The sequence below is a fragment of the Atlanticothrix silvestris CENA357 genome, assembly GCF_016056295.1.
Classification (GTDB): domain Bacteria; phylum Cyanobacteriota; class Cyanobacteriia; order Cyanobacteriales; family Nostocaceae; genus Atlanticothrix; species Atlanticothrix silvestris.
The window spans coordinates 1-56,262 of record NZ_JAECZB010000016.1; the positions used below are offsets into that span (position 1 = coordinate 1).

Genomic DNA, 56,262 nt, shown 5'->3' on the forward strand with positions numbered 1-56,262 from the left:
CTGATTTTATTAATTGCTATCGCCTATACTTGTGCTGTTTTAGCAGGTCGTAACTCTCGTCAAATGGGATTACAAAAATATATTGGTCGTCTGAAGGAATTAAACCGACTACATCGCCGACATAGCGCATTTTGGGTTGGTTTGTATGGCCAATTATGGGTGGGTGCAATGGAGTTTTGGGCTGATTTAGCTCATGATTTAATGCGTTTAAAGCCCAGTAAACTACCCTATTTTCGCAAGGGTCTACGTGCTATGTCTCTTATCCAGTCTGCTTTGTAGCTTCTTTGTCACCCCTTCAGGTCTTTTGGTTGCAGTTTCAATGGAGATACCAACACAACGGGACAGTGAAGAAGTTGTACGAGGGAAAAGATAAAACTTCCCGCTTCTTGACATCCAGCTATGCCAGTTGTTTAATTGAGTGCTGTAGAATCCCTCTACATGATTGATACAGCGCTCAACAGAGTTCAGTTAAGGCTCTACAACTGGCTAGAAATGAACAAAACCAAATAGAACCTCAAAAAATGAGAAATGTAGATAGCTGGATTGCTGTATAGTTTCAGTTATGCCAGATTATACTCCCAAGAGTTGCTCTATGATTGCTCTACCTGGTATTGCCATCCAAGACAAGATATACGAAAGTTCTAATTCTCTGGTTTATCGGGGCATTAGAGAGGATGGAGTAGCGATCATCGTAAAAATACTCAAACAAGATTATCCCTCACCTCAAGAACTAACCCGCTACAGACAGGAATATAAAATTACCCGCTCCCTAAATCTGGAAGGAGTTATCAAGGCATACAGCCAGCAGGACTATAAACGCACTCTGGTGATTATCTTAGAAGATTTTGGGGGAGAGTCCCTAGAGCAATGGATGCACAAGCGCCCAGATATATTCTGCCCCATGCCTTTATCCACTTTTCTTGGTCTTGCGATCGCCCTCACCGACATTCTTGGCAGAATCCATGCAGCCAATGTCATTCATAAAGATATTAACCCTGGAAACATAGTCTTTAATCTGGATACTGGCGTTGTCAAAATTATTGACTTTGGGATTGCCACCCGCTTTAACCGCACCAATCCGACGTTCAAAAGTCCCCATGTGTTAGAAGGCACGCTTGCCTATCTGTCGCCAGAGCAAACCGGGCGGATGAACCGAATGCTCGACTATCGCACCGATTTCTACTCACTGGGCGTAACCTTCTACGAACTGTTAACTGGACAGCTACCGTTCCCCACTCAAGACATCCTGGAGCTAGTTCATTGCCATATTGCCAAACCGCCGATTCCTGTGCATGAATTGAACGCCACGATTCCCAAACCCATTTCAGGCATAATTTTGAAGTTGATGGCGAAAAATGCGGAGGATCGCTATCAAAGTGCCTGGGGCATCAAAGCGGATCTAGAACACTGCGCCGGGCAACTGGCAGAAATGGGTCAGATCAACGCCATGTCGTTGGGACTGCAAGATGTTTCAGAACAGTTTTGCATTCCTCAGAAACTGTATGGACGAGAAGCCCAGACTAAAGCATTATTGGCGGCGTTTGACAGAGTGGTTAGAAAAGAGACGTTTGGCGAAAATTGTCAACTAGAGTCAGGCATAGAAAATGCTCAATTCAATGTCGAACTCATGCTTGTTGCTGGTTACGCTGGCGTTGGCAAAACAGCATTGGTGCAAGAACTCTATAAACCCATCACAGCAAAGCACGGCTATTTCATATCAGGTAAATTTGACCAATTCAGGCGCAATATTCCTTACAGCGCCATTGTGGATGCCCTGCAAAAGTTGGTGCAGCAACTTCTGGGGGAACCGGATGAGCAAGTGCAACAGTGGCGATCGCGTCTACTCACTGCTTTGGCAAGCAACGGACAAATTATCATAGATGTCATTCCCGAAGTTGAGTTCATTATTGGCAAGCAGCCACCTGTGTCCGAAGTTGGAGCAACAGAAGCACAGAATCGCTTCAATCTCACGTTTCAAAAATTTGTGCGGGCGTTTTGTGCAAAAGAGCATCCCCTGGTCATTTTCTTAGACGATCTACAGTGGGTCGATTCTGCGACGTTGAAGTTAATTGAACTCATATTGCTTGACGAGCAAACTCAATCTCTGTTTTTGATCGGAGCCTATCGAGATCATGAAGTGTCTCCAACGCATTCATTAATTTTGATGCTGGAGAGCTTGCGAAAGCAGGGAGCAGTACTTCAGGAAATCATCCTGACCCCCTTAACGCTGGAACCGTTGAGTCAACTGATAGCTGAGACATTACATCGCAATCCTGATACCGTTCGTTCCTTAGCCCAAGTCGTGTTGCGTAAAACCGAGGGCAACCCTTTCTTTGTTGGTGAATTTTTGAAGCTGCTGCATAGCGAAAACCTGTTAACCTTTGATGCCCAACAGGTGAGTTGGCAGTGGAACTTAACTGAGATTGAAGCTCAAGATATCACCGATAATGTGGTGGAGTTACTGCTGCGTCAGTTGCAGAAATTGTCGGAAGCAACACAGCAAGTTCTCTCCATCGCTGCTTGTGTTGGGTCTGAGTTTGATTTAGGAACGTTGGCGATCGTTTGCGAAAAATCACCGAAAGCAATTTTCCAGGATCTACTAGCAGTAATACAAGCGGGATTAATTCAACCTCTATCTGAATTAGACGAAAACTTGTTAGTTCAAGACTACAAGTTTCTGCACGATCGCGTTCAGCAAGCGGCTTATGCTTTGATTGATGAATCGCAGAAACAGGTTGTTCATCTCCAAATCGGTGGCAATTTGCTCGAAAAAACTTCACCAGAGCAACGATCCGATCGGTTGTTTGAAATCATCGATCATCTCAATCAAGGACTTGAGCTAGTCACTGCTCGATCAGAACGAACTGAAATTGCCAGACTGAATTTAATGGCAGGACAGAAAGCAAAGGCAGCAACGGCTTATGAAGCAGCTTTTAAGTATTTCACTACAGGGCTTAAACTCCTCAATTCAGAGAGTTGGCAGAGTGAGTATGACCTTACCTTAGCGCTGTATTCAGAAGCAGCAGAAGCGGCGTATCTCCAGGGTCGCTTTGATGAGATGGAACAGTTGGTAGAAGTGGTACTCGATCGTGCCAAAACAGTGGTTGACAAAGTGCAGGCTTACGATAGCAGAATTCAAGGACATTCGTCACAGGGCAACCTGAAAGAAACACTAAAAACTGGTTTGGAAGCGTTAAAGCTCTTGGGAATAGATTTAATAGAAAATCCAAGTCAGGCAGATATTCAAAGGGAATTGGAGTCAACGGCTGCACTACTCGCCCAACGAGAAATCGAAGACTTGAGTAATTTACCAGAGGTGGCTGCACCAGAACCACTGGCAGCTATAACAATCCTATCGAATATGGGATCTGCTGCATTTATAACGTTACCAGCACTGTGGATACTGATTATATGCAAAACGGTAAATTTATCAATCAACTACGGTAATGCTGTCTGGTCACCGCTGTATTATGCTGCCTACGGATTTGTTCTATGTGGAGTTGTTCAAGACATTGAACTCGGCTATAAATTTGGTCAATTGGCTCTTACCTCGGCAGAACGATTGAATACCAAAAAAGGCAAGGCTAGAGCATTACAGTTATTTAGTGAGCATGTTATGCAATGGAAAGTACATCTTAAGGAGCCGATACCACTGCTGGTTGAGGCTTATCAGGAAGGAGTGGAAACCGGAGACTTTGAATCTGCTGGTTATGCTGCATATTACGTGTGCCATAACTCATTTTTTGCTGGAGAGGAACTTACTCAACTGGAACAAAAAACAGTAATTTACAGCAAAGCGATCGACCGAATTAGACGAGAAAGTCCCTCGAATTGGCTGACAATATTGCGGCAGACTATTCTTAATTTGTTAGATAGGTCTCTTAATCCCAGTCGCTTAGTTGGTCGGGTGTGTAATGAAGAGGAGGCGTTATCACACGCTATTGCAGTTAAAGATGGAACTGTAATTCAAATACTCTATTTACACAAAGTCATGTTGTGTTATCTATTTGAAGAACACCATCAAGCTGAACAAACTGCTATTTTGGCAAGGCAACATTTTGAAGAGGTGTCAGCAATAACGATTCTACCTATATTCTGTTTCTATCATTCTCTAGCGCTTTTGAGCCTATCGCTCGATGCTTTAAACTCTGAAAAAGTAGCTTGGTTAAACTGTGTTAACACCAACCAAGAAAAGATGCAAAAATGGGCAGAACACGCCCCGATGAATTATATACATAAATTTCATCTGGTTGAAGCAGAGAAAGCGCGAGTCTCAGGGCAATTCTTTGAGGCTGAAGAGTTTTATGAACGGGCGATCGCAGGTGCTAATGAAAATGAGTATATCCAGGAAGAAGCATTAGCTTATGAATTAGCGGCTAAACATTATCTGGCGCGAGGTCGAGAAAAAATTGCTCAAACCTACATGAAAGAGGCGCACTATTGCTACGATCGCTGGGGCGCGATCGCTAAAGTTAAAGACTTAGAAACTCGCTATCCACAATTCTTTCCTCAGTCGTCTAGAGCCGCTTCCACATCAATTCCTATTACTGCTGAAACTATCACTAATCCCTTCCATACTGCTTTCGATTTAGCAGCAGTGATGAAAGCTTCACAGGCGATTTCTCGTGAAATTGAACTGAAGCAATTGCTGCGATCGCTGATGCAAACTTTAATTGAGAATGCTGGCGCACAAACCGGATATCTGATTTTAGAAAACTCAGGAGAATGGTCGATTGAAGCGGCTTGTGAACTCAATGCCGATGAGAATGCTTGTACGACTCAGGTGTTACAGTCTATTCCAATTGCCGATCAATTGCCAGAATCAATCATTCACTATGTGATTCGGAGTCTTGAGCCTGTCACCTTAAATGATGCGACTCGTGAAGGTGCTTTTATTAATGAGCCATACATTCAACAGAACCAGCCTCAATCTATTTTCTGTTTGCCGCTGCTGAATCAAGCTAAGCTGGTCGGTGTATTGTATTTAGAAAATCGATTAGCAACTGGAGTATTTACACCAGAGCGATCGCAGGTCTTGCAGCTATTATCGACTCAAGCCGCGATCGCCATCGAAAATGCCAACCTTTACTCAGAACTGCAAGCTAAGGAAAGCAAGATCGCCCAGTTTCTTGAAGCGATTCCAGTGGGAATTGCGATCGTGGATGCGACGGGTTGCCCTTACTATACCAACCAATGCGGCAATCAACTCACGGGCAAAGAAACTGATCCTTCCATCGCACCGGAGCAGATATCAGAGGCTTATCAGCTTTATGTAGCGGGAACGGATCAAATCTATCCAGCGGAGAGCTTGCCTATTGTGCGGGCATTAAGGGGCGAACGCATTAGGACTGAAGATATAGAAATTCGTCGAGATCAGGTCTCAATTCTAATTGAGGCACGGGGAACACCAGTTTTTGATCAACAAGGCAATATCACTTATGCGATCGCAACCTTCCAGGACATTACGGAGCGCAAACAAGCCGAGAAACTCCTAGCCGACTACAACTGCACTTTAGAGCAACAGGTTGCAGAACGAACTGCTGCGTTACGACAAAGTGAGGCCAAGTTCCGAGCTATCTTTGAAAACTCGCAGGTCGGCATTTTCCGAAACCGCATCTCAGATGGATTAATTCTCGATGCCAATCAATGCTTTGCAGAGCTGCTTGGCTTTGATTCACCCCAAGAGATCATTGGGCTGGAACACACCATAGGCTATTGGGTCAATCCCAGCGATCGCCAATACGCTATTGAGGTGATGAAGCGGGATGGGGAACTGCGAAGCCATGAAGCACAGCTGCGAAAACGAGATGGGACGGTTTTCTGGGGACTTACCTCTTCTTATCTGAATGCAGCCAATGGATACGTCGAAGGGGTGATTGCGGATATTAGCGATCGCAAACAGGCAGAAGTTGCTCTACAAATAAGTGAAGAACGACTACGCTTGGCATTAACCGCTTCAAATCAAGGACTTTACGATCTCAACATCGAAACTGAAGAAGTTGTGGTTAACCCAGAATACGCTTTAATGCTGGGCTACGATCCAGCAACATTTCATGTGACCAAATCTAGCTGGATTGAGAGTTTGCATCCTGACGATAGAGAATCAGTGCTTGCAGTTTACCATGCTTGTATTACTGGAGAAGTCCCCAGCTATCAAGCAGAGTATCGCCATCGTACCCAGGATGGTCAGTGGAAATGGACTCTTGCTGTCGGCAAAATTGTTACCTGGAATGAATTCGGTGAACCCATCCGAGCGTTGGGAGTTGTTACGGATATCGATGATCGCAAACAAGCAGAAGAAGCCCTACAAGCCTCAGAGACAAAGCTACGGACTCTAATTGAGGCAATTCCTGATCCATTATTTGTACTGTCTGCTGAAGGGCGACTCCTTGAAATAATGGTACTGGAACCAGATCTGCTATGGCAACCCTATGAGGAGATGATTGGTAAAACCATGCATCAAATCGGAAAGGAACAAGCTGATGAATTTCTAGGTTATATTCAGCAGGTGCTGAGAACCCAACAAATCCTCACGGTCGAGTACAGTCTGTTTCTAAATGGACGAGAAGCCTGGTTTTCGGCTCGCATTGCTCCAATCGGTCACGACCAGGTGATTTGGCTGGCGCGAGATATTACGGCGCTGAAGCAAGCAGAAGAAGCCTCAATTTTAGAGGAGCGCAACCGTATGGCACGCGAAATTCACGACACACTCGCTCAGGCGTTTACAGGCATTCTGGCTCAGGCGGGAGCGGCAAAACAGGTGCTAACGGATGATGTAGAAGCAACTCAGGCACACCTGGATCTGATCAAAGAATTGGCACGAACTGGACTGACTGAAGCGCGGCGATCGGTTGTCGCGCTCCGTCCTCAGCTTCTGGAGGAGAGCAGTTTACAGAGCGCTCTACACCGTCTCGTCGCTCAAATCAGAGCTGCCGCAATGGATACCACTCTATATTATGAGACTGAGGGTACAGTGTATTCTCTACCGGCTGAAGTCGAGAGTAACCTACTGCGAATGGGGCAGGAAGCATTAACCAATGCAATTAGACACGCCAATGCTGACGAAATCCGAGTGTTGCTAGTCTATGATCGCGATCGGTTTTGCTTGCGCGTGAGAGACAATGGACAGGGCTTTGGAGTTGGGAGTATTCCAGCCTCTGAGGGTTTTGGCTTACTCGGCATGAGCGAACGAGCAGAGCGCATCGGCGCACAACTCACGATTAGAAGTCAACCTGGACAAGGAACAGAAATTATTGTCACCGTCAACCCTTGAGTGAGCATTACAATGAGCCAAGCTACGACCATTCGGGTTCTGATTGCGGACGATCACGCCATTTTTCGGCAAGGATTAGCCACGATTATCAACCGTGATCCAGATATGCAGGTGATTGCACAAGCCGAAAATGGGGAACAGGCGATCGCCGCCTTTCGGGAACACCAACCAGATGTAACGCTAATGGATCTGCGAATGCCTGAAGTGGAAGGAGTTGCCGCCATTGGTGCAATTTGTGCGATCGTTAAATCTGCTCGGATTATTGTACTGACCACGTATGATAGTGACGAAGATATTTACCGGGGATTGCAGGCAGGCGCAAAAGGATACCTGTTGAAAGAAACTGAACCGGACGAGCTTCTGAATGCCATTCGTACCGTTCATCGGGGTCAGAAGTATATTCCGCCCGATGTGGGAGCAAAGTTGGTACAGCGGCTCAGCAATCCAGAACTGAGTGAACGAGAACTAGAAGTACTACGCTCACTGGCGCAGGGAATGAGTAATGCCGAGATTGCGGCGGCTTTGAGTATCGGTGAAGGTACTGTTAAATCTCATGTTAATCGGATTTTGAATAAGTTAGATGTCAGCGATCGTACCCAAGCTGTGATTGTTGCCGTTAAGCGCGGCATTGTCAGTTTGTAGGATGTACTTTCGATCAGATTCGGATTCTAACTTAAGTTATAGCTAGCCTTCTACTTTGCGATGGCACGGTTACTCTATCAATTTGTACTGTAAAAATTTTAACTTGGTATAGACGACAGCTTGAAGGCGATCTCCTATATTGAACTTATTCCGAAAGAAGCTGAGTACTAGAACTGGACACGCCCAAGATAGCTAGGAAAAAATGACATTGATTGAATTTGAATGAAAAAGGAGACAAACCCATGAGCAACACCATTGACACAATGATCGATCCCAACGACGCCGTGCTGCTGCTGATTGATCATCAGAGCGGACTCTTCCAACTTGTGCGTGACATCGAACTCCCAGTCCTCCGCTCCAATGTCACAGCGCTCGCCAAGATTTCCCAACTCGCCAAGATTCCGACCTTCACGACTGCTTCGGTGCCCGATGGCCCCAATGGGCCCCTGATTCCCGAAATCCACAAGCACAATCCTGAGGCGGTTTACATTCCGCGCACAGGACAGATTAACGCCTGGGATAACCCAGCTTGGGTAGATGCTATCGAGAAGACCGGGCGAAAGACTCTCCTCATCGCCGGAACTCTCACCAGTGTGTGCATGGCGTTTCCGACCCTGAGCGCACTGGCCGCTGGTTACAAGGTCTTCACGATCATTGACGCTTCCGGCAACTGGAGCCAGATGGCGACCGACCTCACTCTGGCCCGCGTCGTCCAGGCGGGAGCCATGCCCATCGACACTTACGCAGTAATCGGCGAACTCATGAACACGTGGAACCGTCCGGACGCAATGGAGTTTGCCACTGTCATGGTTGACCTCATGCCGATTTACCGCGCCCTGATGGAGAGCTATGACAAAGCTCAATCCGTGCAACGAGATGGACTAGAGACCAAGCTTGATCGGCAAATGGCACCTGTGTAAAAGCATCTAGTTACAACGCGCACGCAAAAAATAAGAGAAGGGAAGGCGAGGGGTTGGTTATCAGTCAATACCGTTCAGTTAGAACTAAAAACCTTAAATCGCGTAGGTTGGATTGAGGGACGAAACCCAACATTTTCAAGGATTTGTTGGGTAACGCATTGCCTCAACCCAACATATAATTATCCTTAAGTGAACCGTATTGGGTTATCAGTTCCTCGCCCTGCATTCCCGATAAGAATGTCCGTAACACCCTAGCAAGCGGGCTAATCGGATCGAGGCAGGTGTTTTTCCTGCCCCTCCTACACCCCACCCATCATGCGGAGCCGCAATGGGCGGCTCATACTGTTAAATCTCATGTCAATCGAATTTTGAATAAGTTGGATGTAAGCGATCGCACCCAAGCTGTGATTGTTGCCGTTAAGCGCGGCATTGTAAGTTTGTAGGATGTACTTTCGATCAAATTCGGATTCTAACTTAAGTTAGAGCCAGCCTTCTACTCCGCGATGGCATGGTTAATCTATCAATTTGCACTGTAAAAAATTTAACTTGCTATGGGCGACAGCTTGAAGGCGACCACCTATATTGAATTTATGCAAACAGTCATGCAAATGGATTGAGCAAGTAAATCGCAAGGCTCCATGCTTGATACAGATGTAGAAAGATGATCGACGACCATAGTTCCAGTTCTTTAGTTGTGCCAGCTTCAACCCAAGATCACAGTCAAGGTGTGCTAAGTGCCGCCGTGGTGTTAGTGATGTATGGGGATTATCAATGTCTTAGAAGTGCAGCCGTTTACAAGCTGATTAAAATCATTCGGCAAGAGCTTACGGTTTCTTTTGGAGAGGATTATTTATGTTTTATCTTCCGCCATTTTCCACAAACACAGATTCATCCCCATGCTCAACGGGCAGCCCAAGCAGCCGTTGCTGCCGCCGCCCAAGGAAAGTTTTGGTTAATGAGCGATACTTTATTTGACCATCAACAAAGGTTGGAGAACGGTTATCTTGTCGAGTACGCCAATGATTTAGGGCTTGACATTCCTCAATTTCTCAAAGAGTTGTCTAAACAAGTGCATGTCGATCGCATCAATGAAGATATCGAAGGCGGAATACAGAGTGGAGTGACGACTACCCCAGCTCTGTTTATCAATGGAATTCGGTATACCGGGCACTGGAACACGACGGAGTTGATGGCAGCCGTGATTGCTGCAAGTCATTAAGTTCCCCGATCTTTGCTCCCAATTCATATCTGACTTGTCTGTAAGTGCTGTAAGCCATCTAGTTTTTATGGCTAGATTTCGCCTGTTTCACTGAACAAAATTGCCGCTTTGTGAACCATGCCAACAACTGAATTCCTGCGTATTGATTTAGTCAATTACAAATCAGTATTTCATTGAGGATAATTCTATGACGCATTTACTAGTACAAGGCAAGAATGATTCTGGGCATGAAGGTAAACCTCAGACTGATTCTCTTCGCGACTCCTCAGTTAATCATGCCCTGATTGCGATCGCGCAAGAAGTCACTGAGTTGCTGAGGCAAGCTTACCCGATACAAACTGATGAAATTGAAACAGGAGAAACAGAATGATACTGCAAGATAAAGTGGCGTTAGTCACTGGAGGCACATCGGGAATCGGTAGAGCAACTGCGTTAGCGTTCGCGCAGCGTTCCGAAGGAAAGCTTAACGAAGTTATCGCTTATGCCCAACAACAAGCAAAGGTGATGGTGGTTGGTCGTCGAATTGATGAAGGTGAAGAAACGGTTCGATTGATTAAGGAAGCTGGCAAAGAGGCTATCTCTGTGCAAGCAGATGTCACGCAAGAAGCCGATGTTAAAGCAATGGTTGATAAAGCGTTTGACGTTTTTGGTCGGTTGGATATTGCCTTTAATAATACAGGAACGGTTGGCGAAAATCCCTCATTGATTGAGCAAACAGAAGCGGAATACGACCGCACTATGAACGTCAATGTCAAAGGCGTTTGGTTGTCGATGAAATATGAAATTGCTCAGATGTTGAAACAGGGAAGTGGTGCGATCGTAAATACATCATCTGGGGCTGGAGTCGTTGCAGTTCCTACCCAATCCCTCTACACCGCGAGTAAACATGCAATAGTAGGCTTAACAAAAGCCGCCGCGCTCCAATATGCCAAAGCGGGGATTCGCATCAATGTCGTTGCACCAAGGTCAATCGAAACAGATATGTTTGAAGCAGCTCAGGATGAAGTCAAAGCTTACTTGGCAGGACTTCACCCAATCGGACGAGCTGGCACACCTCTTGAAGTTGCAAATGCAGTCCTGTTTTTATCATCTGAGATGGCATCGTTCGTAACAGGTGAAACGTTGATGGTAGATGGTGGGTATGTAGCGCAGTAGTCGATCAGCAGTCCGAGACGACAGACAACATTTGCAGGCAAAGTTGCACTGGTAACGGACGGTTCTCGCGGTTTAGGAGCGGTGAGCGTAGGGTATGCGAAAGGTGTCCAAGATTCTAAATCTGAATGTCGAAGTTCAGTCGGAAGAAAATTAAAAAAGAGAATTGTACGATGAAAATACGCTACGGGTTTCGACAGGTTGGTGATGTCGAAGTGTTCTACCGCGAGGCGGGGGCAAGCGATGCGCCAGTGATACTGCTGTTGCACGGCTTTCCGACCGCTAGCCACATGTTCCGCGACCTGATCCCTCTCCTCGCCGATCGCTTTCGGCTCGTCGCGCCGGATCTGCCTGGTTTCGGACAGACCAAGGCACCGCCGCGCGGGACATTCGACTACACCTTTGATCGCCTTGCCAACGTAATCGAGGGTTTCACCAATGCTTTGTCGCTCGATCAATACGTGCTCTACATCTTCGACTACGGTGCGCCAGTAGGTTTGCGTCTGGCGATGCGCTATCCTGAACGGATATCTGCGATCGTCTCGCAGAACGGCAACGCCTACCTTGAGGGTTTCAGTGATGAATGGGGATCGTGGGAAACCTATTGGCGCGAACCGAGCGCAGCGAACCGGGAAGCCTGCCGACTCTCGATCGCGCCAGACACAATCCGGAACTGGCAGTATGGTACCGGAGCCGATCCAACCCTTTTGTCACCCGACGGCTACGAACTCGACATCGCCTACATGGCGCGGCCAGACGCGGAGGAGATCCAACTCGATCTGATCCTCGACTACCGCAGCAACGTCGCGCTCTATCCGGCCTTCCAGTCGTACTTTCGCGAGCACCGTCCGCCGCTTCTCGCCGTCTGGGGTCGTCATGATCCGGCATTTCTGCCCGCTGGTGCCGCTGCTTATCAGCGCGATCTCCCGGATGCAAAGATTCATCTGCTTGATGCTGGCCATTTCGCGCTGGAGACCCATGCGGAGGAGGTAGCAACGTTGATCCGCGCGTTCCTCGACAGCATGATCGGTTCCACGCTGCATCTTGAAGGGGATTGCACAAGAATCTGACAAAACACCCTAAGAATCTGAAAGAAACCGAGCATTAGGAGTCATTACACCCAGACTATGAAAATAGCAGGTAAGAAGCAAAAACACATTCTTCGCGATCAGGGACATTTCATGAAACTCTATCATATGCCCGGTGCTTGTTCGCTGGCTGATCTCATCGTTCTTGAATGGATTGGTGTGCCGCACGAAATCGTCAAGATGAGCCGTGAAAGCATCAAGTCACCAGACTACCTCACCATCAACGCGGATGGCACGGTACCCTTGCTGGAGCACGGCGACTTTTCACTCACCGAAAACGTTGCCATCCTCGGTTATCTCGCCGACCTATATCCGGAGGCGCGGCTGCTTGGCAACAGCACCCCGCACGATCGGGCTGAGGTAATGCGCTGGCTCGGCTTCCTCAATTCCGACGTGCACATGACGTTCAAGCCGATTTTCACGCCGACCCGTTTTCTGCAAGACCCAGCTTTCGCAGACGCGATCGCAGATACCGCTCGCATCCGCATACGCACATACCTTGAACGGCTCAATGCCCGACTCGACGGACGAAACTGGCTCACTGGCGAACGATCGATTGCCGATCCCTACCTGTTCGTCATTCTGCGCTGGGCGATCAACACTCAGGTCGGACTACAAGGCTTTGAGAACCTGTCACGATTTGTAGACCGCATGAATCTCGATACTGGTGTGCGTACCGCGCTGGCTACCGAAGCAGAATTAAAGCCATCTTAGAGGCGGCAAACGCGGTGATCGCTGCATGACAATTGCGGTGCAACAGACAAAAACACCTCATCGATTTACAACGGAGAAACCTCTCATGTCTTACGTCACTGTCGGTCAAGAAAACTCGGCAAATATTGATATCTACTACGAAGATATGGGAACAGGACAACCGATTGTTCTGATTCATGGATTTCCATTGAACCGACATTCCTGAGAAAAGCAGGTCTTGGTTCTGCTGAACGCAGGGTATCGGGTGATTACCTACGATCGCCCAGGCTTTGGAAACTCCAGCCAACCCTCAGTCGCCTATGACTACGACACATTTGCAAGAGTACTACCCATCTAACACTCATGTTCATCCAAAAACTACAGTCATGTCCAGAATTTATTGCAGGTGACAATACCCTTCTGCGAGAATTACTCCATCCCGATAAACAACCTTTAGCGTTGCGATATAGCCTTGCTCATGCGATCGTGCCCGTTAGCGAAACCTCAACGCCACATTCGCTCAGCACTTCAGAAGTGTATTACATCTTGACGGGCAACGGTGAGATGTTCATCAACGACCAATCTCAACCTGTTGAACCTGGAGGTGCTTTACATTCCGTCAAATGCGAAACAATCGATTCGCAACACAGGTCGTGAACCGCTCAGTTTCATTTGCATTGTTGATCCAGCTTGGCGCAAAGAAAACGAAACAGTCTATTGATCCCAATCGCTGCCCAGTATTTGTTGAGGAATCATCCAATGTCAACTTTTGTTTTAGTTCATGGCTCGTGGCACGATGGTTCTGCTTGGCAAGCGGTCATCAGCCAGTTAGAAGCGAAAAGACATCAGGCTTTTGCTCCGACGATCGCCGGACATGGAAAAGGCGTGAATAAAAACGTCAACCATGCTCAATGTACACAGTCGATCGTCGATTACATTGTTGATAAAGACTTAACCGATATCGTCCTACTTGGACATAGTTTCGGTGGCACAATTATTGCCAAAGTTGCTGAAGCAATTAGCACTCGAATTCGACGGCTGATCTTCTTCGATGCTTTTGTCCTGAATGATGGTGAGAGCCTCAGAGATAACCTTCCATTTCCCACTCAAGAGCTAATCGATGATCTAGTTGAAGCATCGGGTGATAATACGATAATGATGCCGTTCGATATTTGGCGAGAAACATTTCTCAACGATGCTGACCTCGACCTAGCAAAATCTAGTTACGCACAATTGTCACCTGAACCGTATCAACCGTTTATTGACAAATTAGACCTGAAGCAGTTTTACTCGCTGCCCATTCCTAAAAGTTACCTCTACTGTACAGAAGATAATGTCCTACCTCAAGGCGAGTGGGGTTGGCATCCTAGACTGTCTAGCCGCTTGGGGTTGTTTCGACTCGTGCAAATGCCCGGTAGCCATGAGGTGATGTTTTCTAACCCGGTTGGTTTAGCAGAAAAGATCATTGTGGCAGGACGTGACTAGGTCAACCGATTGTACTGATTCATGGATTTCCATTGAACGGACATTCTTGGGAGAAGCAGGTTTTAGTTTTACTGAACGCAGGATATCGAGTAATTACCTACGATCGCCGAGGATTTGGTGCTTCTAGCCAACCTTCATTTGGCTATGACTACGATACCTTCGCCGCCGATTTGAATACACTCATGACCCAGCTTGACTTGCAAAATGCTGTGTTGGTTGGCTTCTCAATGGGAACGGGTGAAGTCACGCGCTATCTTGGCAAGTATGGCTCAGAGCGGGTGCAGAAAGCTGTGCTGATGGCTCCAGTGCCTCCCTTCTTGCTGAAGACCGAGGATAATCCTGAAGGCGTTGACCAAAGCATTTTCGATGGCATTATGAAAGCGATCGTTGAAGACCGTCCAGCCTACTTTTCTACATTCTTCAAAGAGTTCTTCAATGTCGATGTTTTACTGGGCGATCGCATCAGTAATGAAGCGATTCAGGCAAGTTGGAATGTGGCAGCAGGTGCTTCTGCTAAAGGAACTTTGGACTGTGTACCATCCTGGCTGACTGATTTCCGCGACGATCTGCCCCGCATTGATGTACCGACGCTGATTATTCATGGAGATAGCGATCGCATTCTGCCGCTTGAGTCCACCGCAGCCAGACTGCCGAAGCTGATTAAAAACAGTCAACTAGTTATCATTCCTGGCGGTCCGCACGCCATCAACTGGACTCACGCGGATCAGGTCAATCCCCTGTTGCTGGACTTTCTTCAGCAGGAATAACTCAGTTGTCTTTCTGGCTTCAATGGTAACTACCTTACCAAATCGTGCTGACTTGCGAAGTTAGGGAGAACCTACTTACGCTGAGTGTATCGAAATCCCGCCACTGTTTATTTTAACTCAAGGAGAGTTAGCACAGATGGAATCTATGAAAGCAGCTGTATTAAATGCGTTTGGTGATGCTGATAAGTTTGAAATTCAAACTGTTCCCATACCAACACTGAAGGCGAATCAGGTGTTAGTCAGAGTTTGTGCAACCTCAATTAACCCGATCGATTACCAAACTCGTCGTGGTGATTACAAGGAACTGGTTCGATTACCCGCCATCCTTGGAGTCGATGTTTCAGGGGTGATTGAGGCAATTGGCGAAGCTGTGACTGATTTCAAGGTGGGAGACAACGTGTATTACTCGCCGCAAATTTTTGGAGAATTCGGTAGCTACGCTCAGTATCATGTGGCTGATGCAGCGATTGTTGCATTGAAGCCTGCAAATCTATCGCACATTGAAGCAGCTTCTTTTCCGCTTGCAGGGGGAACTGCTTGGGATTGTCTAGTGACTAGGGGCAATCTACAAGTTGGTGAAACAGTTCTCATCCATGCGGGTTCGGGTGGAGTGGGTTCGATCGCAGTTCAACTCGCCAAAGCGATAGGGGCATACGTTTTTGCGACGTGTAGTTCTAGAAACCGAGATTTCGTGACAGAACTGGGCGCAGATCGGGTGATTGATTACAAAAATGAAGATTACGTAGAAGTCATTCGTCAAGAAACAAATGGACTGGGTGTGGATTTAGTTCTAGATACGATCGGCAAAGAAACAATTGGGCGTAGTCTAGAAATCATTCGTCCCTTTGGTAGGCTTATAAGCATTGTAGACATTGCAATACCGCAATCGCTTCTTAAAGCATGGGGTAAGAATCTGACGATTCATTTTGTTTTTTCACCCCAGTACCGAGCAAAATTAGAGGCTTTGACAAAACTCATCGAGCGTCATCAGCTTCGCCCAGTGATTGATTCAGTATTGTCTTGGGATCAGGTCGCTCTGGCACATCAGCGTCTAGAGCAGGGAGGAACACGGGGCAAAATTGTGCTGAAGTTTACAGAAAATTAGACCAGCTTTACGGCGTTGGTAATTGCTAAACGGATCGGAGTTTGATTGTGTGCTGAAGGCCAATCTTGATTGAAACAGGAGAAACAGATGATACTGCAAGATAAAGTGGCTTTAGTTACTGGGGGAACATCAGGAATTGGCAGAGCAACTGCGATCGCTTATGCCCAACAACAAGCAAAGGTGGTGGTGGTGGGTCGTCGAATGGATGAAGGTGAAGAAACGGTTCGATTGATCAAAGAAGCTGACGGAGAGGCGATTTTTGTGCAAGCAGATGTCACGAAAGAAGCCGATGTTAAAGCAATGGTTGATAAAGCGGTTAGCGTTTTTGGTCGCTTAGACATTGCCTTTAATAATGCAGGAACTGTCGGCGAAAATTCCTCATTGATTGAGCAAACAGAAGCGGAATACGATCGCACGATGAACGTCAATGTCAAAGGCGTTTGGTTGTCGATGAAATATGAAATTGCTCAGATGTTGAAACAGGGAAGTGGTGCGATCGTAAATACATCATCTGGGGCTGGAGTCGTTGCAGTTCCTACCCAATCCCTCTACACCGCGAGTAAACATGCAATAGTAGGCTTAACAAAAGCCGCCGCGCTCCAATATGCCAAAGCGGGGATTCGCATCAATGTCGTTGCACCAGCAGCAATCGAAACAGATATGTTTGAAGCAGCTACAGGTGGGCAGGATGAGGTCAAAGCTTACATAACAGGACTCCACCCGATCGGACGAATTGGAACACCGCTTGAAGTTGCAAATGCAGTTCTGTTTTTATCATCTGACCTGGCATCATTCGTAACAGGTGAAACGTTGATGGTAGATGGCGGGTATGTAGCGCAGTAGTTGAAAGGCAGTGCGAAATGTTTGACACAGAACTTCAAGCGACTCACTAAAGCAACACTGAAATCGGTTCGCTAATTCCATAGGAAACTCCATAAGAATCTGCAAGAAGTTGAGTGTTGGAAATGACTACACTCAAGTGAACTAAGACAAAGAGAACTTAGGAGTTGATGATGTCCAAAGTGTCTTTTACCTCACCACCACAAAACTAAAGAAAGGAATCGTTACCATGAGTACCCAACCGACCGAAGTGATCAAAGAGTTTCTGGCAAATACGGCAACCGAAAAGGTCGAGGCGGCTGCCCGTCGGCTCGTCGCGGAGGACGCAACATACATTTCCCTGAATTTCGACAACCCTGAACTGAAGCAAATCTTGCCTTGGACGGGAACCTCCAAAGGTCCTCAAGCGTTCATCGATACGTTCTCCCGGGTTGAGAAATGGTGGACGATCGAGGACTTCGCCGTTACCGCCCTCTTCAGTGAAGGCGAAAACGTTGCTGTGTTCGGCAGGTTCACGTACCGCTCGGTCTCGCTGAGCAAGGCGGTGACCTCACCGTTCTCGATTCACGCAAAGGTGCGCAACGGGAAGATCGTGTACTTTCAGTTCATGGAGGATACTTTCGCGACCGCTCGCACTTTCAGCCAGAAGGGGACTTGGACCATCAAAATCGCTCCGAACCAGCCGGAGTTCGAGGTGTAATAGCAGCCTACGACGCCTGACCATGCGTTGCACCGGAACGCTACAAATTGGTCGGTTGAGTTTTCAAGGTTATCTGCGTCCGGTGAGCTTGGTCGTTAGGCAGCGAGGGTGAAGAATGAAAAGAGAGTTAGCGATAAATTTTTTGTTCTCGTTTGTGGGCGGCGCAATGGTCTGGTTCTTGTCACCATTTTTATCCGGGCAGGTCGAACCGTGGGATGCGAAAGGTTTTTATTATTCCGCAGCACTTCTTCTTGTTGGCCTTATCGTTGGACTTGCTCGGCCTAAACATGTTTGGTCGCACTATGCCGGTATTATTCTTGGTCAACTGACGTATATGCTTTGTTTTCTGCCCGGCGGTCCGTTAATTCCTGTTGGAGTCGCTATTTTAGCGGCTTACTCCACAATCGCTTTAGCAGGAGCAGCAAGTGGGGCCTGGTTTCGTCGCGTCAGCCGGGGTGCGCGGTGATTTTGCTGCCTAACAAGGCGCAGCAGCAAACCCGGCTCTCGCGCTCCGGTTGCAATCCACGCTGTCACCGAGGGCCGGGTCGCTGAGCTTGGGTCGTTATAGACCGTATGAATCTCGATGCTGGTGTGCGTACCGCGCTGGCTACCGAAGCAGAATTAAAGCCATCTTAGAGGTGGCAAACGCGGCGATCGCGCTCAGGCAACTATGAAGGCTTCTTGTCGTTCTGAAGCGATGATACGCAATGGATGCTTGCTGTGACTTGAAGAAGGTTTTGGACAGGTTTTGGAAGGAGAAATTGGACAAGTTGCTTCCTGAAATACTTATAACTTCGTTAAGAATTATGTCTGCAATAGTAAAAACGCCACAGATATCGCGAATTGAAGTGCTGGCATCCGGTCTGGATAGTCCACGTAAGCTGAACTTTGGCCCTGATGGGGCACTTTATGTTGCCGAAGCAGGACGAGGGGGGACAGGTGCCAGTATTCCATCTCCAACTCAACCGGGCGCGTCTCTATTCTATGGTGCAACAGGTGCAATTACCCGGATTCAAAACGGTGTTGTAAAACGAGTCGTAACTGGACTACCATCGCTGGCATTACCCGATGGATCGGATGCAGCAGGTGTGAATGACATTGAGTTTGATGCCTATGGAAACGCCTATGCGATCGTTGGTCTTGCTAGTAATCCAGCTAATCGAGATAACCTTCTACAAGTTCCTGATTTTAGCCAGTTGCTCGCGATCGATAACTTTGATGGTGGTGCTTCCTGGACAAGATTGAGCGATTTTGGTGCTTATGAACAAAATAACAACCCTGATGGGCAAAACGTAGACACAAACCTCTATGACTTGCTGATTGCAGATAATATAGCCTATGTCGTAGATGCAGGTGCCAATGCTTTGCTCTTTCAGCGAGCCTTTGGTGGCGAACCGACTTTAGAAACCGTCTTTCCAACTCGTACCACGACTGATCCACTCACAGGTGAAGCCGTGGTGCGGCAGCCTGTCCCCACCTCAGTTACCGTTGGCCCTGATAACGCTCTCTATGTTGGTGAATTGACTGGGTTTCCTTTTCAAGCAGAAACTGCACAAGTTTATCGCATCAATGCTGAAGGTCAACCGGAAGTCTATGCAGGGGGATTTACGCATATCGCCGATCTAGCCTTTGATAAATTTGGCGGTCTGTATGTCCTGGAATATGATGCTGATGGAATCTTGAATGGAAGTGACGCAGGTGCCCTGATTTATGTGTCTCCAGATGGTAAAACTCGCACCACGATCGCGGATGATGAGCTAATTAATCCGACAGGTCTAGAAATCGGTTCTGATGGTGATATTTACATTTCCAACAAAGGCTTTATCGCAGGACAAGGAGAGGTGCTGCGGTTGAGTTTAGAGAAGGATATAACCTTCGGTTGTGCTCCGCCGTATGACTTGGTGAAGTACTGCATAATGGCGATCTCGGCAGATAGCGATCTGGCGAATGTCTACCATCCTCTGTTGAGTCATTCGTTTCCTATCCAATCATATTCAGGAGCTTGAACGGTGACAAAACCGAACATTTGCAGGAGGTCTAATGTTTATCGATTACCTTACACTCATGCTGATTAATCTATCGGCTGGACTCGCTCTGTTAGCTGCCTATGTATATTTTGGTCTTAGTAGTTCAAATCAGAAACGCTGGATTCCAGGCTTTGGTGTAGTCGGCGCGATCGCTTTAGTCACTGGCTTACACATGACTTTTACCTGGCCCATTATTGGTAGTTTCAATGTTGCCTTTGGTGAAACAACTGTTCTGTTTGGCATTTTGTTTGTAGGAACTTCCCTAACTCTGGCAATGGGTTGGGAATTATTTACCCTGGGCATTTATGGATTCTTTGCAGGACTGGTATCGCTTCTAATTGGCTTTCGCATCATAAACCTAGGAATAACACAACTTCCTTTGCTGTCAGGAATTGGGTTCATTCTCGTTGGCTTAGGAGGAATTTTTTCTGTACCAACCCTCTCTCTCAAATCAACCCGGCTCTTGCGAACTATTGGAGCAATTGTGTTAAGTGTGGCAGCTCTCATCTTTGCTTATATCGGATTGACTGCCTACTGGGCGCATCTTGCGGACTTTTCGACATGGAAGCCCCTGCCAAGATAGTCGCCGTAAAACAACCATCATTAATCACGTAACTAAAAAGGAGTTTGATGTGCAGAAAATCACACTTGACACTATCACTGAAGCCGTCATTAATCATGGCGATCGCGGCAAATCTCACCCGCGACTCTATGAAATTTACACGAGCTTGGTTCGACATTTGCATGACTTTGTGCGTGAGGTGAATCTGACTGAATCAGAATTGCAGCAGGGACGTAATTTTCTCAACCAGGCAAGTCATCACACTCAAGAGATTCCCACTGGAGAGATCCATGTGTTGACGGATCTACTAGGGATCTCAGAGTTGGTAGAATTGCTGCACGATGCCCATCGCAGTACAGAAAGCAATTTAGAAGGGCCATTGTATGTGCCGAATGCACCAGAAAGGCAGATGGGCGATCGCTTGGGTATTGATACAGAAGGAGATTCGCTTTTCCTGTCAGGTAGGGTTTTAGATTTGAACGGTCAACCGATCGCCAATGCTCTGATTGATGTTTGGCAACCCAACTCCAAAGGGTTATATGATGTCCAAGAGCCATCTCAGCCGTTGGGGAGTTTTCGCGGACGCTTCAAAACGAACGAGAGTGGAAAGTATAGGTTTGAAACCGTCGTGCCACTAGGTTACAAAGTGCCAAGCAGTGGTCCATGTGGCGAGTTGCTGGGACTCTTGGGACGGCATCCCTGGCGGGCGGCTCACATCCATTTCAAACTCAGTGCTCCGGAGTACACTCCACTAACAACCCAAATTTTTATTGCTGGCGATCCTCACCTGGATTCAGATACAACCTTTGCAGTGCGATCGGCGATCGTTCAATTGCAAAAGCACGAAGCACCAGAGGAACTCAAGGCACACAATCAAAGTAAACCGTTTTACACGTCTGAGTTTGATTTTGTGTTGAAACCCGCTACTCTCTAGCAGAAAATTATAAAGCAACGGTTGCACATTATGTCTACACCATCAATCCAGAACAATCCGCTAATTGGCATTTGGAAGTTAATTTCTGCAACTGCCATTTACGCTGATGGAACGGTGACTCCAGACGTATATGGAACTCATCCGGTTGGCTACATCACTTACACATCAGATGGTCACATGATGGTGATGTTTTCTAGGAGCGATCGCCCATCGTTGAGTCAGGAAGTGCGATCGCCGTTGAGTCCAGAGATGCAATCTCTACCGGCTGAAGAACTTGCTCAAGCATTCACAACATTCAATGCTTATGCAGGAACTTATACCTTGAGTGGCAACACTGTAACTCATCACATTGAAATTGCATCCATTCCGAATCGAGTGAGTACAACGTTGGTTCGCACCTTTACTCTAAACGAAAATCAGGTAACACTGAGGACTTCGCCAGTCCTAAACGATGGTGTGGAGATAGTGTTTGAGCTGGTGTGGGAACGCATTTGATTACGTCTTGAACCCAGATTTAAGCACATGAAAGCTGCCTCTGACTTGTAGATGAGATCGGTAAACTTCAGTGCTTTAAATAAGATAAACGAAGAATGAGAACAACACAACATCTGTTTCTCAGATTTCTACAACATGAATATTTCTGGCATCAAACACTTGCAGGAGATCTAAATGTTTATCGACTACATTACACTCATGCTCATGAATCTGGTAGCTGGACTTGTTTTGCTAGCAACCTATGTGTACTTTGGTCTTGATGAATCCAATCAGAAACGCTGGGTTCCAGGCTTTGGTATGGTTGGCGCGATCGCGTTAGTCACTGGCTTACACATGACGTTTACCTGGCCTGTGATTGGTAGTTTCAATATTGCCTATGGTGAAACAAGTGTCCTGTTTGGCATTCTATTTATTGGGACTTCTCTAGCTCTGGCAATGGGTTGGGATCTGCTCACCATAAGTATTTATGGATTTTTTGCAGGTCTAGTATCACTTCTCATTGGCGTTCGCTTCATCAACTTAGGGTTAACACCGACGCCTTTGCGGGTAGGAATTGCGTTCATTTTGGTTGGCTTAGGCGGAGTGTTTTCTGCACCAACGCTTTATTTCAGAAAAAATCGGCTTTTACGAACAATTGGAGCAATTGTGTTACTTGTAGCAGCCCTCATCTTTACTCACATCGGACTGGATGCTTACTGGGCACATCTTGAAACCTTCTCGACGTGGCAACCCGGGTTGTGGCGCAAAAACTGATTAGTGGTAAAGTAAGCAGGCTCAAACTGCCCTCCTTGCCCTCCGATGTCTACTTCTTCACAATAGTTTTTGCGACAGAACCTTGTTAAGACGGTGCTCGATCGCTGCATAACAATTGCGATGCAACAGACAAAAACACACCATTGATTTACAAAGGAGAAACCTCTCATGCCTTACATTACTGTTGGTCAAGAAAACTCTGCAAACATCGATCTCTACTACGAAGATCTGGGAACAGGACAACCCGTTGTTCTGATTCATGGATTTCCATTGAACGGACATTCCTGGGAGAAGCAGGTTTTAGTTTTACTGAACGCAGGATATCGAGTAATTACCTACGATCGCCGAGGATTTGGCGCTTCTAGCCAACCTTCCTTTGGCTATGACTACGATACTTTTGCAGCCGATTTGAACGCGCTGATCACCAAACTTGACTTGCAAAATACCGTGTTGGTTGGCTTCTCAATGGGAACCGGCGAAGTCACGCGCTATCTTGGCAAGTATGGCTCAGAGCGGGTGCAGAAAGCGGTGCTAATGGCTCCTGTTCCACCCTTTCTGTTAAAGACGAACGACAATCCAGAAGGCGTTGACCAAAGCGTTTTCGATGGCATTATGAAAGCGATCATTGAAGACCGTCCAGCCTATTTCTCTGCGTTCTTCAAAGAGTTTTTCAATGTCGATGTGTTGTTGGGCGATCGCATCAGCAATGAAGCAATTCAAGCAAGTTGGAATGTGGCAGCAGGGGCTTCTGCTAAAGCAACTTTAGATTGTGTACCTTCCTGGCTGACTGATTTTCGTGATGATTTGCCCCGGATTGATGTGCCGACTCTGATTATTCATGGAGATAGCGATCGCATTTTGCCGCTTGAGTCCACCGCCGCCAGACTGCCAAAGCTGATTAAAAACAGTCAACTTGCGATCGTTCCTGGCGGGCCGCACGCCATCAACTGGACTCATGCCGATCGGGTCAATCCCCTGTTACTGGACTTTCTTCAGCAAAAATAATCAGTGAGCTGCCGCATTTCTGACTTGTGAAAAAACTCTACGATTCATCTCGGCGGTGCAAGCAGCGAATGAATCAGGTCGTGGAGTGGCGATATGCTGGCGTTTCAAGATCGGTTCTCAAACAGAAGGAGATTTGCGATGAAAATTCTCATGGTTCTCACGTCTCATGACCAACTCGGCGACACCGGAAAGAAAACTGGTTTTTGGCTGGAAGAGTTCGCCGCTCCCTATTACGTGCTGAAGGATGCCGGAGCGGAGATCACGCTAGCCTCACCGAAGGGCGGTCAGCCGCCGCTCGATCCAAAAAGCGATCTACCCGAAAACCAAACCGAATTAACGAAGCGCTTCCGCACCGACACCGCTGCACAGGCTGAACTTGCCAACACGAAAAAGCTAGCCGACGTGTCCGCAGACGATTTCGACGCAGTTTTCTACCCCGGTGGACATGGCCCGATGTGGGATATGCCCGACAACGCGACATCGATCGCGCTGATCGAAGCCTTTGTGAAAGCCGACAAGCCAGTCGGTGCGGTGTGTCATGCCCCGATCGCATTGGTTAATGTGCGGGGAAAGGACGGCGAGTATCTGATTAAAGGCAAGTGGGTGACCGGGTTCACGAATGCAGAAGAAGAAGCGGTGGGCTTAACAGCGGTCGTACCTTTCCTGTTGGAAGACTGGTTAAAGGAACGAGGAGGTATCTACAGCAAGGCTGTCAACTGGACTCCCTACGTCCAAGTGGACGGCAAACTGGTAACTGGACAGAACCCTGCCTCTTCGGAACCCGCAGCGGAAGAGGTGCTGAAGCTGCTTCGCTCTGTCTGATCTAATGTGAATGGACAGCAGACGATTGATCCATCTATTTATCTAGTTCTGAAGAGGCAATTCTATGACTGTCCCTACTCAAACATCTCGAACCATTGCCGGAGTCATCAACAGCGTTGAAACACTCGAAGGAGGCGGATTTCTTGTCCGTCGTCCCTTTCCCAAAAGTAGCTTCTCTGAATTTGACCCGTTTCTCCTCCTCGACGAGTTGGGGCCGATTAATCTAAAGCCGGGTCAGGCAAAAGGTGCACCCGATCATCCGCACCGGGGCTTTGAAATCGTCAGCTATGTCTTGGATGGACGGTTAGAACACAAAGATTCTGCGGGGCACGCCGGGCTACTAAATCCAGGTGATGTCCAGTGGATGACAGCAGGTGCCGGGGTCGTGCATTCCGAGATGCCGGAGTCAATGTTTACCCAAACTGGTGGACGGCTCCACGGCATTCAACTATGGGTCAATCTGCCACAACGACACAAAATGATGCCACCCCGCTATCAGGAAATTCCAGCGGCTCACATTCCGGTAGCTCAAACCGAAGATAGGTCTGTGACGGTGCGGGTGATTGCGGGAGAAGCGTTAGGGGCAAAAGCCGTAATTCAGACGCGCACACCGATAATTTACCTCCACTTCACCCTGCAACCAGGGGCAACGATAATCCAGCCTGTACCCAAAGAGTACAACGCCTTTGCCTATGTACTGGAGGGGTCTGGGTTGTTTGGGACAGAGCCAGCGCCTGGTGATGATGGGCAGATGGTGCTCTTTTCTCAAGATGGAGAAGATGTGGCGATCTCCAACCCTGCTGATGCTCAGCGTCCTCTAGATCTTTTGCTGATTGCAGGTGTCCCCCTTAACGAACCAGTCGTGCGCTACGGTCCATTTGTCATGAACACTGAAGCTGAAATTGCCCAGGCGATCGACGACTACCAGGAAGGAAGGATGGGACGGATTGATGCTTAACACATCTCAATATCAAATTAGTCAACGTCAACGCTTGAGTGAGTTACGAATCAAGCTACTGCATCTGCACAAGCTTTTACTAGAGACTGAGCGTCTTACCTATGAGCAAGTTCGAGGGCAAGTTTCTAAAGGTGAATTGCTACAACTGGTGATTAGTCATGAGCAGTTTGTCTGGTTGCATCGACTCTCAGAATTGATTATCCAAATCGATGAGTTGCTTCATACCGATGAACCTGTTACATCAGAGGCAATTGAAGCGATCGACAGTGACATTCGGACACTGCTCAGTCCCGATGAATCGGGCGATGAGTTTGCCATGAAGTATAATACGGCGCTTCAACGCCACCCCGATGTCGTGTTAGCTCATGCAGATGTGATGATGTTGCTGATTTCTGACAGTATTTAACCCGTTTAACCACAGTCTGGAATTGCTTTGGGAACAGCTTTTGAGGATCTGCTTGAAGATTGGTTCTGTCCAGTCTGTGGCGCGAAGAATGTGAAAAAACTGTGTGATTCACCCCGTTGAGTCAGACTCACACGCTAGGGCGTGTCTGAAAAGTAAACATTGAATGGAGACTTATAGCGATGTCTAAAAATCCAAAAATCGGACTGGAAGGACTGCTTCGTCCAGAAGATAGCATCCTGGTACTGATTGACCACCAGCCTTACCAGTTCACCAACCTGAACAGCCATGAACCTACGATGATCATTAACAATGTTATTGGTCTTGCTAAATCGGCAAAGGTGTTTAACGTACCCACAATCCTTACCAATGTCATGGAAGAAAGAGGGGGTCATATCATTAAGGGACTACAGGATGTTTTTCCTGATCAAAAACCGATCAACCGCACTTCCATCAATACCTGGGAAGAGCCAAACGTTACAGATGTAGTGAAGAAAAGTGGCCGCAAGCAACTTATACTTGCTGCGCTTTGGACCGAGGTCTGTCTCGCAATGCCAGCAATCCAGGCGCTGGGTGAAGGTTATGACGTATTCATCGTTACCGATGCTTCGGGCGGTGTTACTGCGGAAGCTCATGACATGGCGGTTCGCCGGATGGTTCAGGCTGGTGCAGTTCCAATCAACTGGATGGCTGTACTTTTTGAGTGGCAACGTGACTGGGCACGCACAGAAACATCTGCGGATGTATCAGAGATTGTTCTTGAGCATGGCGGTGCTAGTGCGGTAGCCCTTGCATGGGAACTTCAGCTCCTTGCAACAACCGCTCCAGTGACCTCAGGTGGACACTAATACTTGAGGTTTCCTCTACGGAAGCAACCAGTAAAACAGGAGACAGTATTTTGAAAAAGATAAAATACTGTCTCCGTCTCAAGCGTTAGTGATTCATCTGTTACGCCACTATTCTGAGGTCGTACAAATTATCATGCCTGAGAATAAAAGCTTAACTTACAGCCAATTGCAGCAGGCGATCGATTACATTCATGCTCATCTGAATCGTGATTTATCCTTAGCCGAACTGGCAAGTGTAGTTAACATCAGCCCGACTTACTGTGCAAGTTTGTTTAAGCGAACGATGGGGATTTCGCCCCATCAGTACGTAATTCAACGGCGCGTGAAACAGGCAAATTTCTCCTCCAAAATTTACAGATTTTGAACTTGCTCCAATTGTGTAATTGCAAGCCTAAACTTATGCTGATCCAAAAACTAAACGACTGTGAAGAAATCATCGCTGGAGATGGAACTGTTCTGCGCGAACTGCTTCATCCTGACAAACAAGACATCAACTTGCGTTACAGTTTGGCGTATGCGATCTTGCCTGTTGGCAAAACTTCGATTCCCCATTCTCTAAAGACTTCTGAGGTTTATTACATCATTAGCGGTGTTGGAGAAATGTCGATCGATAGTGAAGTTTGTCGCATTGAACCCGGCGATGCAGTTTACATTCCTCCAAATGCAATCCAGTTCCTTCACAACTACGGCGACAAACCCATTGCTTTCGTTTGTCTAGTTGATCCAGCTTGGCGCAAAGAAGACGAAACGATTTATGCACCTGAAATTGAGGCAACCGCATCACTCTAATCCAATCGCTCAAAACTATGAATTCACAAACAGATCAAACCACCACTACTGCTGACGAGTCCGCAATCCGTACTTTCCATCACCATCGCGTAGCGTCTTGGACTCACCGCATCCAGCGGACAGGCACCCTGGGTGTGATGTGTCGGATAGACGCGCAACTCGTAAGAATCTGAAAAAAGTCAAGCATTGAATCAATACAGTTTAGATAGAACTTAGGAGAATTCAACATGGTCAAAGAGCAAACAGCAGACAAACAGGCAGTACAGGCAACTCCAAGCCTGACACCCACTCAGGAAGCCCTGCAAGCGGTCTGGGAAGAGCATATCGGGCACGAGTTTGGGACTCACAGCACTGAAGATGCTCTCGCTACGATGGTTGAGGACGCTTATGTGAATCACATTCCGGTGATGACTGGAGGAGTTGGAAAAGCAGCAGTGGGTGAGTTTTACTCCAAAGACTTCATTCCCCAGATTCCGCCAGATATCGAGCTAGTTCCGATTTCGCGCACGGTTGGGACGGATCGACTCGTCGATGAAATGCTGGCGAAGTTCACGCATACGATTCAGATGGACTGGATGCTACCTGGCGTTGCTCCGACCGGGAAACGGGTTGAAGTAGCAGTGGTAGCGATTGTCCAGTTCCGTGATGGCAAGCTAGCCCACGAACACCTCTACTGGGATCAGGCAAGTGTATTGGTTCAACTCGACATGCTCGATCTGGGTACACTGCCCGTTGTAGGGGCTGACAGTGCGCGCAAGGTACTCAATCCGAGCTTGCCTTCAAACGCACTGATCGAACGTGCTAGTCATAACAACTAAATGTTAGAGCAAGCTTTTCATCAATAGGAACACCATGAAAAAGCCAGAGTTTTTTGTCACCCCTGGTTATGGGGAATACATGCTGAGTAGATTGCACTACTCGCAAGCGGTAAAAATTGGCGATCAAGTGGAGATATCCGGACAAGGCGGCTGGGATGACGATCTGCAAATTCCCGAAGCGATCGCAGATGAAATTGTTCAGGCGTTTCGGAACGTAGAGCGAACCTTGGCGACTGCTGGTGCGAGTTGGGAGGATGTTGTCCACGTTAATTCTTACCATGTTGGCGGGTTTCCCCCGGAGGTTAACGAGGTGATGGTCAGGCTCTATCGCAATTACATGCCCAATCACGCCCCCATTTGGACACAGGTAGGAGTCGCGGCGCTTGGACTGCCAGCGATGCGGATTGAAATTCGCGTTACTGCAATTGTCCCGTGAATTTTGCACAAGCGGCAATGGAGTGATTCGGCAACTACACTGAGGAGAAGGACACGCCCCTAATTTCAGGTTTCACATCAGCCTCAATCATTCTGTTCACCGTTGTCTCCTACCAGGGATACCCAAAAACTATGACCTGCCAACATCTCAACAATCTAACTTTGGAAAACCTGATTTCTAAAGCAGCCTATCCCGTATTTCGTTGTGAAGAGTGCATTAAAATAAATAGCCGTTGGGTACACCTCCGGATTTGCCAAACCTGTGGCAAAATGCTGTGCTGCGATTCTTCTAACCATCAACATGCTCGTCGTCATTATGAAGCAACCAATCATGCAGTGGTTAGTTCGGCTGAATTGGGGGAGCAGTGGTTATGGTGTTTTGCAGATGAACAGGGAAAAGACTATTGATAGCGATTCTGATTTCATCTAGATTTCCTTCTCATTTCTTCAACATGTTCTCCTCATGTGGGTGATTTTCATGGCTGTTTTTAATCAAAGTACTTCCATTGACAGCATTTGGCCCAGTTTGCCCTTAGCAGCTTGGCAGGATACCTATGCAACTCTCCATTTATGGACGCAAGTCATCGGTAAAATCCGGTTGGCACTGGCACCTAAACTTAATCACTGGTGGCAATCTACTCTTTATGTCACACCGCGTGGACTAACAACCGCTTCAATCCCCTGCGGAACTCGTAATTTTCAAATTAGCTTTGATTTTCTCGACCATCAACTACAAATTGACACTAGCGACGGCATTGCTAAAAGAATTGCACTGGCTCCTCGCTCTGTTGCAGATTTTTACCAAATGGTGCTGACTACCTTGAGCGACATCGGCATCGAAGTCCGAATCTGGGCGATGCCGCAAGAAGTGTCAGAACCCATCCCGTTCGATCAGGACTATCAACACGCAGCTTACGATCCAGAATATGCACAACGATTCTGGCAAATTCTTGTGCAAGTCGATCGCATCATGACCGTCTTCCGTTCACAGTTTACTGGTAAATCCAGCCCTGTGCATTTCTTTTGGGGCAGCTTTGACTTGGCTGTGACCCGTTTCTCTGGTCGTCGTGCGCCAGAACATCCCGGTGGGGTTCCAAATATGGCAGATTGGGTCACGCGCGAAGCCTATTCACACGAAGTTAGTAGTTGCGGCTTTTGGCCAGGGGGTGGGTCAATTGTGGAGCCTGTTTTTTACGCTTATGCTTACCCTACGCCGGAAGGTTTCCGTGATTACCCGATCCAACCCAGAGAAGCTTTTTACAGCTCAGAGATGCAAGAGTTTATCCTACCCTATGAAGCAGTGAGACAAGCTGACGATCCAGATGCAATGCTCCTTGCTTTTCTCCAAAGCACCTATGAAGCAGCAGCCAACTTAGGACATTGGGATCGAGTAGCCTTGGAGCGTTCCCCAACTGTGTAAGGCTAACAAATTGCAAATTGCTGAAGCAGACAAGGAGCATACCCAAAAATGGTTAAAGGTAGGTTAGAAGCATTCAGTGATGGGGTAATTGCTATTATCATCACCATTATGGTACTGGAGTTGAAAATACCTCATGAGTCAGATTTAGCTGCGCTACGTCTGCTGATTCCAACCTTTCTAAGCTATGTGTTGAGTTTCGTGCATATTGGTATCTACTGGAACAATCACCATCACCTGTTTCAAGCAGTCCGACAAGTGAATGGTTCAACTTTGTGGGCAAACCTACATTTGTTGTTCTGGTTATCATTATTTCCCTTTGTCACCGCATGGATGGGTGAAAATCACTTTGCTGCGTTGCCTGTGGCGCTTTATGGTGTGGTTCTATTGCTGGCTGCGATCGCCTACTTCACTCTGACCCGCACACTTATTTTTCACCACGGTCAAGGTTCCACACTTGCGAACGCTCTGGGTCGGGATTTTAAAGGCAAGTTATCGGTATTGATTTATGCAGTTACAATTCCACTTGCTTTTGCAACCCCTTGGCTTGCCTGTGCATTGTACGTTCTGGTTGCAGTCCTGTGGCTCATTCCCGATCGCCGTATTGAGAAGACGTTGAACTCATAAAGTTCCGTGTTCGATGCAACAAAAACCAGCTAACAAACCCTCTGCACTAGAACGAATATAGGTTGTTGGTCACGGACAGAGGTGATCTGCATCCGGTGACCTCATCACCATTTCGCACAGAAGCATCAGTCCGAAGTTCAACAACGCTGTCGGCAAAGCTACCTCTTGCGAGGTATGACATTTAATGCCAAAATGTCATTTAATGACAGGTATTGGAAGAACAGACGGCAATGAGGAGTGATGATGACAGCGACAAGACGAGCGATCGCAAATCAGGGGGGATGAGTAAGCAGCGGCAACAGCGAATACGTCTGGAGATTTCGCGGGAGGCGGCACGATTGTTCTGGGAACAGGGTGTCGCCGCCACGAGCGGTGAGCAAATCGCAAACGCAGTCGGAATCTCGGTGCGTACCCTCTGGCGGTATTTCCGTAATAAGGAAAGCTGTGCTGAACCTGTCTTGGCGCAGGATGTCGAGGAGTTTGTGGCGGTGTTGCGCCGCTGGCCTCGGCAGGTTTCCCTCGAAGATCACCTCGTTGAGTGGGCGACGAACCGACCCAAAGATCCCGAGCAGCGAGCCTATGACGATGCCGTGATCAAGATGACGGTGCTGGGCGAAAAAGAGCCGGATCTACGTGCGGCTTTGCTGATGACTAACGATCGGATCGAGCGTGAACTGGTCGAAATCATCGCAGACCGCCTGCGCCGACCGACGGACGATCTCGAGGTGCGGCTGCACGCGGCGGCGACTACCGCAGTCGTGCGCGTCATCAGTGAAGATGTCTGTGCCGCCCTGATGGCAGGAGCCGATCGCGCCTCTCTCGGCAACCCGATCGAACGCATGGCTGAAGCCGTGCGCGTGGCTACGGGTGGAGTCATCGGTGATCCCGTCGAACCTTAAAAGCAATTGCAACGGCAATGCTCAACCCGATCCAAGTGCTACATACACGCACGGGCAAAGGAGACAAAAATGAGAATCAAAGCAACCAAAGGAAAGCAGGGAATTGGAACGGACGTGAAAGACGCAACTTATGTGGAGGCTGCCCGGTGGGGTAAGTATCGGGGGTGGCGGTATGTTCTGGGACTGGTGATCATCCTCTTTGCGTGGTTGGTTGTCGGTAGTGGTGCCAGCGTACTCGTCGCGTTCGCGCTCGGTGGCCAGGCTGACCCCTCGGTGCTCAGTCCCGTGGAATACTACCTGTTTGTCATGGCGAGTTTCCTGTTCTTCCTCGCGGGAATCCTTATCGCTGTCTCCCTCGTCCACCGCCGCCACCCCCGAACACTCGTCACGGCGCAGGAGCGGATAAACTGGCATCGGGTCGGTCATGGATTCGTGGCGTGGTTCGTGCCGTACTGCCTGATCGGTGGGCTGGGGCAGTATCTGTTTTACCCGGATACCTTCTCCTTTAACTCCGACCTCTTAACCCTCGCACTCTTCGTGCCGCTGGCGCTGGTTCTTACCGCGATTCAGACGACCACTGAGGAGCTTTTCTTTCGCGGATACGTTGTGCAGGGTGCGAGCCTCATCTGGAGCAACCGCGTCTTTCTGGCGATCGTGCCAGCCGTGATATTCACCCTGCCGCACCTCCTTAACCCGGAGGTGTCCGCAGGCGGCTGGCTCACGGTCTTTTCCAACTACTTCTTCGTTCCGGGTCTGGTGTGGACTGTGGTCTCGTTGATTGACGGCACCACCGAACTCGCCATCGGCGTACACTTCGCGAACAACATCGGCGGGGTACTCCTGTTCAACATCACTGGAAGTGCCTTGCCCTCACCCGCTCTGTTCACAATCAGCGAGTATCACGCGACCTACGGAGCACTAGCGGTGCTGGTTGCAGTACCCGTGTTTCTGGCGATCGCCTACAAGGTGTTCAAACGCGACGGGGTATCCAAACTCTTTTCCCAGAGCGATCGGAAGGATCGTCGATGATCTCGTCAGTTCGTACAACCATCAGCAAATGTATCAAAGGACTTCATCATTATGTCTAAAGTTCCTTCTAGCTACCTACGGGAGTCAGGCAAAACCACCGCTTCCTCATCTCGACCCAATAAGGTTTCCCGTCCAGGCTGGCCCGAGATCGTCGTTGGTCTCGTCGTCTATTTAATCGTAGGGTTCGGAGGTGTCTCGCTGTTCAGGAATCTCGGTCTTGACCCTGTAGTCCACGGCCTGATCTCGGTCGCGTGGACGGGTGTCGCCACCCTAATCGCGTTCGCGGTGGCCGCGCGGCTGCGGGTTCGTTCCCTGAGCGCCCTCGGTGTGCGCCGCACCTCCAGACGCTGGCTCCTGATTAGCGTCGGAGTAGGACTGGTCGCTTTCGTGCTCAAGGGTCTGGCGATCATGGCCTGGATCCAGATCACCGGGGACACGGACAATGTCCAGGATGTTTACGCAGAGGGTGGTCGCGGCGGGTTACTGTCTCTGGTTTTGGCCACAGTATTGATCTCCGTCTTCTCACCCCTCGGCGAGGAACTGCTCTATCGCGGCATCGTTACCAACGCGTTGCTGCGCTATGGCTCGTTCGCTGGGGTGGTGGGCAGCACCGTGATCTTCGCCCTCATGCACGGTATTAACATTGTTTTTCCGGCGGCCATTGTGGCTGGTCTCGCCACCGCTGAGGTCTTCCGTCGTAGCGGCTCGATCTGGCCCGGTCTCGTCGTTCACATCGTTTTCAACCTGCCCACAATCCCGATCATGGTGCTCGTTGGCACGGGCTGAAAGGACGGATCATCTGGAGATTAAACCAATGGCAATTTTGAAACAATTTGGGATTTTATTTGTATTGGGCAGTGTGGGAATTGCGATGGTTACGATCACGTCTATTCCTATGGTCGAGCAACAGTTAGCAAAACTGTCTCCAGAAAGACTGGCAGAAGTACCTCCACTGTGGATTTTAATGCTTTTGCAAGGACTACAGCTTACAGTTCTACTGGCAATCAGCATTCTGATCGGAATTGGCTGTGTCTATCGCGTTGGATTACACTCCCATTTGATTGATCATTGGGTGTTTCACACCGCTAAGTCTCCATCTTTTGCTGGTGAGATCAAGTGGAGCTTGGGTGTGGGTGCAGCGGCGGCGATCGTTCTCTTGTTGCTCGATCGGTTGATGCAACCTGTCCTACCTGAAGCGCTACAGGCAGCCAATAATACAGAGCCAACTTGGTTGAATTTGCTCACAGCAATGTTCTATGGCGGCATCACTGAGGAAATTTTGATGCGCTGGGGTTTAATGTCGCTGCTTGTTTGGATCGCGTGGAAAGTCTTCAAACAAGGCATTACGTTGCCCAGTCAAGGGATTTACCAGGGTGCGATCGTTCTAGCCGCGTTGGTATTTGGACTACTACACCTGCCAGCGACTGCTGCGATCGTTCCCCTCACTCCAGTTGTGATTATTCGGGCTTTGTTACTGAATGGGATTGCAGGAATCGCATTTGGCTGGCTCTTTTGGCAATATTCGCTAGAGGCTGCAATGTTAGCTCATATCAGCGTTCATGCTTTTGCCTTTGTTCTTAGTCTAATGCTTGCAAGATTTGTCTAAGTTTTTTTCTAAAGTGATTTCACGATTGCTTCACCCTAAACCGATCCACTAGCTATATCACGGGACAACCCTTAGCGATCGATGGTGGATATACAGCGAGTTGATTGAAACAGTTCTATCTAGAACATGAAACTATAGCCCTCTACACACAAGGATATTGCGATGCGTAGACTCGTGAGTTCACCAGATGCCGTTGGCAACCTCACCTTTCAAGACACTGAAGTTCCTACTCCGAAGGCTAACGAGTGCTTGATTCGCGTCAAGGCATTTTCGATGAATCGGGGCGAACTTAAGCGATCGCAAAATGATCCACTGGGCACTCCAATTGGCTGGGATGTCGTTGGCGTTGTTGAACAAACAGCACAGGACGGTAGTGGCCCACCCACAGGGACAAAAATTGTTGCCCTCTCCATCCGCTCGGAGGGCTGGGCAGAATATGTAGCAATTCCGACTCGCTTTCTGGCTATTATTCCCCAGAGCATATCAGATACCGATGCCGCCACACTGCCCGTCGCGGGGTTAACAGCACTGTATGCAGTGGAAAAGGGATCTCGTTTACCAGGAAGTCGAGTGTTGATCACAGGGGCTACAGGGGGAGTGGGACTCTTCGCCATGCAGCTTGCTCAGATGATGGGAGCTAGCGTCGTTGCCCAAATTCGTCAGCCAGTGCAAAAAGCATTTGTGCGAGATTACGGCGCAGATGAAGTGGTGCTAACCGAAACCGGGCAAGAAGCCAAGCAGTTCGCGCCTTATCGACTGATTGTCGATGGAGTAGGAGGTGAGTTGGTCGGGAAGCTAACTGCGTTTTTGGCTCAAGGAGGCACCTGCGTTTGTTATGGCAGTAGCAGCGGCAACGAGATGAAGCTGTCCCTGGCAGACTTCTATTCCGAGAATGGAGGACAGCGCACGCTTTACGGGTTCACGCTGTACACCGAAGTAGAGCTGGAAAGTGCTAGTTCTGGGCTGGCTCGTCTACTGAGGTTAGTTGAGCAGGGGCGGCTCAAAACGCACATCGATCGAGTAGTTTCGTGGCGTGAAGCAGGCGTAACGTCGGCTGATTTGATCGGGCGCAGATTTTCAGGTAAGGCTGTGCTGCATGTGGACTAATTGTTGTTCATCGGCTGAGTTATGTCAGCCACACAGGAATAGATTATCGCTGAGCTTTATTTGCAAAAAATGAAACGATTTACCTTGTTTACTTTCCTGTATCTCGCGCTGGGAGTTTGTCTGAGTGCGATCGCGCTTGGATACCCAAACCTGCCTTCGGGTCTTCAAACCAGCCTGTCCGTTAGTGCAGTTGATCGTGGAATCACAGTGAATCGATCCACCAACAAATCAAACCGCGATCGCTTCTTTAAGAGATAATTAGCTCTGCAATTTTAGATGGTGAATCAAATGATTAAGTACAAAGATTTTGCGCCTCGGATTACTGAACGGGGACCCTTCGGCGGACCTTCCGAGTATGAATCTTTCTCTGAGGTTGTGAATGCTGTAAATCAGTGGATCGAAAGTACAACGATACAGGTGATCAATGTTGAAACTGTTGTCTTACCCGACCGGATTGAAGGCACAAGTGATGATATCTACGGAGTGACGACCAGTAATGCTTTCCACCCAGTGATGATCAGTCAGGGTCTTGCAATCAATTGCTTTCAATGTGTGCGTGTTTGGTACAGAGAATAAGCTTCCCTCAATCAGGAATTCATCATGCAATATCTTTCACAGGACTTAATCCTTCTTGCACTCAATCCCCAAACTGGGAAAACTCGCTTCTCTTTCTACGCGGCGCTCGAATATGGCTTGGTCGGTTCTTTGTTACTAGACTTAGTACTGCAAGGCAAACTTGAGATCGACAACGACAATCGTGTGATCGGTGCGATCGCAGGCAACACAGGCGATGAATTCTTAGATCGACACCTCAATGAGGTTCTGGCATCGTCTCGACCTCGAACTGCAAGGTTCTGGATTACTCGTTGGAGACGAAGATACAGATGGTTTCAGCCGGTTGTGTTGCAGAACTTAGTCGATTTAGGTGTTTTAGAACGACAAGAGCAACGCATTCTTGGACTGTTCTCAACGCAGCGATATTTTCTAACTGATGAATCCATTCAACGCGAGATTGTCCAGCAAGTTCGTGCAGCCGTGTTAGAAGGCATTGGACTGGATTCTCGGATGACAGCATTGATTAGTTTGATGCAAGCCTCTCACCTGACCGATGCGGTGTTCAGACCTGAAGAACGTCCTGAAGCGCGATCGCGAATTAAAGCGATCGCAGAAGGGGAGTTGGTCGGCAAAGCAGTTTCAAAGGCAATTTTCATCATTCAAGCAACCACGCTTCTGAGTGCAGTCAATGTCCGATGAAATCGTTAGGGGTTGTATAGAACAAACAAATGGTCTTGTTGCGCTTCCGGGCATATCTCCTTACGTTGCTAGCAAACATGCAGTGATGGGGCTGACACGCTGCATGTTTGCTAGGCGGAGCCACCGGCGGCTCTCGACTACGCCAAACAGGGCATTCGGATCAATGCCGTTAATCATAACGTGATTTTACGACTGCTCTACCCTAAACCTATCCACTCAAATACTTAGAGGAGACACCATGAAAGCATTCCTAATTCGTTCCACAACTCTTCTGGCTTTAGCAACTAGCCTGATCGCTCATTTCGCCCTGCCTGCAAAAGCCGATTCTACAGCTAATTTGCTCCTCAACTTGCAATGCCAAGGCGGATACAACGTTAATATCTGGAGAACTAAGCAATCAGGCGAACTCCTTTATCGCTCAACCAGTTCCCATGGAAATTTGAGTTTGGGAACAGGGACAAGCCAAGCAACTGAAGGCGTTCGAGTTTACAAGTTTCAGAATGGTAATTATCAATACTGGGTTTGGGATGGAACGTTAGATAGCCAGCAATCTGGAACACTAGAAGTGTACAAAAACAATGCCATCCAACAGCAATATGCCTGTACAAAACGTTAATTCGAGTCATTGAGGCATCGCTTTTTTAGTCAAAGCTTACTACAACACACCCATCAGGAGGTTTCCAATGAACCGGAAGATTTTAGTAACTGGCGCAACTGGGAGCAACGGTACAGAGATTGTCAAGCGACTCACAGCACAGAACGTGGAAGTCCGCGCAATGGTTCGTAACCATGATCGAGCAAAGGAGATTGCACTCCCGAATGTTGAAGTGATGGAGGGGAACTTTGATCGCCCTGAGACGCTGTTGAAGGCGCTGACTGAAGAGTAATGGAGTTTACCCAGTGATGATCAGTCAGGGCATTACAATCAATTGCTTTCAATGTGTGCGGATGTGGTAGAGAGAATAAGCTTTATCGGAAAGAGAAAAAATGAAACGATTTACCTGGTTTACTTTTCTATATCTTGCGCTGGGAGTTTGCCTGAGTGCGATCGCGCTTGGATACCCAAACCTGCCTTCGGGTCTTCAAACAAGCTTGTTCATTAGTGCAGGAGCGTCCTACATCGCTTGTATTCTCAGCACCTTTCCATTTTGGCGTGAGACAGCGATTCGCTTCTATCGCAGGCGGAATTCAGCGGTAATTCTACCCTGGTTGGTGATTGGATTCTATATTGTTTGGATGCTCTGGGAAGCTCAGAGTCAGAACTGGGCAATGGAAGCCATTTTAGGAGCGTTTTCGCGGCTAATATTTGTCTTAGGGTTTGTAGAAATCATTGTGATTACATGGCAAGTGAATTCTGAACATTAATGTCTGAATTGGATAATATCGAAAGCTACATCACTGGGCAATCCTTAGCGATCGATGGTGGATATTACAGTGAGTTGATTGAAACACTTTTATCTAGAACATGAAACTATAACCCTCTACACACAAGGGTATTGCGATGCGTAGACTCGTGAGTTCACCAGATGCCGTTGGCAACCTCACCTTTCAAGACACTGAAGTTCCTACTCCGAAGGCTAACGAGTGCTTGATTCGCGTCAAGGCATTTTCGATGAATCGGGGCGAACTTAAGCGATCGCAAAATGACCCACTTGGCACTCCAATTGGCTGGGATGTCGTTGGCATTGTTGAACAAACAGCACAGGACGGTAGTGGTCCACCCACAGGGGCAAAAATTGTCGCCCTCTCCATCCGCTCGGAGGGCTGGGCAGAATATGTAGCAATTTCGACTCGCTGTTGGCGGATTTCCCCCGGAGGTTAACGAGGTGATGGTTAGGCTCTATCGCCATTACATGCCTAACCACGCCCCTATTTGGACAGAGGTAGGAGTCGCGGCTCTTGGATTGCCAACGATGCGGATTGAAATCCGCGTTACTGCAATTGTTCCGTGATCACATCAGCGACAGCGATTCTCTACACCGATCGGAGCAAGCAGGTGGAGTAATTACTCCGACACGAATTGATGCTAAGTAGAACCCATTCATCAGGAAGACAATCATGAAACCTCGAACTATTTTTGGATTACTAACGCTTGCTATAGGATTGCTCGGAGGTTCGTTCATTCACCCAGCGATAGCGAAGCGCTGCTGCGAAGCGCAGATCGCACACAGCATTCCTTCACAACAAACATCACCCATTCTGATCGCAACTGCATACACTGATTTAACCTTACCCACCTTGCGCCAAGGCGATCGCGGTGAAAACGTGCGACTGTTGCAGCGCATTCTTCAAGACAATGGCTTTTTAGGAGCCGCAGGTGTGAGGTTAGGCAATCCAAGAGGGGCGCTCGTTGATGGCATCTTTGGTGCGATCACAACGTCTGCGGTACACGATCTCCAGCGACGATACAGAATCCCAGTTACAGGGCGAGTCAATCCAACCACCTGGGAAGTCCTAGATATGCACGAAAACCCCTATCGATCGCCGCTTCCCTGGAAACAACAGAACATTACACAACCATAAGCCACAGAAGATTTCTAATGAACCGAAAGATTCTTTCAACCAAAATCACAACTACAACCACAATCGCAATCACAATTCTGTTCGGCGTACTGCTACTGTTCAATTTTCCATCCCTGGCTCAAGTCAGTTCACAAGTGATTCCCAGAATCGAAGCGATCAAAAGTTCTGAAGGGATTCCACCCAGCTACCGTTTAGTCATTAGCCGATCTCAGGACAATGTTTATGTCTTCTGTCCGACTGACTTCGAGCCACAGTTGAACTATCTGCGAAATGTGAAGGCGATTCAATGTAAGCCGTTTACCAGTCCCTAGAAGTAAACCAGTGAGGGGCAACAGCATAACAACTCACACCACTTTGTTGCTTTGAACAGAGCAGAGATTCAGATGTCAGAGAACAATAAAGCAATTTTAGAAGCGGCAAGACAAGATCATTGAGGAAACGGCGGATATGTGGGCTTTTGCCGCTCATTGGACGGGGCTGGATGTGAAGCCAGCGAAGCGATCGCGTCAAACAAATCAACATACGTCGAACTAATCGAGGAAGCGTAACGCCTCACACCACTCTATTTCCGTCAATGCGTAAGTCCTAACAAACTAATTTACAGTCCGCGCTTTGGTGGGGTCATTGATGACCCCGTTAATACCTGAAGCCATCAACAACTAGCTCGAAGGAATTTATCCCCATGTCTCACATTTCTTCTAACCACAAGCGAGATCGTGGCCTATCCACGCACGGCTCAGAGCCAACCGTTCCCGCTAAGAAGAGAACCATGCTTGCTCACAAGCCCCACATCCGAAGCTCGCTAATGATTGGGGCGGTAATATTGGTTCTTAGTGCCTGCGGCCAGCCCACATTCGGGCACCCGTCAGAGCCAGGAGGAAAGATCCCAGCAAAGCTGAAACGCTTCTACGACCAGAAGCTGACCTTCGGCTCGTGCGAGGGCTACGCCACCACGGATGACGACGCTAAGGCCTTCGCCAACGACACCTTCAAATGCGCCCGGCTTGAGGTGCCGCTCGACTACCAGAACCCCGGCGGGCGAACCGCGCAGATTGCACTGCTGCGCGTTCCGGCGAAGGGCAAGCCGAGCAAACGAATCGGCTCCCTGCTGCTCAACCCAGGCGGCCCCGGCATGTCCGGGATGAGCTACGCGGCCATGGTGGCAGATAAGTCGGCCGACAGTCCGATCGCCAAGCAGTTTGACCTGATCGGGTTCGACCCACGCGGGGTTGCGGCCTCGACACCAGCCCTAGACTGCTTCACCGATGCCGAACGAGAGGCCAACTTGTTGGTCAACCCGATCAACTCCGGGGGCAAGGACTACACCGACCACCAGACCCGTCAGTTGTACCAAAAATGCGCCGAGCGTTCCGGCGGTGAGGACGTGCTGGCTCACGTCGGCACGCGCGATGTCGCCCGCGACATGGACGTACTCCGCGCGGTGCTCGGCGATGACAAGCTCTCCTTTTTTGGCGCCAGCTACGGTACCCGGCTCGGCGCGATCTACGCCGAAACCTTCCCGCAGAACGTGCGGGCCATGGTGCTCGACGGCGCGGTCGACCCCACCACCGGCACCACCGAGCGTCACCTCGTCCTGTTCGCGGGTTTCCAGCGTGCCTTCGACAACATGGCGGCCTTATGTGCTAAAACCCCGACTTGTCCGCTCGGCACCGATCCCAAGCAAGCTACCGCCGCCTTCCAGCAGCTCGTGCGGCCACTGATTGATAAACCGATCATCACCGCAGACGGACGCAAGGTCACTTACACCGCCGCAATTGGGGGCGTGATCACTGGGCTTTATAACGATGTGAGCTGGCCTGCGGTGATTCTAGGCATCACCGAACTCAAGGCCGGAAGCGGTAAAACCCTGCTGTTCTTGAGCGACATCCGCACCCAGCGCAATACCGACGGTAGCTATGGCAATGGCAACGAGTCCCTGGTGGCCATTAACTGCCTCGACGAGGAACGCCACACGCCCGAGCAGGAGAGCGCAATGACGCGCGACATTTTCAAGGTTGCGCCCTTCCTAGACACCGGTCGACCCGTCAACGCCCGCGACCTCTGTGAGCATTGGCGCGTGAAACCCACCCTCGGCTACCCCTATGCCCAGAACATCAAAGGACTCCCTAAAACCTTGGTCGTGTCGGCCACCCGCGATCCGGCTACCCCGCACGAGGGCGGCATCAGCCTTGCCAAGACGCTCGGCGCGAGCCTGCTGACCGTCGAGGGCGAACGGCACGGTGTAGCCCTCATCGGCGGCAATGCGTGTATCAACGACATCGTCGCTGACTACCTCATCGGTCTCAAAATCCCCGCAGACGGCGTTCGCTGCGTCCTTTAGGCGCGTTGGGACACTGAGTCCATCTCGCAACAGCTTACGCCATAAGCTATTTAGAGCATTCTGCAATTCCTCATTCCCAATAACTCAAATTAGGATCAATAACTCATGTCTACATTCAAGTACAACCGGTTAGACAAAAATAATGCTGCGGTGCTGCTGGTCGATCACCAAACTGGACTGTTCTCACTTGTGCGTGATATTGGTGCAGCGGACTTCAAAAATAATGTGTTAGCACTGGCAAGTGCAGCCAAGTTTTTTAACCTGCCTACAGTTTTGACAACTAGCTTTGAGGATGGCCCCAATGGTGTCATCATCCCTGAACTGAAAGAGAAGTTTCCCGATGCTCCCTTTATTCCCCGCCCCGGACAGATCAACGCTTGGGACAACGAGGACTTTGTGAAAGCAGTAGAAGCCACAGGCAAAAAGCAATTAATCATTGCCGGGATTGTCACGGATGTATGTGTTACTTTTTGTGCGCTTTCGGCATTGGAGGCAGGTTATGACGTTTTTGTTGTCACCGATGCCTCTGGAACCTTTGATGAAGCCTGTCGCTATGCAGCTTGGGATCGAATGTCTCGTGCTGGAGTTCAATTGGTCAATTGGTTTAGCGTTGTGGGTGAATTGCACCGTGACTGGCGTAACGATATTGAAGGGCTAGGTAGTCTTTTGGCAGGGTTTATTCCTGACTACAAAAACCTGATGACCAGCTATGCAGCAAACTCAAGTGCTGGATCTCCCAGTAAATAATGAGAAAGTGTCTATTTTAGCTCGTGTGTAACTGAGTTGGTATTGTCATCGCTAGGTTATCAACTTTACTTGAAACATAGCGGTGGCAACTACTTCTTGGTAAAAAATTGCCGAACAATCTGGTGTCTCTAAGGTGGTTGTTCTCAATGAAACTTTTTTCTCAATTAATTCTCTCGTCATCTCTGATCTTTGGAGTATGCCTTACTCAGGAATGCCTTTCTAGGTCTGCTACTGCCGAAGATACGTTGCCCGAGCAAGTCACATCTGTGAATCAGCTTACCGATGTGCAGCCTACAGATTGGGCATTTCAAGCATTACAAGCATTAGTCGATCGCTACGACTGCATTGTTGGTTATCCCGATCAAAAATTTCAAGGCAATGTCTTACGACAAGCCGCTTTGCGTCTACGCTCAATCACTCGCTATGAATTTGCTGTCGGGTTGAATGCTTGTCTCGCTCGGCTCAATCAGCTACTAGAAAGTACGACAGCAGATGTGATTAAGAGAGAAGATTTACAAACTTTGCCAAGACTTCAAAAGGAATTTGCAGCAGAACTCTCAATATTGCGTGGACGGGTAGATTCCTTAGCAACACGCACAGATCAATTCGAGTCTCAGCAATTCTCGACGACGACAAAATTTACTGGAGAAGTAGTTTTTGCGGTGAGTGGTGCATTTGGCGATGATAAAGCTGTACCAGCAGGAGAAACACCTGGCTCCAGGGGTAAGGTCGGTGATAATATCATTTTTAGCGATCGCGTGCGGTTGATATTTAACACCAGTTTTACGGGGCAAGATTTACTGAGAATTCGATTTCAGGCTGGCAATATTCCCAACTTTAGGGAAGCCACAGGAACAAATATGTCTCGCCTAAGTTTTGATGGTGATACAGGCAATCAGTTAATTCTCAATCAACTCTATTATCAATTTCCCATCGGGTCTGCTGTTAAGGTGAGTGCGATCGCTCAAGGTACGTTATTTGATGTGGTCGATACCATTAACCCTCTATTAGGAAGTGATGGCAGAGGTTCTATCTCCGCATTGGGGATTCGCAGCCCTATCTATCGTGAAGAAACAGGTGGGACAGGCATTGGTATCAGTTATAACTTTAACTCAGCCATCAATTTGGCACTGGTTTATCTTGCTAGTGAAACCAACAACCCGACTGCGGGATCTGGATTATTTGATGGTTCTTACTCTGCCTTAGCACAACTGACATTAAAACCTACGAAATCCTTAAGTTTTGGCTTAACCTATGCTCGTTCTTTGAATGCGATCGATATCAGTACAAGTAGTACCATTACCAATGACCCCTTCAATGGAGCCAGTAAAAACATTGTTGGCAATAGCTATAGTCTTGCAGCTTCTTGGCTCGTCAACCCTGCCTTCAGATTAGGGGGCTGGGTAGGATATCTCCAAGCATCGGCACAAGATATCCCCAATGATCCCAGTGCTGAGATTTTTTACTATGCTGTTAATTTTGGATTCCCAGATTTGGGCAAGGAAGGCAATCTATTGGGCTTTGTCTTTGGACAGCCCCCCAAAGTAATCAGCAATGAGTTTGGGGTAGTAGATCGCAACACCTCATTGCATTTTGAAGCCTTATATCGATTGCAAGTAAACGATAATGTTTCAATTAGTCCTGGTGCGATCGTCATTATCAACCCCGATCACAACAGCAATAATGACACCATTTTTGTTGGCACCATTCGGACGACGTTTCAGTTTTAGGGTCTGTAGAGGCAAGGTAAGAGCCGTTTTTCTTTTTTAAAGATCAAATTACCCATAACGTTAGATTCTATGTTGGATAAACCATCGGCGATTAATAGCAGTGAAGAAAATTATTTAGTCACAGCTGTGATCTGTCATGTAGTGAGACCGGGGCGCGAGGAAGGTTACGAAGCATGGTTTCATGGCATTGCGGCAGATGCACGAAAATTCAAGGGGCATCTGGGTGTCAGCACTATTCGACCCCAGGATCACACCCATCCGGAGTACGTGGTCATTCTCAAGTTCGATTGCTACGACAATCTCAAGACCTGGCTAGAATCTGATGTTAGGCGGGAGTGGATTGAGCGATTGCAGCCCTTGATTCAAAAGCCGGAAGCCCTTCAAACACTGACTGGATTGGAAACTTGGTTTATTCTCTCAAACAAGCCGATGAAGTCGCCACCACCCCGCTACAAAATGATGTTAGTGACGTGGTTGGGAGTGTTCTTCACTCTTCCTCAGCTCAATCGTTTGTTAGCACCGTTGTTGTCTGGGTTGCCTGTATTGCTTAGTCAACTGATTAGCACAGGACTCGGTGTCGCCCTACTCACTTATGTGATTATGCCGCGCCTAACACAATTATTTCGCAAATGGCTGTATCCCATTCCCTAAAATGCTGCCTCATGTGTGAGGTAAATTATTTGCAGTAGTAATTAATAGCTGCGATCAACGCATCGAGATTCCAGCAATGCCTGCGGTGGGCGTGCGATTTGTTCATACTAAGTTGCATTCAGAAATAGTATCTAGAAATGGGGCATTGCTTATCTATCTGAACCCTGAGTTACTATCTTTGAGCGCAACTCGGTATCAGCAATACAACCGTCAAGGAGAGGCCGGGTTATCAAGGCCAGGGAAAGGGGATAGACATAATTGCTATTTAAACTGGGAACAAGAAAAAGAACTGATAGATTCTTTTAAAGAAAAGGCGCGTCGTGGTCAGGTGGCAACCGCAATGCAAATCAAACTTGCCTATGAAAAAGAATGTGGTTTCCCAGTGCATAAGACGACAATTTATCGGCTATTAGAACGGCATCAATGGCGTCAAATCGTCCCAAGACCAACTCATCCTAAAAAAGACCTAAATGCTGTTGATGAATTGCAGACTCATGATATTTGGCACATCATTACCGGATTTGATACAAGTGAAATTGGAGAAATTGGCTTGCAAGCTTTTTATTTGGCACAACTTCAACTACCTTTAGCAAGCTTGTTGATTGCCAATGCGTTAATTGCTATGACACTGTGGCGACCGCAATTTCTCTCTCCTCTGCTGATGGCAATCTCACGGGGATGGGAAATGGGCAACAATGCTAAACACTGGACAAAATATCGTAACCAGTGGGAGTATGTACACGATTGTGTATAAATAATACTTCTGCTGTTACATTTTTTCAAAAAGTTGCTTCTTAAACCCCGCTTTAATAAATGATTATCTTTAGATAATGCCCGTATATTAACTAGTGAGTAAGAAAACGTAATATTAGTTTTTCAAATTTTTAGAGAAGAGAAAATGAAGAAGTTAACCAGTTTGATGATTATCGGGGCAATATTGTCGATGAGTGCGCCGGCTTATGCTGAAAGTCGTGCAGTTAATATCAGTATTGGCAGTATTGGTGGTGCCCTAGATAATGCAGCTTTGAGAACAGTTCGTCAAATTATTGGGTTTGGGGTTGGCACTGGCACTGTCGATAAATTCATTGTATATAGTCCTAGGAATGGTTCTCCTATTCCCATTGAAGGAGGTTTATCTGCTTGTGCTGAAGCTGGTTTCAGCATAACTGATGCCAGATTTAATGCTTTTATCCAGCAGTTGCGTTCAATTACACCCCGCTCAGGAACTTTCTTAAATGTAGAACCTACCGCAAGCTGTAAACTCAGCTAAGAATGTTGGTACTTAACCCTCTCCTAAAAAAACAGAATGGTTTCTTTCATCCATAGTGGGCGATCGCTCATGAACAGCTTCTAAGAAACATTTCTGTTTTTTTACATCCATTGGAGATGTGATCGCTTTCCTCAGGCGCTTGTGTCACTTATGGAAAGCACTATCAAAGCTTAATTGTGAAACTGAGAGCGATGGGGTTCTCTCCATTTGGTACAAGAGGGTAAAAGGTCTAATTGTTTGAGTAAGTTGACAAGGTTAGCGGCACTGACCACATACATAAACCCTATTAATCTTTTGTTGTGCAATTTTGTTTAGGGTTACTAATGCTAAATGTTCTAGGGTAGGCATTTAGCCTACCCTAGAAAAACATTCTTTGATTCAGCAATATCAAAAACCAAAAGGTATAAAGCCCAGTCTAGAGTTTTAGTCTAAGAAATTTGGCTGGGGAGTAGTGACACCATTACTACCAACTGCGGGTATTTCCACCAAAGGATCTGTAGCAGTAGGAGTTCCATTGGTATTACCACTGGAAGTTACTGAAAATTGATTACCTGGATGTCCATTAGGGATAAACAATTGTGGATGGTCAAAGGGGGCTTTTTCAAGAAGGACTCGCTGATCAGTAAGTCCAGTCCTCATGAAAGTGACCAAATCAGCTTTTTGCTGTAAGTTTAAGTTCAATGGCGCTACACCAGCCCCACCATCGTCACCTCGACCACGATTGTAAAAGTCAACAACTTGCTCCAAAGTTGCCATACCACCGTTGTGCATATATGGTGCTGTCAAGGCGATGTTACGCAGAGTAGGAGCTTTAAATCTTGATAGGGTAAAGCTTCCGGCTCCTGGGTCTTCGGAAGCTGGTCTAACACCATAGTTAGGAATGAAGCCGTTAGCAAAATTATTAATCAGCGGATTGCCAGAATCAGTTGAAGCTACTCCTGTGGTTCTTCTTACCGAAGCCATAGTGAATTCTGGAATCGTATGGCAAATGTTACAATTTGCACCACCATTAGCTCCAGACTTAACAAACAAAGCTAGACCGTTTTTTTCTTGAGGAGTGAGAGCATTAACATCTCCTGCCTGGAATTTATCAAACGGTGTCTGGTTAGATACAAGAGTAGACATATACTTCTGCATTGCTAACCCAGCAAACAATGAAAAATTCCAGTCTCTGAGCGTAAACTGATTTTCAGATAAAACCAGTTTTTCTTCACTATCAGAAGTAGTAGCCAAAGAATTAATACTGAAAGCCGCATCAGTAGCGAGAGATCCATCAGTAATGGTAGCTCCATCAGTAATGGTAGCTCCATCAGTAGTGAGAGACCCATCAGTAGTGGTAACCAATGCTCCAGGGAGGATTGTTGTTGTTTTATCACTCTCAACTTGAATGATAGACCTTGACCTCCACCATTGCGGCTTAAAGGCTTTCATAATCAACCGATCATAGGCTCCGATTGACAAGCCTTTATAGGGGAAGCGACTAAAAACTCCTAAAACACTGTCTTGCGGATGTACAAGTTGTTTACCTAACGGTCTGAGACGTTTGAGTTTCTGACCTTTTCTTCGTAAGAACTTAGCACCGATTTCAGGAAAAGTTCGGCCATCCGCAGACATCTCAAATGGACTCAATGGTGGCCCAGTTACTAAAGAAGCTATAGAGGAATTATTAAGCGAAATGGAAACTGGAGTTAGTTGGTTTAGTCCTGAAGCCTTGAAAACTTTAGCATTCAGGTCTGCTGCTCCTTTTTCATTCACTCCATTGAAGGTTTCCTTGGCACGACCATCCCAAAACTGGATTTTATTGAAGATAGCATCAATTACTGTTGGGGCATTACGTGGCTCAACTCGGCGGACATTGATGCCATTAATTTGAAAGCCGTCTGGATCTGGTGTAGATGTGACATTATCCTCTGCTTGACCTGGAACAGTTTCTACCAGAACACTATGAAATACGCCTTGGGAGGAGGCGACATCGTTAACATCAGAAACAACTGTACTGGTTCGATCATCAGGATTTACCAGTTTGTGAAATGGAAAATCTGCTGCTGTAAGTTGATAGTTTGGATTACCACCAACCTGGAAAGTTATATCTTTCAGTGATGCCAAAACACCAGGACTAATTTGATTTTTTGATCTATTATCTGCTCCGGCATGAAAGTGACAACTAGCACAGGACTGAATGCCGTCGCTACCAAGCTGCATATCCCAAAATAGGGATTTTCCTAGCTGGAGTAAGGCTGTGTTGTCCCGAACAAAGTCTCCGAGATTACTTGGTTCAGCCACTGCTGTCAAGAGTGGTGGGGTTGCTGGAGTAGGGTCTCCAACTGTAGCTGGTGGAAGACTAGTTATGGCGTTTAAGGGAGCCGGATTGAGGGTTACTTGTGCTGATACAATACCTCCACTAGCAATCGCTAGAGAAACTAGGAGGAAAATTGCCATAGGGCGTGAATATTTTGATACTTTTTTGGATTTAAAGGCTAAATAAATCCAAAAAGCCATCACAAAAAGCATCAGCAAGATTGCTAATGTACCACTTGAATTTATCATTAATACCTCGGTATACCCGTGGGAACTGTGGATTTAATGCTGACGCAGGAAAACTTCGCCTTTTTTTAGGTAGTATTACAGCACCTAATTACTGCGGTCTTATGTTACCATTTACCGTATATTTACGGCAGCTTTTTAATAAAATATTTGCCTTCTATTCATCACTAAGAATGATCAAGATAATGGCAGTGCATTGTCTGTCTACATCAACTTTGAGGATGAACTGGGTGAGATTGTCGAGACTGATGTACCCACAAAACAAACTTGCTTCAGCCCTTACCAGTACCACAAAAAGGTAGAGGCGTGCATCCGAGAGCATGAAAACCATCGCCGCGCTCCTTCTCAAACGCAATGTTCCATTGCATCGATGTCGTTCTGGGCTGTTTGAAAGATTGGAAATGCAGAATTAGCGATCGCGCATTTGGGTTATCTTGGCAGTTATTGTAGTCGTGCATTCGCACGGAAGCTGTTGTGCCTGAAAGAGTGGGCATAATAACGAAAAACCCACAATGCAAAATAGTCAAACATTTAAATGGCAACGGATTCTGCTGCTGACTGCTGTTGGTTTTATTGCTGTGATGGTACTAGCAACCGTTTACCAAGAATGGCGAAAGCGCAACGGCTGGTGTATGCGCTTTTATACAGATGTGAAGCAACAAACTCTGTATGGAACTGAATGCCAAAAGCCAGCAAGTTAGGTAATCCCAAGCTAAACTCAAACGCAATGTTTCTCTGAACAGTAGTGATTAGTTATTCTTAATACACATATCATTCCTTCCAACCATAAAATTGTAAATAATTTCATAGATATTAGATTTTTTTAGGATAATTGCAGTTTTATCCTACACTGATCACCACCAGATAATCTTTCACCGACAATCGTAGCCGATAACAATTTTTGGTACAAAATTATTTTTTTTTATGACAGAAATTCATTGAGCTTCACACCAAAGCACCGCCACAACTAGAACCGCATCCAGCAGTACAACCATAGCAATATGCCGCAGCTTGAATTTCACTAATTAAGTCTAAACTATCAGCTTCTAGTAATTTCTTAACTGTTAATGTTTCACCATTCAGAGCTTTCGCTGGCAAATTCATCATCTGGTTAAAGTCGCAATCATACACATTACCCAAATAATCAATTGAAAGTTGATCACGGCACATTAAATGGTCAATTGTACCGTTATTAAAATGCGACTCTAAAAACTGCAAATAGCTGGTGTACAGTTTTTTCCGTTCTAAATACATTTGAGTTCTACCAACTGGTAAGTTAGTAATGGTGAAGAGATTATTGAAGACAATACCAAAATGCTTTTGTAAAAATATTTTGTAGTCTCGTTCTAAGTTAGCCTGTTCGGGAGCTAAAGAAAATTTTTCACTTGTGGGTAACTGCGGATTGTATACCAAGTCTAAAATTAAATTTTGTTCTTTCCCATAACCAAGTTTATTCAGCCATTGCAAAGCTTTAATTGAATGATCAAATACACCGAAACCACGCATTTTATCAACATTGTCTGCGAGATAACAAGGCATAGAAGCCACAACTTTTAATTCATGTTGAGCAAAGTATTCAGGTAAATCACTAAACCCATCTACAAAGTAAATAGTCAAGTTAGATCGGACAATTACTTGTTTATTATTTGCTCTTGCTGCTTCTACTAATGGTTTAAACCCGTAGTTCATTTCTGGCGCGCCACCAGTTAAATCCACAATCTGAATTTCCGGGAATCTATGAATTATCTCAATTAATTGTTGGCAAACCTCTGGAGAAAGTTCTTCTGTACGTTTTGGCCCAGCTTCTACATGACAGTGTGTACAGGCAAGGTTACAGCGCTTACCTAAGTTAATTTGTAAAACAGTAATGTCCTTTTTTGTCAAAGGGTAATTTAACTTATTCTTAAATGGTGTAATTGATATAGTATGCATTGGTTAATATTTCTCAAAATATGGACAAATTTACTCAATTGTTTTATCCTTGCAATAATCTATAGGTTATTCCACTAATAATTGCTGCAATAGGTAAAGTGAAAAACCATGAAAATAAAAGCTGATAAAAAACGCGTATATTGGTTTTTTTCTCAATTAATCCTACACCAACAATAGAACATACAGAAACCTGAGTAATAGAAACAGGAAGCCCAAATTGAGTAGCAGCAATTACAAGCAGTCCTGTAACCATATTGGCAGATAAACCCTGAATAATGTTCATTGAAGTAATTTTTTCGCTCATGGTTGCAGCAATTTGTTGGGAATTGAGTAAACCCCCCAATGCCATTGCCATTGCTACCGTAATCATCCCTCCCTGGATTGAGAAATACTCAATAATGACAATCAGCGAGACAATTTTGGGTGTATTATTCAATCCTCTAGCAAAACTAATAATGCCTGCACTGATAAGGTGACAAGCATCAATCGTTTTTTGATTGGCTTCTAGGTTCCATTGAGAATTACTGTATTTTAATAAACTATAAATAAATGCTGCCAAAGAAATAGCAATTATAGGACTGAGGAATAGGGGTAAAATAAATAAACTTCCCAAAGCTACAAAATTAACTTTGAGTCCGATCGCCACTAAGCCAGCGCCAAGCAGCGCACCTGTTAAACTATGAGTTGTGGAAATGGGAAATCCCGTCAGAGCAGCAACTAGCACCGTTAAACCAGAGGCGATCGCAACTGCAATATGAAACTCTGGAGCATTGGCGATCGCATCTGGCAATAGCCCTTTACCAGAAAAATTTCTCACTAATGTACTAGCAAAAAAAGTTGCTGCTAATCCACCAGCAAAAGTTGTAAAAGTTGCCCACAAAATAGCTGTTTGATAGCTCGTTGTTCGGCTACCAAACAGTGTTGCTACACCTTTAAAATTGTCGTTGGCTCCATTAGAGTAAGCTAAAAAAAGCGTAGACAGAAATAAACTAATTAAAAACATTGGGGCTTACTAAAGTTAACAGCAACCACCGCCGCTATAGTGCCAGGTAGAATCAGTAATTATTATTTCTCCTGGTTTTAAAGCTGCAAATTTAGCAGCGGTTTTATCACAAACTGCTGCGGGAATACCACGCTGAAGCAGATGCCCTGCTGAATCATCAAACAAAGATTCTGTACCAGCATAAATTGCCGTTTTGCCTGTAAAAACACAAGCACCATCTTCTGGAATAGCTACTTTGAAAGCAACAGAATCGAGGCTTTCTAGTAGTAGATTTTCTTCTAGTTTGTAAGTTTGGGAATCTAACAAACGATAAGGACGACGGGCACGAATTTCAATTTGACCAAAGCCAGCATTAATGATGCGTTCAGTATACTCATCGTATGTGAGCGCCCCTGATAAACACATGGCTCGTAGCTGCTCATCCTGCCGTAGATGTTCGGGAATTGCGCGGGTGGCAATAGGATCGCTCATTTGCAAGCGTCCACCTGGTTTTAATACTCGATATGCCTCTAGTAAAGCACGAGTTAAATCTTCTGGTTCAAAAATATTGAAAAGGCAATTCTGGGCGACGATATCAACGGCAGCATCAGCCACAGGTAAATTAAAAGCATCGCCTGCTTTAATTTCCACGAAACTGGTGTCAAACCAGGGATTTTCTGTAGCGGCAATTTCCAGATTGCGGGTGGCGGCTTCTCGCATAGCAGCAACCGGTTCAATGGCAATTACACCACCTGGACGACGGGAAAAATAAGCGAATTGCAATGCCTCTAAACCACCACCAACGCCAACATAAAGCACCGTGGGTTGGCTTGAAAGTTCCGTGGGGTGTACAGTAGTGCCACAACCATAGTTCATTTCCTGCATCTTGCAGGGAATTTTCAATCCTGGTAATTGCAGAGGGGTACTTTGAACGCAACAAAGTCCTACTTCTGGTGTTTGGGCAACTTCACGGTAGAATTGCGCTGCTGTTTCTAGATAGGCCATTGCAGTCTGAATTTTTTGTGTTTTTGTATAGAGTTAACTCCGTGCATCCTAATATAACTAACTATCAATTACATGAGATTTTGCTGAGAACGGGATAATCCGGAAATTAGGGGTTAGGGGTTAGGGGCACGGGTAAGAAGGGCAAAGGGGAATGGGTAAGGGGGAAAGGGTTTATTTCTTTATCCTTTACCCTTTACCCTTTTCCCAAGATTGTTGCTCCTCTACTCCCTAATCCCTACTCACGCAAAGCGTAGCCGACACCACGCAAAGTTTGAATGAGGCGCTTTTCGTTATTGGCTTCGAGTTTTAGGCGTAAGTAGCGAACGTAAACTTCGATGATGTTGGAATCACCCATGAAGTCATAACCCCAGACTTCTTCTAAAATGCGATCGCGGGTAATTACCTGTCGTGGGTGGGCGAGTAGATATTCTAGTAAATCAAACTCCTTGGCAGTTAAATCAATTAACCGCTTGCCCCGAAATACTTCCCGCGTGCGACGATTTAAACTTAAATCTTCAAATTCTAAAATATCTGCGGCATCTGCTTCTTGGTTTCTTCGCAGGTGAGCGCGGACTCTGGCTAATAATTCTTCGACGCTGAAAGGTTTAATTACATAATCATCAGCACCAGCGTCTAAACCTGCAACGCGATCGCTCACTTCGTCTTTAGCTGTTAATAAAACTATCGGCACTTTATCGCCAGTACTTCGCAGGCGACGGCAAATTTCTAAACCTGATAAACCAGGCAACATCCAATCCAAAATGATTAAGTCTGGATGTAATTCCCGCGCTGCGGTAAGCGCAGTTAATCCATCGTAGGCGACGCTGACTTGATAACCTTCGTAACTCAGTTCAAGTTCTACAAATCGCGCCAGTTTGACTTCATCTTCAACCAGTAAGATGTGCGTCATGATGATGTTAGTGATTTCAGCAAGGTATGGTAAACAATACAGATTGGTAACACTTTAGAAGGGTACTAGCTACTAAATAGCCAGACATCTAATTAGGCTTACGTTAGCTTAGTATAGACTTAAGTAGGTTACAACCGTAAATCTGTAATTACCGATACTGCCGCATCAAGCAATTAGCTAGTCTTAACAATAGGCTGTGACATCTTCACCACATTCATCTGCAAGATAACAAAGCGCTCTAAAACGTAGAGTTACTACTTGTTCATAGAGAGGATTTAATTTACACATTGGCGGAATGTGAAACAGTTTACGACCAAACAGCTTAATATCGCGTTCAAAGGGACATTGGGCAGGAATGGCTTTACATAACAGATGAGCTAGTTTCGAGTTATGAATTTCAATGTTTTCTAACCACTCACGGATTGGGTGCAGTAGGTCGTTGTGTAAGCGGACTTGAGTAAGGCTTGTCATCATTCACCTGCATAATTTCTAACTTGACTTGGTTTAAGAGATTTGACTCTCTATACATAGATACAGTTGGGTTCTGTCGTTTTATGCATTCACTTTTTAAAGATTCAAACAAGTAAGAGTGAGTGCCTACATACTTTGTAGTTGCTATGTCCCAACCATCACATTTCTTAATGATGCTGTAACTGAGTTTAGAGTTCCCCAAAAGCGACTAACTATAACAGGTAACAGACAATCAGCTTGAAAGTCTATTGGTGTAAGGATTTGGTGTTTGATTCATGCCCTAATCTACCTAAACACTGCTATATTTTCGTAGCTTTAGCCACGCTCTTGAGTGTTACCCGTACCTTTGTGGAGAAGAAACCCGACACCCTAAATCGTTCCAGCTTGAAGTGCTTTGCAAGAATTAAACAACTCTGTTATACCAATGTGATACCATTTCACGAAAAATTTGATACAGATTTAACCATTGAAAGGTTTACTGTATCTAGGTTTTTTAATTGCGAATTGCGATCTTCGCAGCGTAAAGCCTGCGGCATAGCTACGCTTAGAGCGACGAAGGAGCGTCATTGTGAATTGGTATGACTTCGATGAACCTCTCCGAAACGGAGAGAGGGAGTGAGTGAGTGAGAGGTTCATCGAGCTCACGTTTTTTTAGAACCGTCGAACTCACGTTGATTTATTGAATTTAAAAAACTGATCCCAATAAAAAAGGGGCGGATAATCCGCCCCTCTATCGACCCAGGAAACTGAAACTGCTTTAAAGCAGAACTTTAGCTAAAATTGGTTCCACAGTCTTAGAAATTTCTGGGACATAGACCTGTGTAACGTAGTCGGCAATCATTCTATCTGTGTTGAATAGCGGCGCATTTGTCTTAATCGATGCTTTCATCATTTTTACCCAGTGGTGGGGAACGCCTTGAGCATCTTGGTCATAGTATAGGGGAACAATTTCCTCTTCTAACAGCTGATACAGCGATTGCGAATCAATGCGGTCTTGCAATTCTTGGTCACTAGTATGAGCATCTTCACCAATTGCCCAACCGTTAGTGCCTTTGCCATCGGGGCCGGCTTGGTAGCCTTCACACCACCAACCATCTAGAACGCTGCAATTAATGCCACCGTTGAAGCAGACTTTTTGTCCACTTGTACCAGATGCTTCCAAGGGACGGCGGGGGTTATTCAACCACACATCCACACCCTGGACTAATTTTTGCCCTGTGTAAATGTCGTAATCTTCAATAAAGGCAACTCGGTTAATAATCCCTGAGTTGTGACACCACTCCATCAAGCGCTGGATAATCCGCTTGCCTTCTTCATCAGCTGGGTGAGCTTTACCTGCAAAGATAATCTGTAATGGACGTTGGGCATTACCAAAAATCTTCAATGCCCGTTGTGCATCACGCAAAATCAGATCCCCTCGTTTGTAAGGGCTGAAGCGTCTGGCAAATCCAATGGTTAGTACATTGGTGTCTAGCAGGCTATCACTGGCTTGAATCAATCTGTGATCTTCACCGCGCTGTTCTCGTGCTTTTTTGACTTTATAACGGGTATAAGCTACTAGACGTTCTTTAAGGATAATGTGTCGTGACCACAATTCTTCGTCGGGGATTTCGTCAATTTTCGCCCACATCTTGGGATCAACGGCACGATTTTTCCAATCTGCTCCTAAATACTGATTATATAGGTCAGCCAATAAGGGAGCTGTCCAAGTTGGTGCATGAACGCCATTGGTAATGTAACCAATTGGTACTTTATCTTCAGACCGCTGGGGATAGAGAATTGTCCACATTTTGCGGGAAACCTGACCGTGCAATTCACTTACGCCATTAGCAGCACGACACATTCGTAATGCTAAAACGGTCATGCTAAATGGTTCCCAAGGATCACCCAATCGTCTAGCACCTAATGCTAAAAATTGCTCGCGGGAAAGTCGCAATTGCGGCCAGTAATGGGCAAAGAAAGAGTCGATTAAATCGGGAGAGAAGACATCGTGACCGGCAGGAACAGGGGTATGGGTGGTGAATACGCAGCTATTACGGACTTTGCCCTCAATGTCGTAAAATGATTTACCTGTACGTTCTATTTCTAACCGGGCAATTTCTAAAGTACAGAAAGCGGCATGTCCTTCGTTGAGGTGATAGACAGAAGGTTGAATACCCAAGGCATCCAAAGCCCGGACACCACCAACTCCTAAGACGACTTCTTGAGCAATGCGGGTTTCTAAATTACCACCGTAGAGGTGTCCAGTTAACCAGCGGTCAATGGGATCGTTATCGTTACGATCGCTATCTAATAAATATAATGTGACTCGCCCGACTTGCACGCGCCAAACTTGCACTTTTACTTGTCGCTGGCGAATTTCGAGGTGAATGGTGAGTGGTTCCCCTTGCTCATTTTTAATTAACTCTAGGGGCATTTTGTCGAAGGGGTTATCAAGATAGTAATCTTCTTGCCAGCCTTGACGATTTAAGCGTTGCCGAAAGT

66 protein-coding genes and 2 pseudogenes (1 of these 68 only partly in view) are annotated in these 56,262 nt (G+C 46.9%); 60 read left to right on the top strand and 8 right to left on the bottom strand.

Translation table 11 applies throughout. The features are described 5' to 3' along the window. The 59 genes and pseudogenes from I8751_RS09210 to I8751_RS09490 form a co-directional block, all read left to right on the top strand. Positions 1-279 (top strand): annotated as a pseudogene (locus tag I8751_RS09210) (IS4 family transposase); the annotation flags it as partial. A 313-nt stretch (positions 280-592) separates the two neighbouring features. Continuing rightward, positions 593-7,273, top strand: coding sequence for a PAS domain S-box protein (locus I8751_RS09215; RefSeq protein ID WP_214438873.1), 6,681 nt, complete (start codon positions 593-595; stop codon positions 7,271-7,273). Positions 7,274-7,285: 12 nt separating this feature from the next. After that, positions 7,286-7,915, top strand: coding sequence for a response regulator (locus I8751_RS09220; protein WP_214438874.1), 630 nt, complete (start codon positions 7,286-7,288; stop codon positions 7,913-7,915). A gap of 242 nt (positions 7,916-8,157) precedes the next feature. Next, entirely contained in the window at positions 8,158-8,835 is a 678-nt protein-coding gene (locus I8751_RS09225) for an isochorismatase family protein (RefSeq protein WP_214438875.1), read from the top strand. Between the two features lie 341 nt (positions 8,836-9,176). Further along, positions 9,177-9,278: pseudogene (locus tag I8751_RS09230) on the top strand (LuxR C-terminal-related transcriptional regulator); the annotation flags it as partial. A 218-nt stretch (positions 9,279-9,496) separates the two neighbouring features. Beyond that, positions 9,497-10,054: a DsbA family protein gene (locus I8751_RS09235; RefSeq protein ID WP_214438876.1), complete on the top strand. Its 558-nt coding sequence runs from the start codon at positions 9,497-9,499 to the stop codon at positions 10,052-10,054. Between the two features lie 187 nt (positions 10,055-10,241). Beyond that, complete coding sequence (locus I8751_RS09240) at positions 10,242-10,424, top strand: hypothetical protein (protein WP_214438877.1); 183 nt, start codon at positions 10,242-10,244, stop codon at positions 10,422-10,424. Then, the gene (locus I8751_RS09245) at positions 10,421-11,209 is read left to right on the top strand and encodes an SDR family oxidoreductase (protein ID WP_214438878.1); all 789 of its coding nucleotides are present in this window, start codon (positions 10,421-10,423) and stop codon (positions 11,207-11,209) included. Before I8751_RS09240 ends, I8751_RS09245 begins: the two co-directional genes overlap by 4 nt. Positions 11,210-11,379: 170 nt before the next feature. Beyond that, positions 11,380-12,276, top strand: a complete 897-nt coding sequence (locus I8751_RS09250) for an alpha/beta fold hydrolase (protein WP_225894054.1) — start codon at positions 11,380-11,382, stop codon at positions 12,274-12,276. Positions 12,277-12,333: 57 nt separating this feature from the next. Then, positions 12,334-13,008, top strand: coding sequence for a glutathione S-transferase family protein (locus I8751_RS09255; protein ID WP_214438879.1), 675 nt, complete (start codon positions 12,334-12,336; stop codon positions 13,006-13,008). Positions 13,009-13,093: 85 nt separating this feature from the next. After that, positions 13,094-13,213, top strand: coding sequence for an alpha/beta fold hydrolase (locus tag I8751_RS30365; RefSeq protein WP_404800424.1), 120 nt, complete (start codon positions 13,094-13,096; stop codon positions 13,211-13,213). A gap of 12 nt (positions 13,214-13,225) precedes the next feature. After that, positions 13,226-13,345: an alpha/beta fold hydrolase gene (locus I8751_RS30370; protein ID WP_404800425.1), complete on the top strand. Its 120-nt coding sequence runs from the start codon at positions 13,226-13,228 to the stop codon at positions 13,343-13,345. Positions 13,346-13,350: 5 nt separating this feature from the next. Continuing rightward, the gene (locus I8751_RS09265) at positions 13,351-13,644 is read left to right on the top strand and encodes a cupin domain-containing protein (RefSeq protein WP_225894055.1); all 294 of its coding nucleotides are present in this window, start codon (positions 13,351-13,353) and stop codon (positions 13,642-13,644) included. Between the two features lie 102 nt (positions 13,645-13,746). Then, positions 13,747-14,472: an alpha/beta fold hydrolase gene (locus I8751_RS09270; protein WP_214438880.1), complete on the top strand. Its 726-nt coding sequence runs from the start codon at positions 13,747-13,749 to the stop codon at positions 14,470-14,472. 17 nt (positions 14,473-14,489) lie between these two features. After that, positions 14,490-15,239, top strand: a complete 750-nt coding sequence (locus I8751_RS09275) for an alpha/beta fold hydrolase (protein WP_318780308.1) — start codon at positions 14,490-14,492, stop codon at positions 15,237-15,239. A 136-nt stretch (positions 15,240-15,375) separates the two neighbouring features. Further along, positions 15,376-16,344: a zinc-dependent alcohol dehydrogenase family protein gene (locus I8751_RS09280; RefSeq protein ID WP_214438881.1), complete on the top strand. Its 969-nt coding sequence runs from the start codon at positions 15,376-15,378 to the stop codon at positions 16,342-16,344. Positions 16,345-16,431: 87 nt separating this feature from the next. Further along, on the top strand, positions 16,432-17,187 hold the full coding sequence (locus tag I8751_RS09285) for an SDR family oxidoreductase (RefSeq protein WP_214438882.1): 756 nt from the start codon (positions 16,432-16,434) through the stop codon (positions 17,185-17,187). A 226-nt stretch (positions 17,188-17,413) separates the two neighbouring features. Next, positions 17,414-17,884: a nuclear transport factor 2 family protein gene (locus tag I8751_RS09290; protein WP_214438883.1), complete on the top strand. Its 471-nt coding sequence runs from the start codon at positions 17,414-17,416 to the stop codon at positions 17,882-17,884. 115 nt (positions 17,885-17,999) lie between these two features. Next, positions 18,000-18,350, top strand: a complete 351-nt coding sequence (locus I8751_RS09295; protein ID WP_214438884.1) for a hypothetical protein — start codon at positions 18,000-18,002, stop codon at positions 18,348-18,350. Positions 18,351-18,690: 340 nt separating this feature from the next. After that, positions 18,691-19,890 (top strand): ScyD/ScyE family protein, encoded by a 1,200-nt coding sequence (locus tag I8751_RS09300; protein ID WP_225894056.1) that lies wholly within the window; start codon positions 18,691-18,693, stop codon positions 19,888-19,890. Between the two features lie 34 nt (positions 19,891-19,924). Further along, complete coding sequence (locus I8751_RS09305) at positions 19,925-20,494, top strand: DUF981 family protein (protein WP_214438886.1); 570 nt, start codon at positions 19,925-19,927, stop codon at positions 20,492-20,494. A 49-nt stretch (positions 20,495-20,543) separates the two neighbouring features. Continuing rightward, the gene (locus tag I8751_RS09310; protein ID WP_214438887.1) at positions 20,544-21,407 is read left to right on the top strand and encodes a dioxygenase family protein; all 864 of its coding nucleotides are present in this window, start codon (positions 20,544-20,546) and stop codon (positions 21,405-21,407) included. Between the two features lie 30 nt (positions 21,408-21,437). Continuing rightward, positions 21,438-21,902, top strand: a complete 465-nt coding sequence (locus I8751_RS09315; RefSeq protein ID WP_214438888.1) for a lipocalin-like domain-containing protein — start codon at positions 21,438-21,440, stop codon at positions 21,900-21,902. Positions 21,903-22,076: 174 nt separating this feature from the next. Continuing rightward, positions 22,077-22,655 carry a DUF981 family protein gene (locus tag I8751_RS09320; protein WP_214438889.1) on the top strand — a complete coding sequence of 193 codons (579 nt, stop codon included), beginning with the start codon at positions 22,077-22,079 and terminating at the stop codon, positions 22,653-22,655. Positions 22,656-22,823: 168 nt separating this feature from the next. Next, on the top strand, positions 22,824-23,660 hold the full coding sequence (locus I8751_RS09325) for an alpha/beta fold hydrolase (RefSeq protein ID WP_214438890.1): 837 nt from the start codon (positions 22,824-22,826) through the stop codon (positions 23,658-23,660). 138 nt (positions 23,661-23,798) lie between these two features. Continuing rightward, entirely contained in the window at positions 23,799-24,482 is a 684-nt protein-coding gene (locus tag I8751_RS09330) for a type 1 glutamine amidotransferase domain-containing protein (RefSeq protein ID WP_214438891.1), read from the top strand. Between the two features lie 64 nt (positions 24,483-24,546). Beyond that, complete coding sequence (locus tag I8751_RS09335) at positions 24,547-25,440, top strand: pirin family protein (RefSeq protein WP_214438892.1); 894 nt, start codon at positions 24,547-24,549, stop codon at positions 25,438-25,440. Then, on the top strand, positions 25,433-25,846 hold the full coding sequence (locus tag I8751_RS09340; RefSeq protein WP_214438893.1) for a hypothetical protein: 414 nt from the start codon (positions 25,433-25,435) through the stop codon (positions 25,844-25,846). Before I8751_RS09335 ends, I8751_RS09340 begins: the two co-directional genes overlap by 8 nt. Positions 25,847-25,867: 21 nt before the next feature. Next, positions 25,868-25,966 carry a rubredoxin gene (locus tag I8751_RS30375; RefSeq protein WP_404800426.1) on the top strand — a complete coding sequence of 33 codons (99 nt, stop codon included), beginning with the start codon at positions 25,868-25,870 and terminating at the stop codon, positions 25,964-25,966. A 59-nt stretch (positions 25,967-26,025) separates the two neighbouring features. After that, positions 26,026-26,691 carry a hydrolase gene (locus I8751_RS09350; RefSeq protein WP_214438895.1) on the top strand — a complete coding sequence of 222 codons (666 nt, stop codon included), beginning with the start codon at positions 26,026-26,028 and terminating at the stop codon, positions 26,689-26,691. 133 nt (positions 26,692-26,824) lie between these two features. Further along, on the top strand, positions 26,825-27,055 hold the full coding sequence (locus I8751_RS09355) for an AraC family transcriptional regulator (RefSeq protein WP_214438896.1): 231 nt from the start codon (positions 26,825-26,827) through the stop codon (positions 27,053-27,055). Between the two features lie 35 nt (positions 27,056-27,090). Beyond that, positions 27,091-27,480 (top strand): cupin domain-containing protein, encoded by a 390-nt coding sequence (locus I8751_RS09360; RefSeq protein WP_214438897.1) that lies wholly within the window; start codon positions 27,091-27,093, stop codon positions 27,478-27,480. 17 nt (positions 27,481-27,497) lie between these two features. Beyond that, positions 27,498-27,653, top strand: a complete 156-nt coding sequence (locus I8751_RS09365; protein WP_214438898.1) for a hypothetical protein — start codon at positions 27,498-27,500, stop codon at positions 27,651-27,653. Positions 27,654-27,707: 54 nt separating this feature from the next. Further along, complete coding sequence (locus tag I8751_RS09370) at positions 27,708-28,298, top strand: ester cyclase (RefSeq protein ID WP_214438899.1); 591 nt, start codon at positions 27,708-27,710, stop codon at positions 28,296-28,298. A 34-nt stretch (positions 28,299-28,332) separates the two neighbouring features. Beyond that, positions 28,333-28,734 carry a RidA family protein gene (locus I8751_RS09375; RefSeq protein ID WP_214438900.1) on the top strand — a complete coding sequence of 134 codons (402 nt, stop codon included), beginning with the start codon at positions 28,333-28,335 and terminating at the stop codon, positions 28,732-28,734. Between the two features lie 131 nt (positions 28,735-28,865). Next, positions 28,866-29,141, top strand: a complete 276-nt coding sequence (locus tag I8751_RS09380) for a UBP-type zinc finger domain-containing protein (protein WP_214438901.1) — start codon at positions 28,866-28,868, stop codon at positions 29,139-29,141. A gap of 70 nt (positions 29,142-29,211) precedes the next feature. Then, a complete protein-coding gene (locus I8751_RS09385) occupies positions 29,212-30,153 on the top strand; it encodes a DUF5996 family protein (protein ID WP_214438902.1) in 942 nt (313 codons plus the stop codon). 48 nt (positions 30,154-30,201) lie between these two features. Then, positions 30,202-30,777 (top strand): TMEM175 family protein, encoded by a 576-nt coding sequence (locus I8751_RS09390; protein ID WP_214438903.1) that lies wholly within the window; start codon positions 30,202-30,204, stop codon positions 30,775-30,777. A gap of 212 nt (positions 30,778-30,989) precedes the next feature. Continuing rightward, positions 30,990-31,676, top strand: a complete 687-nt coding sequence (locus tag I8751_RS09395; protein WP_225894058.1) for a TetR/AcrR family transcriptional regulator — start codon at positions 30,990-30,992, stop codon at positions 31,674-31,676. A 69-nt stretch (positions 31,677-31,745) separates the two neighbouring features. Continuing rightward, complete coding sequence (locus I8751_RS09400; RefSeq protein ID WP_214438904.1) at positions 31,746-32,705, top strand: CPBP family intramembrane glutamic endopeptidase; 960 nt, start codon at positions 31,746-31,748, stop codon at positions 32,703-32,705. Positions 32,706-32,756: 51 nt separating this feature from the next. Further along, entirely contained in the window at positions 32,757-33,491 is a 735-nt protein-coding gene (locus tag I8751_RS09405; RefSeq protein ID WP_214438905.1) for a CPBP family intramembrane glutamic endopeptidase, read from the top strand. 28 nt (positions 33,492-33,519) lie between these two features. After that, entirely contained in the window at positions 33,520-34,311 is a 792-nt protein-coding gene (locus I8751_RS09410) for a CPBP family intramembrane glutamic endopeptidase (protein WP_214438906.1), read from the top strand. A 162-nt stretch (positions 34,312-34,473) separates the two neighbouring features. After that, on the top strand, positions 34,474-35,418 hold the full coding sequence (locus I8751_RS09415) for a zinc-binding dehydrogenase (protein ID WP_214438907.1): 945 nt from the start codon (positions 34,474-34,476) through the stop codon (positions 35,416-35,418). A 276-nt stretch (positions 35,419-35,694) separates the two neighbouring features. Continuing rightward, entirely contained in the window at positions 35,695-35,994 is a 300-nt protein-coding gene (locus I8751_RS09420; protein ID WP_225894059.1) for a hypothetical protein, read from the top strand. A gap of 24 nt (positions 35,995-36,018) precedes the next feature. Further along, positions 36,019-36,672: a GOLPH3/VPS74 family protein gene (locus I8751_RS09425; protein ID WP_214438908.1), complete on the top strand. Its 654-nt coding sequence runs from the start codon at positions 36,019-36,021 to the stop codon at positions 36,670-36,672. Between the two features lie 238 nt (positions 36,673-36,910). Further along, complete coding sequence (locus I8751_RS09430) at positions 36,911-37,288, top strand: hypothetical protein (protein WP_214438909.1); 378 nt, start codon at positions 36,911-36,913, stop codon at positions 37,286-37,288. A 67-nt stretch (positions 37,289-37,355) separates the two neighbouring features. Next, on the top strand, positions 37,356-37,559 hold the full coding sequence (locus I8751_RS09435; RefSeq protein ID WP_214438910.1) for an SDR family oxidoreductase: 204 nt from the start codon (positions 37,356-37,358) through the stop codon (positions 37,557-37,559). Positions 37,560-37,659: 100 nt separating this feature from the next. Further along, positions 37,660-38,037 (top strand): hypothetical protein, encoded by a 378-nt coding sequence (locus I8751_RS09440; RefSeq protein ID WP_214438911.1) that lies wholly within the window; start codon positions 37,660-37,662, stop codon positions 38,035-38,037. After that, positions 38,037-38,141 carry an SDR family oxidoreductase gene (locus I8751_RS09445; protein ID WP_214438912.1) on the top strand — a complete coding sequence of 35 codons (105 nt, stop codon included), beginning with the start codon at positions 38,037-38,039 and terminating at the stop codon, positions 38,139-38,141. The genes I8751_RS09440 and I8751_RS09445 overlap by 1 nt, the downstream gene beginning before the upstream one ends. Before the next feature lie 32 nt (positions 38,142-38,173). Beyond that, on the top strand, positions 38,174-38,494 hold the full coding sequence (locus I8751_RS09450) for an alcohol dehydrogenase catalytic domain-containing protein (RefSeq protein ID WP_214438913.1): 321 nt from the start codon (positions 38,174-38,176) through the stop codon (positions 38,492-38,494). 31 nt (positions 38,495-38,525) lie between these two features. Beyond that, a complete protein-coding gene (locus tag I8751_RS29525; protein WP_263973489.1) occupies positions 38,526-38,624 on the top strand; it encodes a RidA family protein in 99 nt (32 codons plus the stop codon). Between the two features lie 106 nt (positions 38,625-38,730). Continuing rightward, positions 38,731-39,195: a peptidoglycan-binding domain-containing protein gene (locus I8751_RS09455; RefSeq protein ID WP_214438914.1), complete on the top strand. Its 465-nt coding sequence runs from the start codon at positions 38,731-38,733 to the stop codon at positions 39,193-39,195. A 17-nt stretch (positions 39,196-39,212) separates the two neighbouring features. Continuing rightward, positions 39,213-39,506 carry a hypothetical protein gene (locus tag I8751_RS09460; protein WP_214438915.1) on the top strand — a complete coding sequence of 98 codons (294 nt, stop codon included), beginning with the start codon at positions 39,213-39,215 and terminating at the stop codon, positions 39,504-39,506. Between the two features lie 458 nt (positions 39,507-39,964). Further along, complete coding sequence (locus I8751_RS09465) at positions 39,965-41,536, top strand: alpha/beta hydrolase (protein ID WP_225894060.1); 1,572 nt, start codon at positions 39,965-39,967, stop codon at positions 41,534-41,536. 105 nt (positions 41,537-41,641) lie between these two features. Then, positions 41,642-42,283, top strand: coding sequence for an isochorismate family cysteine hydrolase YcaC (gene ycaC, locus I8751_RS09470; RefSeq protein ID WP_214438917.1), 642 nt, complete (start codon positions 41,642-41,644; stop codon positions 42,281-42,283). 146 nt (positions 42,284-42,429) lie between these two features. Then, positions 42,430-44,013 carry an iron uptake porin gene (locus I8751_RS09475; RefSeq protein WP_214438918.1) on the top strand — a complete coding sequence of 528 codons (1,584 nt, stop codon included), beginning with the start codon at positions 42,430-42,432 and terminating at the stop codon, positions 44,011-44,013. A gap of 69 nt (positions 44,014-44,082) precedes the next feature. Continuing rightward, positions 44,083-44,664, top strand: coding sequence for an antibiotic biosynthesis monooxygenase (locus I8751_RS09480; protein ID WP_214438919.1), 582 nt, complete (start codon positions 44,083-44,085; stop codon positions 44,662-44,664). Between the two features lie 178 nt (positions 44,665-44,842). Then, positions 44,843-45,418 (top strand): Coq4 family protein, encoded by a 576-nt coding sequence (locus tag I8751_RS29530; protein WP_225894061.1) that lies wholly within the window; start codon positions 44,843-44,845, stop codon positions 45,416-45,418. 144 nt (positions 45,419-45,562) lie between these two features. Beyond that, positions 45,563-45,934, top strand: coding sequence for a hypothetical protein (locus tag I8751_RS09490; RefSeq protein WP_214438920.1), 372 nt, complete (start codon positions 45,563-45,565; stop codon positions 45,932-45,934). A gap of 423 nt (positions 45,935-46,357) precedes the next feature. On the opposite strand, the gene I8751_RS09495 is transcribed toward I8751_RS09490, so the two are convergent. Then, a complete protein-coding gene (locus tag I8751_RS09495; RefSeq protein WP_225894062.1) occupies positions 46,358-48,481 on the bottom strand; it encodes a cytochrome-c peroxidase in 2,124 nt (707 codons plus the stop codon). A 269-nt stretch (positions 48,482-48,750) separates the two neighbouring features. Further along, positions 48,751-48,972, bottom strand: coding sequence for a hypothetical protein (locus I8751_RS09500; RefSeq protein ID WP_214438921.1), 222 nt, complete (start codon positions 48,970-48,972; stop codon positions 48,751-48,753). 18 nt (positions 48,973-48,990) lie between these two features. Between I8751_RS09500 and I8751_RS09505 the strand changes: the two genes are divergently transcribed. Then, entirely contained in the window at positions 48,991-49,179 is a 189-nt protein-coding gene (locus I8751_RS09505; protein ID WP_214438922.1) for a hypothetical protein, read from the top strand. Between the two features lie 244 nt (positions 49,180-49,423). Here I8751_RS09505 and arsS read toward each other — a convergent pair whose 3' ends face one another. The 6 genes from arsS to glgP form a co-directional block, all read right to left on the bottom strand. Further along, complete coding sequence (arsS, locus tag I8751_RS09510) at positions 49,424-50,410, bottom strand: arsenosugar biosynthesis radical SAM (seleno)protein ArsS (RefSeq protein WP_214438923.1); 987 nt, start codon at positions 50,408-50,410, stop codon at positions 49,424-49,426. Between the two features lie 43 nt (positions 50,411-50,453). Then, positions 50,454-51,413: an inorganic phosphate transporter gene (locus I8751_RS09515; protein WP_214438924.1), complete on the bottom strand. Its 960-nt coding sequence runs from the start codon at positions 51,411-51,413 to the stop codon at positions 50,454-50,456. A gap of 15 nt (positions 51,414-51,428) precedes the next feature. Further along, complete coding sequence (gene arsM, locus I8751_RS09520; protein ID WP_214438925.1) at positions 51,429-52,397, bottom strand: arsenosugar biosynthesis arsenite methyltransferase ArsM; 969 nt, start codon at positions 52,395-52,397, stop codon at positions 51,429-51,431. 235 nt (positions 52,398-52,632) lie between these two features. Further along, positions 52,633-53,307 carry a response regulator transcription factor gene (locus tag I8751_RS09525; protein WP_214438926.1) on the bottom strand — a complete coding sequence of 225 codons (675 nt, stop codon included), beginning with the start codon at positions 53,305-53,307 and terminating at the stop codon, positions 52,633-52,635. Positions 53,308-53,490: 183 nt separating this feature from the next. Further along, the gene (locus tag I8751_RS09530) at positions 53,491-53,778 is read right to left on the bottom strand and encodes a Mo-dependent nitrogenase C-terminal domain-containing protein (protein WP_214438946.1); all 288 of its coding nucleotides are present in this window, start codon (positions 53,776-53,778) and stop codon (positions 53,491-53,493) included. Between the two features lie 757 nt (positions 53,779-54,535). Beyond that, positions 54,536-56,262 carry the 3' portion of an alpha-glucan family phosphorylase gene (glgP, locus tag I8751_RS09535; protein ID WP_214438927.1) on the bottom strand. It continues 487 nt past the right edge of the window, so the window shows 1,727 of its 2,214 coding nt (coding positions 488-2,214); the start codon falls outside the window, past its right edge; its stop codon occupies positions 54,536-54,538.

What these genes read in the sequence shown, in the direction of transcription:
- I8751_RS09330 (WP_214438891.1), top strand. Translation starts at nt 23,799, where the DNA reads ATGAAAATTCTCATGGTTCTCACGTCTCATGACCAACTCGGCGACACC.
- I8751_RS09490 (WP_214438920.1), top strand. Translation starts at nt 45,563, where the DNA reads ATGAAGAAGTTAACCAGTTTGATGATTATCGGGGCAATATTGTCGATG.
- I8751_RS09265 (WP_225894055.1), top strand. Translation starts at nt 13,351, where the DNA reads ATGTTCATCCAAAAACTACAGTCATGTCCAGAATTTATTGCAGGTGAC.
- I8751_RS09335 (WP_214438892.1), top strand. Translation starts at nt 24,547, where the DNA reads ATGACTGTCCCTACTCAAACATCTCGAACCATTGCCGGAGTCATCAAC.
- I8751_RS09505 (WP_214438922.1), top strand. Translation starts at nt 48,991, where the DNA reads ATGCAAAATAGTCAAACATTTAAATGGCAACGGATTCTGCTGCTGACT.
- I8751_RS09390 (WP_214438903.1), top strand. Translation starts at nt 30,202, where the DNA reads ATGGTTAAAGGTAGGTTAGAAGCATTCAGTGATGGGGTAATTGCTATT.
- I8751_RS09435 (WP_214438910.1), top strand. Translation starts at nt 37,356, where the DNA reads ATGAACCGGAAGATTTTAGTAACTGGCGCAACTGGGAGCAACGGTACA.
- I8751_RS09225 (WP_214438875.1), top strand. Translation starts at nt 8,158, where the DNA reads ATGAGCAACACCATTGACACAATGATCGATCCCAACGACGCCGTGCTG.
- I8751_RS09290 (WP_214438883.1), top strand. Translation starts at nt 17,414, where the DNA reads ATGAGTACCCAACCGACCGAAGTGATCAAAGAGTTTCTGGCAAATACG.
- I8751_RS09300 (WP_225894056.1), top strand. Translation starts at nt 18,691, where the DNA reads ATGTCTGCAATAGTAAAAACGCCACAGATATCGCGAATTGAAGTGCTG.
- I8751_RS09465 (WP_225894060.1), top strand. Translation starts at nt 39,965, where the DNA reads ATGCTTGCTCACAAGCCCCACATCCGAAGCTCGCTAATGATTGGGGCG.
- I8751_RS09450 (WP_214438913.1), top strand. Translation starts at nt 38,174, where the DNA reads ATGCGTAGACTCGTGAGTTCACCAGATGCCGTTGGCAACCTCACCTTT.
- I8751_RS09250 (WP_225894054.1), top strand. Translation starts at nt 11,380, where the DNA reads ATGAAAATACGCTACGGGTTTCGACAGGTTGGTGATGTCGAAGTGTTC.
- I8751_RS09270 (WP_214438880.1), top strand. Translation starts at nt 13,747, where the DNA reads ATGTCAACTTTTGTTTTAGTTCATGGCTCGTGGCACGATGGTTCTGCT.
- arsM (WP_214438925.1), bottom strand. Translation starts at nt 52,397, where the DNA reads ATGGCCTATCTAGAAACAGCAGCGCAATTCTACCGTGAAGTTGCCCAA.
- I8751_RS09430 (WP_214438909.1), top strand. Translation starts at nt 36,911, where the DNA reads ATGAAAGCATTCCTAATTCGTTCCACAACTCTTCTGGCTTTAGCAACT.
- I8751_RS09370 (WP_214438899.1), top strand. Translation starts at nt 27,708, where the DNA reads ATGGTCAAAGAGCAAACAGCAGACAAACAGGCAGTACAGGCAACTCCA.
- arsS (WP_214438923.1), bottom strand. Translation starts at nt 50,410, where the DNA reads ATGCATACTATATCAATTACACCATTTAAGAATAAGTTAAATTACCCT.
- I8751_RS09295 (WP_214438884.1), top strand. Translation starts at nt 18,000, where the DNA reads ATGAAAAGAGAGTTAGCGATAAATTTTTTGTTCTCGTTTGTGGGCGGC.
- I8751_RS09495 (WP_225894062.1), bottom strand. Translation starts at nt 48,481, where the DNA reads ATGATAAATTCAAGTGGTACATTAGCAATCTTGCTGATGCTTTTTGTG.
- I8751_RS09410 (WP_214438906.1), top strand. Translation starts at nt 33,520, where the DNA reads ATGGCAATTTTGAAACAATTTGGGATTTTATTTGTATTGGGCAGTGTG.
- I8751_RS09380 (WP_214438901.1), top strand. Translation starts at nt 28,866, where the DNA reads ATGACCTGCCAACATCTCAACAATCTAACTTTGGAAAACCTGATTTCT.
- I8751_RS09280 (WP_214438881.1), top strand. Translation starts at nt 15,376, where the DNA reads ATGGAATCTATGAAAGCAGCTGTATTAAATGCGTTTGGTGATGCTGAT.
- I8751_RS09340 (WP_214438893.1), top strand. Translation starts at nt 25,433, where the DNA reads ATGCTTAACACATCTCAATATCAAATTAGTCAACGTCAACGCTTGAGT.
- I8751_RS09385 (WP_214438902.1), top strand. Translation starts at nt 29,212, where the DNA reads ATGGCTGTTTTTAATCAAAGTACTTCCATTGACAGCATTTGGCCCAGT.
- I8751_RS09365 (WP_214438898.1), top strand. Translation starts at nt 27,498, where the DNA reads ATGAATTCACAAACAGATCAAACCACCACTACTGCTGACGAGTCCGCA.
- I8751_RS09285 (WP_214438882.1), top strand. Translation starts at nt 16,432, where the DNA reads ATGATACTGCAAGATAAAGTGGCTTTAGTTACTGGGGGAACATCAGGA.
- I8751_RS09375 (WP_214438900.1), top strand. Translation starts at nt 28,333, where the DNA reads ATGAAAAAGCCAGAGTTTTTTGTCACCCCTGGTTATGGGGAATACATG.
- I8751_RS09240 (WP_214438877.1), top strand. Translation starts at nt 10,242, where the DNA reads ATGACGCATTTACTAGTACAAGGCAAGAATGATTCTGGGCATGAAGGT.
- I8751_RS09440 (WP_214438911.1), top strand. Translation starts at nt 37,660, where the DNA reads ATGAAACGATTTACCTGGTTTACTTTTCTATATCTTGCGCTGGGAGTT.
- I8751_RS09475 (WP_214438918.1), top strand. Translation starts at nt 42,430, where the DNA reads ATGAAACTTTTTTCTCAATTAATTCTCTCGTCATCTCTGATCTTTGGA.
- I8751_RS09220 (WP_214438874.1), top strand. Translation starts at nt 7,286, where the DNA reads ATGAGCCAAGCTACGACCATTCGGGTTCTGATTGCGGACGATCACGCC.
- I8751_RS09325 (WP_214438890.1), top strand. Translation starts at nt 22,824, where the DNA reads ATGCCTTACATTACTGTTGGTCAAGAAAACTCTGCAAACATCGATCTC.
- I8751_RS09235 (WP_214438876.1), top strand. Translation starts at nt 9,497, where the DNA reads ATGATCGACGACCATAGTTCCAGTTCTTTAGTTGTGCCAGCTTCAACC.
- I8751_RS09500 (WP_214438921.1), bottom strand. Translation starts at nt 48,972, where the DNA reads ATGCCCACTCTTTCAGGCACAACAGCTTCCGTGCGAATGCACGACTAC.
- I8751_RS09405 (WP_214438905.1), top strand. Translation starts at nt 32,757, where the DNA reads ATGTCTAAAGTTCCTTCTAGCTACCTACGGGAGTCAGGCAAAACCACC.
- I8751_RS09480 (WP_214438919.1), top strand. Translation starts at nt 44,083, where the DNA reads ATGTTGGATAAACCATCGGCGATTAATAGCAGTGAAGAAAATTATTTA.
- ycaC (WP_214438917.1), top strand. Translation starts at nt 41,642, where the DNA reads ATGTCTACATTCAAGTACAACCGGTTAGACAAAAATAATGCTGCGGTG.
- I8751_RS09245 (WP_214438878.1), top strand. Translation starts at nt 10,421, where the DNA reads ATGATACTGCAAGATAAAGTGGCGTTAGTCACTGGAGGCACATCGGGA.
- I8751_RS09400 (WP_214438904.1), top strand. Translation starts at nt 31,746, where the DNA reads ATGAGAATCAAAGCAACCAAAGGAAAGCAGGGAATTGGAACGGACGTG.
- I8751_RS09530 (WP_214438946.1), bottom strand. Translation starts at nt 53,778, where the DNA reads ATGACAAGCCTTACTCAAGTCCGCTTACACAACGACCTACTGCACCCA.
- I8751_RS09350 (WP_214438895.1), top strand. Translation starts at nt 26,026, where the DNA reads ATGTCTAAAAATCCAAAAATCGGACTGGAAGGACTGCTTCGTCCAGAA.
- I8751_RS09525 (WP_214438926.1), bottom strand. Translation starts at nt 53,307, where the DNA reads ATGACGCACATCTTACTGGTTGAAGATGAAGTCAAACTGGCGCGATTT.
- I8751_RS09425 (WP_214438908.1), top strand. Translation starts at nt 36,019, where the DNA reads ATGCAATATCTTTCACAGGACTTAATCCTTCTTGCACTCAATCCCCAA.
- I8751_RS09415 (WP_214438907.1), top strand. Translation starts at nt 34,474, where the DNA reads ATGCGTAGACTCGTGAGTTCACCAGATGCCGTTGGCAACCTCACCTTT.
- I8751_RS09315 (WP_214438888.1), top strand. Translation starts at nt 21,438, where the DNA reads ATGTCTACACCATCAATCCAGAACAATCCGCTAATTGGCATTTGGAAG.
- I8751_RS09355 (WP_214438896.1), top strand. Translation starts at nt 26,825, where the DNA reads ATGCCTGAGAATAAAAGCTTAACTTACAGCCAATTGCAGCAGGCGATC.
- I8751_RS09215 (WP_214438873.1), top strand. Translation starts at nt 593, where the DNA reads ATGATTGCTCTACCTGGTATTGCCATCCAAGACAAGATATACGAAAGT.
- I8751_RS09255 (WP_214438879.1), top strand. Translation starts at nt 12,334, where the DNA reads ATGAAAATAGCAGGTAAGAAGCAAAAACACATTCTTCGCGATCAGGGA.
- I8751_RS09320 (WP_214438889.1), top strand. Translation starts at nt 22,077, where the DNA reads ATGTTTATCGACTACATTACACTCATGCTCATGAATCTGGTAGCTGGA.
- I8751_RS29525 (WP_263973489.1), top strand. Translation starts at nt 38,526, where the DNA reads ATGCCTAACCACGCCCCTATTTGGACAGAGGTAGGAGTCGCGGCTCTT.
- I8751_RS09445 (WP_214438912.1), top strand. Translation starts at nt 38,037, where the DNA reads ATGTCTGAATTGGATAATATCGAAAGCTACATCACTGGGCAATCCTTA.
- I8751_RS09460 (WP_214438915.1), top strand. Translation starts at nt 39,213, where the DNA reads ATGAACCGAAAGATTCTTTCAACCAAAATCACAACTACAACCACAATC.
- I8751_RS09305 (WP_214438886.1), top strand. Translation starts at nt 19,925, where the DNA reads ATGTTTATCGATTACCTTACACTCATGCTGATTAATCTATCGGCTGGA.
- I8751_RS30365 (WP_404800424.1), top strand. Translation starts at nt 13,094, where the DNA reads ATGTCTTACGTCACTGTCGGTCAAGAAAACTCGGCAAATATTGATATC.
- I8751_RS09455 (WP_214438914.1), top strand. Translation starts at nt 38,731, where the DNA reads ATGAAACCTCGAACTATTTTTGGATTACTAACGCTTGCTATAGGATTG.
- I8751_RS09360 (WP_214438897.1), top strand. Translation starts at nt 27,091, where the DNA reads ATGCTGATCCAAAAACTAAACGACTGTGAAGAAATCATCGCTGGAGAT.
- I8751_RS09515 (WP_214438924.1), bottom strand. Translation starts at nt 51,413, where the DNA reads ATGTTTTTAATTAGTTTATTTCTGTCTACGCTTTTTTTAGCTTACTCT.
- I8751_RS09420 (WP_225894059.1), top strand. Translation starts at nt 35,695, where the DNA reads ATGGTGAATCAAATGATTAAGTACAAAGATTTTGCGCCTCGGATTACT.